47 protein-coding genes and 3 pseudogenes (2 of these 50 only partly in view) are annotated in these 56,845 nt (G+C 70.6%); 21 read left to right on the top strand and 29 right to left on the bottom strand.

Annotated elements, in window-relative coordinates; all coding sequences use genetic code 11:
* On the bottom strand, positions 1-457 hold the 5' portion of the coding sequence (locus tag ACIO5E_RS28655) for a helix-turn-helix domain-containing protein (RefSeq protein ID WP_400673224.1). It extends 1,322 nt beyond the left edge of the window; the window shows 457 of its 1,779 coding nt (coding positions 1-457); its start codon is at positions 455-457; its stop codon lies off the left edge, out of view.
* Between the two features lie 283 nt (positions 458-740).
* Positions 741-2,450: a hypothetical protein gene (locus ACIO5E_RS28650; RefSeq protein WP_400673222.1), complete on the bottom strand. Its 1,710-nt coding sequence runs from the start codon at positions 2,448-2,450 to the stop codon at positions 741-743.
* A 184-nt stretch (positions 2,451-2,634) separates the two neighbouring features.
* On the opposite strand from ACIO5E_RS28650, the gene ACIO5E_RS28645 reads away from it, so the two are divergent.
* The gene (locus ACIO5E_RS28645; RefSeq protein ID WP_400673220.1) at positions 2,635-3,114 is read left to right on the top strand and encodes a hypothetical protein; all 480 of its coding nucleotides are present in this window, start codon (positions 2,635-2,637) and stop codon (positions 3,112-3,114) included.
* On the opposite strand, the gene ACIO5E_RS28640 is transcribed toward ACIO5E_RS28645, so the two are convergent.
* From ACIO5E_RS28640 to ACIO5E_RS28625, 4 genes are all read right to left on the bottom strand, one after another.
* On the bottom strand, positions 3,108-4,304 hold the full coding sequence (locus ACIO5E_RS28640; RefSeq protein WP_400673219.1) for an AAA family ATPase: 1,197 nt from the start codon (positions 4,302-4,304) through the stop codon (positions 3,108-3,110). The two genes, ACIO5E_RS28645 and ACIO5E_RS28640, sit on opposite strands and share 7 nt — an antisense overlap.
* A 69-nt stretch (positions 4,305-4,373) precedes the next feature.
* Positions 4,374-4,646, bottom strand: a complete 273-nt coding sequence (locus tag ACIO5E_RS28635; RefSeq protein WP_400673217.1) for a hypothetical protein — start codon at positions 4,644-4,646, stop codon at positions 4,374-4,376.
* 2 nt (positions 4,647-4,648) lie between these two features.
* On the bottom strand, positions 4,649-5,797 hold the full coding sequence (locus tag ACIO5E_RS28630) for a hypothetical protein (protein ID WP_400673216.1): 1,149 nt from the start codon (positions 5,795-5,797) through the stop codon (positions 4,649-4,651).
* A gap of 76 nt (positions 5,798-5,873) precedes the next feature.
* Positions 5,874-6,098 carry a hypothetical protein gene (locus tag ACIO5E_RS28625; protein WP_400673214.1) on the bottom strand — a complete coding sequence of 75 codons (225 nt, stop codon included), beginning with the start codon at positions 6,096-6,098 and terminating at the stop codon, positions 5,874-5,876.
* A 431-nt stretch (positions 6,099-6,529) separates the two neighbouring features.
* Here ACIO5E_RS28625 and xerC point away from each other — a divergent pair, with 431 nt between their 5' ends.
* From xerC to ACIO5E_RS28600, 5 genes are all read left to right on the top strand, one after another.
* The gene (gene xerC, locus ACIO5E_RS28620) at positions 6,530-8,539 is read left to right on the top strand and encodes a tyrosine recombinase XerC (RefSeq protein ID WP_400673211.1); all 2,010 of its coding nucleotides are present in this window, start codon (positions 6,530-6,532) and stop codon (positions 8,537-8,539) included.
* A gap of 453 nt (positions 8,540-8,992) precedes the next feature.
* Positions 8,993-10,141 (top strand): hypothetical protein, encoded by a 1,149-nt coding sequence (locus ACIO5E_RS28615; protein ID WP_400673209.1) that lies wholly within the window; start codon positions 8,993-8,995, stop codon positions 10,139-10,141.
* 70 nt (positions 10,142-10,211) lie between these two features.
* The gene (locus ACIO5E_RS28610) at positions 10,212-11,333 is read left to right on the top strand and encodes an NUDIX hydrolase (protein WP_400673206.1); all 1,122 of its coding nucleotides are present in this window, start codon (positions 10,212-10,214) and stop codon (positions 11,331-11,333) included.
* 1,152 nt (positions 11,334-12,485) lie between these two features.
* Entirely contained in the window at positions 12,486-13,733 is a 1,248-nt protein-coding gene (locus ACIO5E_RS28605) for a tyrosine-type recombinase/integrase (protein WP_400673204.1), read from the top strand.
* A gap of 608 nt (positions 13,734-14,341) precedes the next feature.
* Positions 14,342-15,703 (top strand): restriction endonuclease, encoded by a 1,362-nt coding sequence (locus ACIO5E_RS28600; RefSeq protein WP_400673202.1) that lies wholly within the window; start codon positions 14,342-14,344, stop codon positions 15,701-15,703.
* A 209-nt stretch (positions 15,704-15,912) separates the two neighbouring features.
* Here ACIO5E_RS28600 and ACIO5E_RS28595 read toward each other — a convergent pair whose 3' ends face one another.
* The 8 genes from ACIO5E_RS28595 to ACIO5E_RS28560 form a co-directional block, all read right to left on the bottom strand.
* A complete protein-coding gene (locus ACIO5E_RS28595) occupies positions 15,913-17,277 on the bottom strand; it encodes a hypothetical protein (protein ID WP_400673199.1) in 1,365 nt (454 codons plus the stop codon).
* Between the two features lie 148 nt (positions 17,278-17,425).
* Positions 17,426-17,566: a hypothetical protein gene (locus ACIO5E_RS28590; RefSeq protein WP_400673198.1), complete on the bottom strand. Its 141-nt coding sequence runs from the start codon at positions 17,564-17,566 to the stop codon at positions 17,426-17,428.
* A 440-nt stretch (positions 17,567-18,006) separates the two neighbouring features.
* A complete protein-coding gene (locus ACIO5E_RS28585; protein ID WP_400673195.1) occupies positions 18,007-19,410 on the bottom strand; it encodes an IS1380 family transposase in 1,404 nt (467 codons plus the stop codon).
* Between the two features lie 189 nt (positions 19,411-19,599).
* Entirely contained in the window at positions 19,600-20,703 is a 1,104-nt protein-coding gene (locus ACIO5E_RS28580) for a hypothetical protein (RefSeq protein WP_400673192.1), read from the bottom strand.
* 200 nt (positions 20,704-20,903) lie between these two features.
* The gene (locus ACIO5E_RS28575) at positions 20,904-21,599 is read right to left on the bottom strand and encodes an HNH endonuclease (RefSeq protein ID WP_400673190.1); all 696 of its coding nucleotides are present in this window, start codon (positions 21,597-21,599) and stop codon (positions 20,904-20,906) included.
* A 44-nt stretch (positions 21,600-21,643) separates the two neighbouring features.
* Complete coding sequence (locus ACIO5E_RS28570; protein WP_400673187.1) at positions 21,644-23,002, bottom strand: AAA family ATPase; 1,359 nt, start codon at positions 23,000-23,002, stop codon at positions 21,644-21,646.
* A 183-nt stretch (positions 23,003-23,185) separates the two neighbouring features.
* The gene (locus ACIO5E_RS28565; protein WP_400673185.1) at positions 23,186-23,317 is read right to left on the bottom strand and encodes a hypothetical protein; all 132 of its coding nucleotides are present in this window, start codon (positions 23,315-23,317) and stop codon (positions 23,186-23,188) included.
* Between the two features lie 306 nt (positions 23,318-23,623).
* Positions 23,624-24,481, bottom strand: coding sequence for a nitrilase-related carbon-nitrogen hydrolase (locus ACIO5E_RS28560; protein ID WP_400673567.1), 858 nt, complete (start codon positions 24,479-24,481; stop codon positions 23,624-23,626).
* A gap of 1 nt (position 24,482) precedes the next feature.
* Between ACIO5E_RS28560 and ACIO5E_RS28555 the strand changes: the two genes are divergently transcribed.
* On the top strand, positions 24,483-25,184 hold the full coding sequence (locus tag ACIO5E_RS28555; RefSeq protein WP_400673182.1) for a LysR family substrate-binding domain-containing protein: 702 nt from the start codon (positions 24,483-24,485) through the stop codon (positions 25,182-25,184).
* A gap of 534 nt (positions 25,185-25,718) precedes the next feature.
* Here ACIO5E_RS28555 and ACIO5E_RS28550 read toward each other — a convergent pair.
* The 10 genes from ACIO5E_RS28550 to ACIO5E_RS28505 form a co-directional block, all read right to left on the bottom strand.
* Positions 25,719-26,414: a FadR/GntR family transcriptional regulator gene (locus ACIO5E_RS28550; protein ID WP_400673180.1), complete on the bottom strand. Its 696-nt coding sequence runs from the start codon at positions 26,412-26,414 to the stop codon at positions 25,719-25,721.
* Between the two features lie 157 nt (positions 26,415-26,571).
* A complete protein-coding gene (locus ACIO5E_RS28545; RefSeq protein ID WP_400673178.1) occupies positions 26,572-27,471 on the bottom strand; it encodes an amidohydrolase family protein in 900 nt (299 codons plus the stop codon).
* Positions 27,468-27,773, bottom strand: a complete 306-nt coding sequence (locus tag ACIO5E_RS28540; RefSeq protein ID WP_400673177.1) for an L-rhamnose mutarotase — start codon at positions 27,771-27,773, stop codon at positions 27,468-27,470. The genes ACIO5E_RS28545 and ACIO5E_RS28540 overlap by 4 nt, the downstream gene beginning before the upstream one ends.
* The gene (locus ACIO5E_RS28535; RefSeq protein ID WP_400673175.1) at positions 27,770-28,420 is read right to left on the bottom strand and encodes a lactate utilization protein C; all 651 of its coding nucleotides are present in this window, start codon (positions 28,418-28,420) and stop codon (positions 27,770-27,772) included. Before ACIO5E_RS28535 ends, ACIO5E_RS28540 begins: the two co-directional genes overlap by 4 nt.
* Entirely contained in the window at positions 28,417-29,859 is a 1,443-nt protein-coding gene (locus ACIO5E_RS28530) for a LutB/LldF family L-lactate oxidation iron-sulfur protein (RefSeq protein ID WP_400673173.1), read from the bottom strand. The genes ACIO5E_RS28535 and ACIO5E_RS28530 overlap by 4 nt, the downstream gene beginning before the upstream one ends.
* The gene (locus tag ACIO5E_RS28525) at positions 29,856-30,596 is read right to left on the bottom strand and encodes a (Fe-S)-binding protein (RefSeq protein ID WP_400673172.1); all 741 of its coding nucleotides are present in this window, start codon (positions 30,594-30,596) and stop codon (positions 29,856-29,858) included. The genes ACIO5E_RS28530 and ACIO5E_RS28525 overlap by 4 nt, the downstream gene beginning before the upstream one ends.
* Positions 30,596-31,588, bottom strand: coding sequence for an aldo/keto reductase (locus ACIO5E_RS28520; protein WP_400673564.1), 993 nt, complete (start codon positions 31,586-31,588; stop codon positions 30,596-30,598). The genes ACIO5E_RS28525 and ACIO5E_RS28520 overlap by 1 nt, the downstream gene beginning before the upstream one ends.
* Before the next feature lie 2 nt (positions 31,589-31,590).
* Positions 31,591-32,355, bottom strand: coding sequence for an SDR family NAD(P)-dependent oxidoreductase (locus tag ACIO5E_RS28515; protein WP_400673170.1), 765 nt, complete (start codon positions 32,353-32,355; stop codon positions 31,591-31,593).
* Positions 32,352-33,692: an L-fuconate dehydratase gene (locus ACIO5E_RS28510; protein WP_400673167.1), complete on the bottom strand. Its 1,341-nt coding sequence runs from the start codon at positions 33,690-33,692 to the stop codon at positions 32,352-32,354. Before ACIO5E_RS28510 ends, ACIO5E_RS28515 begins: the two co-directional genes overlap by 4 nt.
* An 11-nt stretch (positions 33,693-33,703) precedes the next feature.
* Positions 33,704-34,555 (bottom strand): fumarylacetoacetate hydrolase family protein, encoded by an 852-nt coding sequence (locus tag ACIO5E_RS28505; RefSeq protein ID WP_400673164.1) that lies wholly within the window; start codon positions 34,553-34,555, stop codon positions 33,704-33,706.
* 506 nt (positions 34,556-35,061) lie between these two features.
* Between ACIO5E_RS28505 and ACIO5E_RS28500 the strand changes: the two genes are divergently transcribed.
* The 9 genes and pseudogenes from ACIO5E_RS28500 to ACIO5E_RS28460 all read left to right on the top strand — a co-directional run bounded on the left by ACIO5E_RS28500 (position 35,062) and on the right by ACIO5E_RS28460 (position 46,234).
* A complete protein-coding gene (locus ACIO5E_RS28500; protein ID WP_400673162.1) occupies positions 35,062-36,114 on the top strand; it encodes a sugar ABC transporter substrate-binding protein in 1,053 nt (350 codons plus the stop codon).
* Positions 36,115-36,197: 83 nt separating this feature from the next.
* Complete coding sequence (locus ACIO5E_RS28495; RefSeq protein WP_400673159.1) at positions 36,198-37,754, top strand: sugar ABC transporter ATP-binding protein; 1,557 nt, start codon at positions 36,198-36,200, stop codon at positions 37,752-37,754.
* On the top strand, positions 37,738-38,769 hold the full coding sequence (locus tag ACIO5E_RS28490; protein WP_400673156.1) for an ABC transporter permease: 1,032 nt from the start codon (positions 37,738-37,740) through the stop codon (positions 38,767-38,769). Before ACIO5E_RS28495 ends, ACIO5E_RS28490 begins: the two co-directional genes overlap by 17 nt.
* A 135-nt stretch (positions 38,770-38,904) precedes the next feature.
* Complete coding sequence (locus ACIO5E_RS28485) at positions 38,905-39,600, top strand: FadR/GntR family transcriptional regulator (RefSeq protein WP_400673154.1); 696 nt, start codon at positions 38,905-38,907, stop codon at positions 39,598-39,600.
* A 69-nt stretch (positions 39,601-39,669) separates the two neighbouring features.
* A complete protein-coding gene (locus ACIO5E_RS28480; RefSeq protein ID WP_400673151.1) occupies positions 39,670-40,707 on the top strand; it encodes a sugar ABC transporter substrate-binding protein in 1,038 nt (345 codons plus the stop codon).
* Between the two features lie 111 nt (positions 40,708-40,818).
* Positions 40,819-43,638: a ricin-type beta-trefoil lectin domain protein gene (locus tag ACIO5E_RS28475; RefSeq protein WP_400673149.1), complete on the top strand. Its 2,820-nt coding sequence runs from the start codon at positions 40,819-40,821 to the stop codon at positions 43,636-43,638.
* 492 nt (positions 43,639-44,130) lie between these two features.
* Positions 44,131-45,132 (top strand): 1-aminocyclopropane-1-carboxylate deaminase/D-cysteine desulfhydrase, encoded by a 1,002-nt coding sequence (locus tag ACIO5E_RS28470; protein ID WP_400673147.1) that lies wholly within the window; start codon positions 44,131-44,133, stop codon positions 45,130-45,132.
* 78 nt (positions 45,133-45,210) lie between these two features.
* A pseudogene (locus ACIO5E_RS28465) lies at positions 45,211-45,519 on the top strand (restriction endonuclease); the annotation flags it as partial.
* Between the two features lie 16 nt (positions 45,520-45,535).
* Positions 45,536-46,234, top strand: coding sequence for a restriction endonuclease (locus ACIO5E_RS28460; RefSeq protein WP_400673145.1), 699 nt, complete (start codon positions 45,536-45,538; stop codon positions 46,232-46,234).
* Between the two features lie 175 nt (positions 46,235-46,409).
* On the opposite strand, the gene ACIO5E_RS28455 is transcribed toward ACIO5E_RS28460, so the two are convergent.
* Positions 46,410-46,550, bottom strand: a complete 141-nt coding sequence (locus tag ACIO5E_RS28455) for a hypothetical protein (RefSeq protein WP_400673142.1) — start codon at positions 46,548-46,550, stop codon at positions 46,410-46,412.
* Between the two features lie 370 nt (positions 46,551-46,920).
* Between ACIO5E_RS28455 and ACIO5E_RS28450 the strand changes: the two genes are divergently transcribed.
* Positions 46,921-49,356: a SpoIIE family protein phosphatase gene (locus ACIO5E_RS28450; RefSeq protein WP_400673139.1), complete on the top strand. Its 2,436-nt coding sequence runs from the start codon at positions 46,921-46,923 to the stop codon at positions 49,354-49,356.
* A 52-nt stretch (positions 49,357-49,408) separates the two neighbouring features.
* A pseudogene (locus ACIO5E_RS28445) lies at positions 49,409-49,936 on the top strand (integrase core domain-containing protein); the annotation flags it as partial.
* Positions 49,937-50,078: 142 nt separating this feature from the next.
* Here ACIO5E_RS28445 and ACIO5E_RS28440 read toward each other — a convergent pair.
* Entirely contained in the window at positions 50,079-50,786 is a 708-nt protein-coding gene (locus ACIO5E_RS28440; RefSeq protein WP_400673136.1) for a TetR/AcrR family transcriptional regulator, read from the bottom strand.
* A 655-nt stretch (positions 50,787-51,441) separates the two neighbouring features.
* On the opposite strand from ACIO5E_RS28440, the gene ACIO5E_RS28435 reads away from it, so the two are divergent.
* Entirely contained in the window at positions 51,442-52,602 is a 1,161-nt protein-coding gene (locus ACIO5E_RS28435; RefSeq protein ID WP_400673133.1) for an ABC transporter permease, read from the top strand.
* A 145-nt stretch (positions 52,603-52,747) separates the two neighbouring features.
* On the opposite strand, the gene ACIO5E_RS28430 is transcribed toward ACIO5E_RS28435, so the two are convergent.
* Positions 52,748-53,604, bottom strand: a protein-coding gene (locus tag ACIO5E_RS28430) for an IS5 family transposase (protein ID WP_400673130.1) whose coding sequence is annotated in 2 segments (ribosomal slippage) — positions 52,748-53,256 and positions 53,256-53,604 — 858 coding nt in all. Because the reading frame shifts where the segments join, the coding sequence is not laid out codon by codon here.
* A gap of 55 nt (positions 53,605-53,659) precedes the next feature.
* On the opposite strand from ACIO5E_RS28430, the pseudogene ACIO5E_RS28425 reads away from it, so the two are divergent.
* Positions 53,660-53,819: pseudogene (locus ACIO5E_RS28425) on the top strand (transposase); the annotation flags it as partial.
* A 10-nt stretch (positions 53,820-53,829) separates the two neighbouring features.
* On the opposite strand, the gene ACIO5E_RS28420 reads toward ACIO5E_RS28425, so the two are convergent.
* Entirely contained in the window at positions 53,830-54,543 is a 714-nt protein-coding gene (locus ACIO5E_RS28420) for an IclR family transcriptional regulator (RefSeq protein WP_400673128.1), read from the bottom strand.
* Positions 54,544-54,686: 143 nt separating this feature from the next.
* The gene (locus ACIO5E_RS28415) at positions 54,687-55,715 is read right to left on the bottom strand and encodes an Lrp/AsnC ligand binding domain-containing protein (protein ID WP_400673125.1); all 1,029 of its coding nucleotides are present in this window, start codon (positions 55,713-55,715) and stop codon (positions 54,687-54,689) included.
* A gap of 116 nt (positions 55,716-55,831) precedes the next feature.
* Here ACIO5E_RS28415 and ACIO5E_RS28410 point away from each other — a divergent pair, with 116 nt between their 5' ends.
* Positions 55,832-56,845, top strand: partial view of an AbgT family transporter gene (locus ACIO5E_RS28410; RefSeq protein ID WP_400673122.1) — the 5' portion only. 549 nt of this gene lie beyond the right edge of the window; only the first 1,014 of its 1,563 coding nucleotides appear in the window; its start codon is at positions 55,832-55,834; its stop codon lies beyond the right edge, outside the window.

The raw sequence follows: 56,845 nt of genomic DNA, 5'->3' as shown, positions 1-56,845 counted from the left end.
GCGCGGTGGCGACGAGTGCTCCGTCTGCGCCGACGAGTGCGACACGGGCTGTGTGCTCAGCGGCGATCCAGCGCACGATCCGAGCCAGGTGGAGCGCATCAGGGGAGGGCCGGAGGTGTCCGAGCAGCTGGTCGCGCCAGTCGATCGCCCGGCGCAGGTCGTGCAGCCGCTCGCGCGTCACGGCCTCGGCGATGTCGGTCCAGGATGTGCGGCTGGGCAGGGTGAGGAGCGGGACGCGCAGGCGCTCCATGGAGTGCACCAGTTCGGGTGGGATGTGGCCGGTGGCGGAGACGACGGCGAGGGCCGCGATGCCGGCGTGGGCTGCGCGGGCGGTGAGTTGTTCGTAGGGCGGGTCGCTGTCAGCCCAGTCGTCTAGGTTGGCTACAGCGAGGGCGTCGGTCAGGCTGCCAGGGCGGACGTGGTCGCCGAGGTGGATGGGCACGACGGAATTAATCATGCGAGCGAGGGCACCCGGAGCTGTTCCTGGGAATTCCCTGAGTCCCAATTCATGCATCCCGATGAGATGCTCCAGCACTGGCATTCTCCCCCCTCGGCATGGCAGCACCGAGCGCGCCCATGCCAAGGATCAGGACCCCCCTGCTTGGCATGGCTGATTCGCCCCGGTGGATACGCCATCCAAACCCTCGATCATCTCCCCTGTCAACATGAATACTTGAGATATGCATTGCATGCATATTTCCTCGACGATTCCCGACAGCAGGGGATTCTCTGACTTTCCGTCAGACGATCATGCGAACACGACGGCGGCCGGTCTGCGGCTCGTAGGGCGCAAGCAGGACGGCCTCGGCACGGTCCGGCGAGCGGACCCCGCGCCGCTGCATCGAGCGCTTGGATTCGATGACGGTGCGCCCGCTGGAGTCGGTCGCCATCTTGGGCGCGGACAGCTGGGCCTGGGTACGACGGTCGATGCGCAGTCTCAACGAGCCGTGACCGTGCGGGGCAAGCAGCGCCCTCATCGCCAGCCACATCTCGTCCCGCTTGCTGGAGGGGCGCAGCGTCGCGGCCTCGTCTTCGCGGCCGGTGCCCTCGCTGGCGATCACCGTGACGATCTCCCCGCGGTGGCGGCCTTCACGCCGCCAGGCCTCCAGCAGGCCGGCGACGCCCCAGCCGACGCCGACGCCGTCGATCTTGACGCGCACCGGCGTGGTGCTGCCGATCGCGTCGGCAAGCCGCTGGGCGGCCTCGATCTCGCGCAGGACGACCCCGGCAACGACCACCGGGTCGGCGTTGTCCTGCCCAGCGGCTGCATGGCGCAGTTCTATGAGGTCGCCGACGGATCGGGCGATCGCGAACTCGTCACCGCCGCCCGCCGCCACGTCTACCCCGAGTCGCACCCACGCGCCGCGCTTGATCCGGTGGCAGCTCGTCTCGCCATCGAGGCCGAGGGCGTTGAGGGGCGTGAAGTCCGGGCCGTCCGGCTCCGGAGTGTCGCTGGCACGCTCCACCCAGGAGGAGGGGATGGCTCGGGCCTGGCCGCCCCGGGGGAAGCGGGCGTGCACCTTCGCGGCGACGAACGGCGCGTCCTCACCGTGGTCGCGGATGGTGTCCTCGACCCACTGCGGGTCCACGAGGTGGGAGGCGAGCAGGTGGACGGGGGTCTGGGGCGGGCAGGCGCGGCAGCGCCGAGTCCGCTCCCCGGACAGCAGCGGGGTGTCGTAGACGCTGATGGGTAGGACGTGCACCCCAGGGTCGGCACAGGTCTGCTCGAACCAGCTGCCCTCGTCGTCGGTGGGCGGGTTGCCGATGAGCAGCGCGCGGGTGTGTTCGCCGGTGAGGGCACCGCGCATGGCGGCGCCGATGACCCGGCCGATGCCGCCGGCCTCGTCCACGATGAACATCAGGCGGGGTGCGTGGATGCCCTGGACGGCGGACTCGTCGTGGTCGGGGGCGCTGAAGCCGTACGCCACGACGACGTCCGAACCGTGATGGTCGGGCATCTTCCACTGGGTGACGCCGACCTCGCCGGGCAGTCCCGCGCGGGCGACGATCTGGCGGATATGGGGCCACATCTGCCGCTGGACTTGGCGGGCCCGGGTGGCAGTGGTGACGGTCAGGGCCGTACCTGGGGGGTGGACGACGGAGGACCAGACGGCGGCCCGGGCGGCGATGTGGGTCTTGCCGGATCCGAAGCACGAGGGGACGGCGACCCGGCGGTGGCCGACGAGGGCTTCGAGGATGTCCCGCTGGCGGCTCCACTGGCTTTCGCCGAGGACGTCTTCAACGAACCCGACCGGGTCGTCGGCCCACAGGGCGTAGGGGGTGCCGGCCTCGGCGTTGGCCGCCGCAAGGACCTGCGCCCAGTCGGCGGCGTCGAGGGTCCCGTAGAAGCGCCGGCGGATCGCGGGGGTCGTGACGGCGAGGTCGGCGTAGAGGCGGCGGCCAAGCCTGCCGGGGCGGGGCGCCGGCAGCGCGGGCAGCGGCTTGGTCACGTGATCCTCCCGTTCGTGTCGGTCGGCAGGCCACGGTGCCTGACCTGCTTTCGGGTGTCGCGCCGAGGGGTTCGCGAGAAATTTTACTTTGCTCTTTTTTATAGACCTGAGTCAACTTCTCTGCGAGGCTGGTACCGCCAGCCGGGGACCGCGAACCCCCGGCCCAACCTCAAGGAGACCAACCATGGCCCCGACCACCCGAATCACCGCCCGGCACGCGGCAGTCGCCTTCGCCATCACCACCGCCTTCACCACCGGCATGGTCATCAGCACCCGCCCGACCGCCGCCCCGGCCAACCCGGCGGCCGTGACCATCAGCCCCGCCCCGGCACAGCCGATGCCCGCCACCGCCCCGACGGCCCCCACCGTGGCCCCGGAAGCCGCCGTCTCCCCGGCGGCCGTCTGCCCCGTTCCCTCCGACGCCCCGAGCCCAGCCGCCGTCACCCTGCCCGAGACGCCTGCCACGGTCACCGTCACCGCCCCGGCGGTCACGATCACCGAGCCCGCCCCGACCGTCACCGTGACCATCACGGCCACGCAGATCGTGACCGCCCCGACAGTCACAGCCCCCGCCCCGGGCCCGACCGCCATCACCACCCTGCTCCCGACCTCGGCCCCCTCCCCGACCCCGAGCACCCCGCGCGGCCCTCAGCCGACTCACTGATCTGAGACCGGGGCTCCTCTGCCCGAGGAGCCCCGGTCCGGCAGGGACAGCACCCAGCCGCTCGCTGTCTTCGACGCCACCACCCCAAGCTGGCGCCGCGCCCGCTGCACCGTTCGCGGGGCGAGCCCGACGGCCGCAGCCGCCGCCAGCACGTCCCGGGTCGGCGCCGGGCCGGCCGCCAGCATGCGGGCCAGGAGCCTGTAGGCGCTGGTGCTCGCCGGGCGCCGCCGCGACAGGTCCGCGCCGGTCATCACCTCATCGCGGCCGCGCGCGGAGCGGCTGCTCCACACCACGGGCCGGGTCCGGCCCGCCTGGCGGAACTGCAAGCCGCCCATGACCGCCCACCCGCTGGTGAACACCGGCACCAGCGCCATCGCCCCGTCCACACCGTGAACAGCCATGTGCACCGCGGCCGTGTGCGAGGACCGCGACGCCTCCTGCGCCCGCCGTGAGGACGACCAGCCCGCGCGCTTCGAGGCGTCCCGGACCACCAGGACCGCCGTGCCGACGCGCTGCGCGAGTTCCGCGAGCACCCGCACCGCCCTCTCGACGGGTACCCGGTACGGACAGATCGTCATGAGGTCCACCACCACCAGGTCGGGCCGACGCTCGCGCAGGAGACGCTCCATCTCGTCCGCGTCGCCGGGCAGGCGCAGCCCTCGCTGCCCACCGCGGCCACCCAGCACGGGGGCCACCTCGACCCGCTCGCTGCCCGGCCCGCAGGCCGCCAGGAGTTCCGCCGTCCGGTCGGCCGTCTGCGGCGATGCGAGCACCAGCACTGTGCGCGCCGCCTGGGGCTGCTGCCCGTCGGGCAGGGCCACCGCCGTCGCCGCCCGCACCGCGACGTCCAAGGCCACCGCCAAGGCGCTCACACCGTCCTCGCCGTCGATCAGACTCAGGCCCGCCGACGGCACATAGCCGGGCCAAATCCAGCCGGGGCCGTCATCGAACGCCGGCGGCGCGACCACCACGTACTCCGGGCCCAGCCGCAGCGCCCCCGCGATGTCCTGCGTCTCGCACCCGTCGGCCAGGCAGTCCAGTTCCACTCGGCCGTCCCCGGCCGCGAGCACCAGCAGGGAGCCTTGCCGGTCGTCGTGCGCCGGGCAGCGCGCCAGCCAGCCGCCCTCGGTCGGCCGGACGTTCCCCCAACGGCGCAGCGCTGCCAGCACCGTCTCGTACTCCTGTGCCACGCGCCCTTCCTCCGTCAATCTGATCTCAACCAGCCTGCTGGACTAGCGGGCTGGTTCGGCCTCACACCGTCAAGACGCGCGACGGCGCGAAGGGTTGCTCTCCAGGGGCCGCGCAATGCATGTGGCCGCATGCGGCAGGTGCAGCCGCTCGTACGGCAGCAGCGGCAGTTCCGCGTTCGGTCGGCGCGAGCGGATGGTGCCGGTCCCGTCGCGGTAGACCGCGGTGTTGCCGAGCACGCACGGGTTCGCGTCCACGGCCAGCCGCGCGCCGGCGGCGGTGATCGTCCAGTGCACGGCCGTGCCGCACCGGCGGCACCGGGCGAGGGCTCGCTTCGGCAACATGCTCACGCTTCTCCGGCTGCCGCGGTGTCGCCGCCGAGAAGCGCCGCCACCGGCCGCCAGCCGAACAGGGCGACGGCGTGGGCCTGGCCGTGGTCGGCGATCGCATCCAGCACCTCCAGCGGGTCGGGATCAGCCGCGCGTCCTCCGGGCAGCGCGGCCATCAGCGGCCGCTGCCCCGGCATCGGTGCCGTACCTCCGGGCCGGGCCCCGGCAGCCGGCGCTCCGGGCAGCAGCGTCAACGGCCGGTCGGTGGCGGGCTCGGCGTCCTGGTCCTGTGCGATCGCGGTCTCGATCGAGGCAAGCCGGTCCGCGACGCTCACCTGCGCCGCAGGTGCGGGCCTTCGGCGGGCCGCAGTTCGGCGGCCGGGCCCGGCCGGGCGGTCAGGCGAAGGACGTCCGGGCTGCTCCCGCTGCTCACGCACCCACTTGCGCCACATGGCCTGCCAGTCCACGCCGAGGGTGGCGCGGCCGCGGTGCCAGTCCGTGAACGCCGCTGTCACGGCCGCCAGCCCGGCAGGGCCGCCGAGGCGGTCCAGATGGCCGTCGGCCGCCGCCCACGCTAGCGCCGCAGCGTCCGGCCAAAAGCCGTCGGGCAGGGGGTGCCGGCGCGCTGCCGGCCCCCACCCACCTGCACCTTCCCCACCCACACCAGCCCCCTCCCTGCGGGAGGGGCGGGGAGGGGCCGGGCGCGCACGAGGACGCGGAACGTCCCCCGGGGACGCGGGTGGCTGGCCTGCGCAGTCCTCCCCGGACGGGGCACAGTCTGGTCCCGGATCGTCGGCGGAACCGTCGCCGTCCGGCGGCGGGTTGCGCTGCTGGCGCTTCTTCTCCGCCGCGCGCCGACGCCGCTCCTGGACCTGGCGCCGGCTCGGGTTGGCATCCAGGTAGCCGTGCATCACGTAGTCGCCGCGCCGGGGCTGAGGACAGCGCGTGCACGCGTGCCCGGCCTCGTGCCACAGCCCAGAGGCGAGAAGCTTGGCGATCTGCGTGGCGGTGCCGTTCTTCACGGCGACCGCGGCGGGGATCACGCCGTCGGTCAGGTGGGCGCTCGCGTAGGCGCCGCAGCGCACCCACAACCCGGTGGCGGCGTTGCCTGCCGCGAGGATCTTGGGGTGGTCGTCCGAGCTGTCGCCGACGGCGAACCAGGGCATGCCGGTGGTCTCCTACCAAGGTGGGGTGCCGGGTCCGCAGGCCGGCACGGCGGTCGGGGCGAGATTGGGGGGAGGCTCAGGCGGCCGTGTCGGCGGCCTGGGCGTCGAGGCCCAGCAGGACACGCAGCTTCGCGGTCGGCACGAGCACGCGACGGCCGACAGTGATCGTCGGGATGTCGCCGCGCCGGGCAGCGTTGTAGCTGGCGGCGCGCTCGAGGCCGAAGAGCCGGCCGGCCTCGGGCACGGTCATCGTCGGCTGGACCTGGGGGTCGGGAAGGGCGGGAACGGGGCTCGTCGTCATGCCCGCACCTTGGCCCGCGCCGGGCCCTACCGTCCCGCCGTCCACAGCCGGTGCGGGCAGTCCCAGTGTGTGCCCCACCGGCTGCGCCGGTACACCGAAGGCCACATCCGTGCAGGTCAGCTCCCATGCGCGCCGCGAATGGCGGCCTTGCCGAAGGCTTCCACCCCGTCCGGGCCAGCCGCCCGCGACCATGCGGCGACGGCGCGCCGGCCTCTCCTCCGTCCATCTCGGTCCACGCCCGTCCATATCGGCGGTCGCACGGCTGACCCCGTCCAGCCTCGGCGCGACCCAACCAGGCCTCCGACCGTACGGTCACGGCCAACTCCCCCACGACCACACCGACCTGTGCCCTGACCAGCACGGCTCCGGTGACTGTGGGCGTGATCTGACCGCCGCCCCAACCAGCGGGGCCTGAGCGCCGATTGAGAAAGATGAGCGAGCGCGAATCGAAGAATGACAGCCCCGGGTCGGTGTACCGCCGCTGCACCTGCCGCGAACCCGTCCTCGATGAGAACAGGCAGCCCGTCCTGGACGCCCAGGGCAAGCCCAAGATGCGCGAGCTCGGCTCCGGGTGCCCGCGCCTCAAGGGCAAGAAGGCCCACGGCACGTGGTGGTACTACCTCAGGCTGAAGCCCGGCCCCGACGGCAAGCCCAACCGGGACCGCAAGGGCGGGTACGCGGACAAGGACGCTGCCCTGGTCGCCTTGAAGAAGGCGATCGGCAAGGTGGACCGCGGCGAGGTGATCGACCACCGCACCACCGTCGCCCAGTACCTGACGAAGTGGCTGGAGCAGCGCAAGACCCTGGAACCGACGACCGTCAGCTCGTACGAGAGCCACATCCGGATCTACCTGATCCCCGCACTCGGCCACATCAAGCTGGAAGACCTGACGGCAGAGCCGATCGCCGACATGTTCGACGCGATCCAGGCCCGCAACACCATCATCGCGTACGAGCTCGCTCTCATCGCCAAAGCCCGCGCCGAGTACGCCGAGTGGAAGGCCCTGTACGGGCGCAAGCCGGGCCGGCCGAAGAGGAACGCCCCGCCGCCCGAGGTGCCGCCTCCGGAGATACCCAAGCGCGAGCCCCACGCCCAGATGCGGATCGTCGCGCCCGCGACCATGCAGCGCATCCGCGCCACCCTGCGCTCCGCCCTCACGGCGGCGGTCAAGAAGGGCCAGGTCAGCCGGAACTGGGCGAGCCTGGTCGACCTGCCCTCCGGCAAGCGGCCGAAGGCCTTGTTGTGGACGCCGGAGCGCGTCGAGGAATGGCGGCGCACCGGCGAGAAGCCGTCGAAGGTCATGGTGTGGACCCCCGAACAGGCCGGCCAGTTCCTCGACGGCATCGAGCACGACTGGCTGCGGGCGTTCTGGCACCTGGCGATCTTCCGAGGGTTGCGCCGGGGCGAGGGCGCCGGCTTCGAGTGGCCGAAGGCCAACCTCGAGGCGGCGGTCATCACCGTCGACTGGCAGGTAGTCACGGTGAAGGGCAAGCCCCTCGGAAAGGACCCGAAGCAGGACAGCAAGCGCACGCTCGCGCTCGACAGCCACACCCTCCAGGAGCTGCGCGACCACCGCGACCGGATGGCCGAGGCCCGCCGCGACGCCGTCGAAGCCGGACGGCCGTGGCCGGTCACCGACAAGGTGTTCGTCCGCGAGGACGGCACCGAGATCAATCCGGACTACCTCACCGACCGGTTCGAGCTGCTGTGCAACAAGCTGGGCCTGCCGCCCGTACGGCTGCACGACCTGCGGCACCTCGCAGCCACCCTGCTGCTCGGCGCGGGCGCGGACCTCAAGGTCGTGCAGGAGGTACTCGGCCACGCCACGTACGTGCTGACCGCCGACACCTACACCTCCGTGCTGCCCTCCCTCGACCGCGAGAACGCCGAGAAGGCCGCCGCTCTCGTCCCGGTGAAGTCCCGCAAGAGCGCCAGCGCCCCGCTCGTGTACCTGCTGGTCCTCGGCGGGATCGAGGTCGCCATGACCAACGCCGAGGACGCGCACGCCATCGTGGACCTGTGGAACGAGCTGCTAGCCCACGGCTACCCCGGGCTGAGGGAACGCCCCGCAACGGTGCCGAAGAAGCGCACCCGCTGGTCCGGCCGGGGAGTGCTGTGGGAGCGGCAGCCCCGGCACCAGCAGATCCACTCCGCCGTGGCCGGCGTCGACCGGCGCTCCGGTGAGGTGGTCTACCAGCTGCCCCTCGTCAACCAGCCGTGCTTCGAGTTCGAGCGTGACCTGTACACCGACCAGGCCGCCGTCAGCTCCGTGCAGCTGCGGCACGGCCTGCGAGGCACCATCGAAGTCGTCGCACGCGGCACCGACGAGGCCGCAGTGAAGAGCGCTTTCGAACAAGCACTGGAGCAGGCCTTCCAGATGCACACCACCGGCACTCCCGAAGACGACGACCAACTCGGATCCGAGGTCATCGTGGCGTAGCAACCCCTCCAATTCGATGCCCGAAGGGGGGCCGGAGCGGATCCGCTCCGGCCCCCCTTCTACCTGCCGTGCACCCACCACAGCACGCCGCTGACCACCGCCGCACCTGCGGCCGACGCCGCGCCCCGCACGACACTGACGCCAACCAGCCGCGCATACCGCCAGCGCTGTGCCCTAGCCGCCGTCCGCTTGCGTGCCGGGTGCCCGGCAGCAGCTCCACCCGCCCCAATCGGCTCGTCTGCCATTTCTGCTCCTCAATAAGCGCGTTGACGCTCTCCCAGCCGGCCTCTCCGGCCTCTCGCCCCCATCAGAGCAAGGAGCGGTCCGCCCAAAGCGGGAGCACCTCGGGGGGTCTACGACGGGTGAGCAGCGGACCCTACACCTCCCGGTTCGAGCTGCTCGGTATTCGCCGGAGCGCCGCCGCAGACCGAGGCGCGGCACTACGTTCGGCGCATGACCAGAACCTCCCCCAGTCCCGCCGACCAGCGGCTGATCGACCTCGCGGCCCAGCGCGGCGCCCAGGTGACGGCGCGCCACCTCGAACGCTGGCGCAGCCGTCCGGACCCGCTGTTGCCCTTTCACCGGCGGGACTACCCAGGCCGCCCCTCAGGTGGCAGCTCTTCGACGGCCGATGACGGGCTGGTGGATCTGGTCGTCTGGCTGGCCCGCAACCGGCGGCCGGGCACCGACCGGAGGTACCTCGCCCTCCGGGCCTTCGGCGCCGGCCTGCCTGTGCCCGAGGAGACCATCCGCCGCGCCTTCGCCCGCCCTGCGCACCATCTAGCCGAGCAGCTTCGCCGCGGGTTCGGATCGCTGCCGCAGAGCGGCGACCTCCAGGAGTGGGTGTACGACGGTGCCGCTGCCGTGGCCGGCACCCGGGCGCGCCGACTGAGCGCCGCACAGCGCCGCATCCAGGCGATCGACCGACAGGTGCGGGCACAGCCCGGCCTCGCCTCGGGGTGGCAGTTCGCTGCCGAGCTCGACCCGGGCGCAGCCGAGGCCGAGCCGCTGGGCAGGACCGGCATGCTGTTCCACTCGGTGATCGCGGCCATGGCCGGCCCCGGCGAAATGACCACCGACACGCTCGCTCGGGCCGCCCGTGGCTTCGTCGCCGAAGGCACCCCACAGTGGACTGCCCACCTTCTGGAGACCGACCCCCGCGACCCGCTGGCGGCCCTCTCAGCCACGCCGCTGCACCAGCTTCCTGGGGTACCCGCTGACAGCCTCGCCAACCACCTCTACACCGTGGCCCGGGAGACCCCGATCGAGCGGCTACGGGCAGCCTGGTCAGCGGCTGGCGAGATCCCGGGTTGGGCCGAGACCACCTGCGCGGCTGTCGAGGCTGAGCTATCCGCCGGCCAAGTGGCTCAGGCCACCTCCGGCTGGTCGATCGACATGATCACCGGAGCCAATCGGGTATACCTGCTGGATGGTCTGTCCGAGCCCAACCCGACCCCGGGGGAGCAGGCGCTTGCTGCGGTGCAACTGATCATGGCAGCCGACGCGTTCAACACCACGCTCGTGACCACCGACGACGATGGCCGCGAGGCAATGCGCCTGATGGCCCCGCCCTTCCTCCTCGGCCTGCTCACTGTGGAGTGAGCTGGTGTCGGGGTCTCGGGGCGGGCAAATGGATGCTCCCTGGACCGTGGCCGAGGCAGGATGGTTGGCCGTGAACACCGATGCAATCAAGGACGATTGGACCCGGCGGGTCTACCTGACCTGGCTGGCCCGGGACGCCCGGTACGCCCTGTCCGCTCTGAACCAAGGAGCAAAGCTCGCCGGTCAAGATCCGGCCGACCCGCGGGCCTGGATGCTGCTGGAGTCCTTCTTGACGTACACCGCGAAGGTCTCCAAGACGCTCCAGCCCGTCCCGAGCGACAAGCCCCGCACTAACAAGGGGCAGACCCAGGAGGGCTGGGCCTGGCGGCAGGTCCGTGGCGAGTATCTGCGCGACCTGCTCGGCGTCGATCTGGCCTCGCCCGTGCTCGAGCGCGACGTGCGCAACGCCGCCGAGCACTTCGACGAGCACCTGGACGAGTGGGTCGCGCACTACCCCCGACCCACCGCGAGCGACTGGGAGCAGGGCATCACCCAGCCGTTCCCGGCACCGCCGACGCAGCGCCTGGACAGCACCCCGTGGCGGGTCACGGTGGCCGGGCAGGAGATGGACCTCACCGCGATCGAGAACGAGCTGAAGCAGATCCTGGCCAGGGCGACCGAGCTGGAGCCCGTGGTCGGGCTGGCGGACCCTGGGCTTGCCACCGCGCTGGCGGGCCTCCCGCCGGGACCGGACGCGGCGCGAATAGACGCGCCAACCAGGCAGCCCGACGAGCACATCCTGGCGGGCACCGGCTTGCCGGTGCCCGCCGCCGGCGCTACGACGGCGCCGACGGCTGCCGAGGGGCCGCACATTGCCGTCGCAGTGGTCGTCCAGGACCGCCGAGTGCTGCTGGTTCGCCGCCGCAACCGCGAGGGCGCGCTCCTGTGGGGGTTTCCGGCCGGGAAGGTGGAGCCCGGGGAAGCACCTCACGATGCCGCCGCCCGCGAGGCCCGGGAGGAGACCGGGCTCGACGTTGCCTCCTCCCAGTTGCTCGGGGAAAGGCTCCACCCGGATACCAACCGGTACCTGTTCTACGTGGCCTGCCGGGCGGTGGCCGGCACCGCCGAAGTGGTGGCGCCCGAGGAAATAACCGAGGTGACGTGGGCCGGGCACGCCGACCTCTCCCAGTACGTGCCGCAGGGGTTCTTCCACCCGGTACAGGCGTACCTCGACGCCTCCCTCCGTCCCTGACCGAGTGAGGCCCCCGGCCCGAGCACCGTTTCGTCGGCATGGTGCTCGGGCTGGGCCGCGGTTGCTCTTGAGTAGCGGTCCCGCTGAGCCGGGGGCACCCCGCGTGTCGTCGGCGCCTGGGCGCCGCCACGTTCCGTGACTGTCTCGCCTGATCGTGGACGCCGGAGGACGTGGGTGTAGGTGGGTGGAAAGGGGCTTGGCGGCGGTAGCGCGGCGGCGATATCCCCGCTCCGTCCCCGCACGGGAACATTCCGGTCATATTGACGGCCCGATTCGGTCCCTCACCGGGTCCCGCCTATGGGTCAAAAACGAAAAGAGCCAGGTCAGTTAGGGTCTGACCTGACTCTTCGAGCGGTGGGGCACCAGGGGCTCGAACCCTGAACCTACGGATTAAAAGTCCGCAGCTTTTGAGTTGTCCTCGGCGCGACGTAGGCGGCCAACGACCCTGGGCTCCTTACGTTCGTCACATAACGTAGCCGCCGCCCCGCGTCTGCCGTCACTTTCAGCGTACTCCGGGCCAGCGCGCGGCGCTCCGACCGCAGCCCACCCGGCAAGAACGCCATTCGCGGCATGCATCGCGGCCAGCATCAGGGATCACCCCCGCCCTCCAGGGTGACCTGCATGGACTCCCGGCGGTAGCACGCCTTCCTCAGCGGTCGCGGACGTCAGGTCGCCCTCCACCCGACATGCCCACCAGGTCTCGACGCGCTTCGAGGAACGACCCGTGCGTACGGTCTGCCCCGTTCAGCACGCCAAACCCTGTTCCGCCCGTCCAGGCGGACAGGTGACTGTGGGCGTGCCCGGCCGAGCCCGAGCGGCTCCACCACCCCGCCAGAGGGAGACCATGCACGCCCGACCCCACCTTCCCACCGCAAGCCGGCTCTCGGTTCCGACCCCGGCCGTCATCGCCGGCTCCGCTAACGAGGCCGATCCGGCAGCGGAGTTCGACCTCCTGCACAGCGGTTGGTACTCAACCGAGGAACTCGCCACCCTGCTGAAGGTCGACCCCTCGACCCTGCGACGCTGGCGCTCCGCCACTCCCCCGCAGGGCCCGCCCTTCGTCCAGATCGCGCCCCGGCTCTACCTCTACAGCATCCCGACACCCAGCTGTGGCTCGCCCAGAAGCGCACCGACCCATCCGAGGCAGCCTGAATGCCCGACCACACCCCGCTCATCCCCATGGGTGTCGACCTCACCACCGACATCGAGCACCGCCCCGACCGCCGCCCGCAGTTCCGCTACCGCGCCCGCGTGCGCTGGACCGACCCCAACGGCGGCGGCCGCAAGTCGGCTTCCTCCTCCGTCCCCACGGAGGAGGAAGCCAAGGCCTGGATCGCCCGCATGAAGCGCGCCGCAGCACGCGGCATCACCCCCAAGACCGTCACCATGACTCTCGCAGAGTACGGCGACGAGAACTGGGACCTGGCGATGCGCGGCCTGGAGACCACCACCCTCGACCCCTACACCGCCGGATGGAAGCTGCGCGTCACCCCGGTCCTCGGCCACATACCCGTCACCAGCATCACCAACGGCATCACCGACTGGGCCCTCCACTCCTGGATCGCCGACGGACTCAGCATCTCCTCCGTCAAGAACAGCCTCGCCCCGCTCGTACGCATCATGGAGCAAGCCGTCCGCGACGGCCTCATCGACTTCAGCCCCTCCCGCATGAGCGGCTGGCAGCGCCTCTACAAGAAAGCCGAGGACGAACTCGACGACCCCCGCTCCCTCGCCCTCGCCGACTGGGACGCCCTCGACGAACTCGCCAACGCCCTGGTCGAGCGCTCCCACAACCGCTACCGCGGCTGGGGCGACATCGTCTGCTTCGCCGCCTGCACCGCCGCCCGAATCGGAGAAGTCTCCGGCGTCCGTGTCAAGGACATCAACCGCTTCGACTGGACCTGGGACCTGTGCCGCCAAACCACCACCGGCCCCGGCGGCCTCATCGACAAAGGCACCAAAGGCAAGCGACGCCGCACCGTCCCCATCATCGAAGAGATCCGCGACCTCGTGAACTGGCGCATAACCGTGGTCGGCAACGACCCCATGGCCCGCCTCTTCACCGGGCCGCGCGGCGGACGCATCACCACCGCCATCCTGCGCGACGCCACCCACTGGGACGAAGTCGTCGTCAGCCTCGGCTACGAGTACCTACGCCGACACGACCTCCGGCACACCGGCCTCACCTGGCTCGCCGACGCCGGCGTCCCCATCCACGTCCTCCAGAAGATCGCCGGACACGGCCACATCACCACGACCCAGCGATACCTCCACCCGGACAAGAGCTCCATCGAGAAGGCCGGCCATACCCTCAGCAGGCACCTGTCAGCCGACCGGCACACCCCATCAGCGGCGGCACCGGCAGAGGCGGCAGTGCGCCATCTGCGTCTCGTCCAGTAAGCGGCCTCAACGGGCATCCACTGGAGATCCCCACTGGCCAGCCGCCCGCAGCAGCGGATATGTCGTCGTCAACCACCGCGCTGTAGAAGTGGCTTGTGATACACGATGAAGAAGATGCAGCGCCCTGGGTCCGGCTGCTGCTCCGCGAACAGCCCGCGCGCAACATCCACGACAGCCTCCGAGCATCCGGAATCGCCGTGCCGCTGGAGGCCGTACGCGACCTGTGTAACCGCCCGGTCGTGACCTATGGCGGAAGTCCTTCTCCGCTTCCGCACGAGTGAGTGCTCCATCTCCCCAGCGGCGGCGCCACGTTGCGCCCCCGCACCGGTTGCTCATGCCCTACTCAGCCAGGGGCAGCGGATTCTCGGCGGCCCCAGCCGGGTAGTGCTGCTGGCATATCGCGCAGACTGCGCGGCTCCCGCCGGGGCCGCGCTGTCGTGGACCAGGGGGTGGACCGGGTGGCACGCCGGAAGACGGTGGCGGAGATCCTCGCCGAGGCGTACCGCTTGAAGCAGCAGGCGCGTGCCGCGCAGGCGCAGGGCGGGGCCCAACAGGCGACCGGCCGAGCTGCAGCCCCGGCGGCTCAACCCCGTCCCAGGAAGCGGAAGGTGGACCCCGCCGTCGAACACGCCCGGCTCCTGGCCGCCGGCGAGAAACACCTCCAACGCGAGGAGGCCGCTCGCGCCAAGGAAGCCGCCCGGGTGGAAGCCGAGTTGGCCAAGCGGCAGACGGCCCGCCGCCGGGAGGAGGAGGCCAGGAAGCGCGCGGACGCCCAAGCCGAGCGAGAGGCCCAACGGCAAGCCCGGCAAGCGGAGACCGCCCGACTCAAAGTCCAGGCCGAGGAGAGCAGCGCCGAGTGCAACCGGCAACGAGAGGAACTGGAAGCAGTCCTACTGCTACGCCCCGAGGGCCTAGAGGTGTGGCACCCACACATCAAAGAGGCCTTCGCTCACGAAGGCCCCCAGGGCGTCGCAGATCGGATCGAAGACCTGCTACGGCGCTCCCCCGTCCCCCAGGGCTGCCGGACAGCAGCCCAAGCGGTCTACGTCCCCGAAGTCCAGCAACTCCTGGTCGACGTAGAGCTGCCGAACCACGAGATCGTCCCCGCGGTGGCCTCCTACCGCTACGTCGCGCAGCGGGCCGAGGTCGTCCCCCAACCCGCCAAGCAGGCCGAAGTCCACGCGGCCTACGCCCGGCTGGTAGCCCGCCTGGCCCTCCGCGCGCTGGACGAGGCGTTCTCCGCCACACCGGCGACGTTCGTGGAGAGCATCATCCTCAACGGCCGCGTCAACGCCACCGATCCGGCGACCGGCCAGGCCGTCCGGGCATGCGTCGTCAGTGTCATCGCCCAGCGAAAGGACTTCGCCGAACTGGTCCTGGACGAGCCCAGGCTCGACCCACAGCAGTGCCTCCACCGGCTCGGCGCGACCGTCTCTAAGCATCCCCACGACCTGGAACCGGTCACGCCCATCATCGAGGCCGATCTGTCCCGCTACCGCATCATCACCGAGACCGCCGTAGTCGCCACCCTGGACAGCCGGCTTGACCTGCTCCAGATGAACCCCTACGACTTCGAACGTCTGGTGCGCGAACTCTTCGAAGCCATGGGCTACGAAACCTGGCGCACCCAGGGCTCCCGCGACGACGGCGTGGACGCCGTCGCGATCCTGACCAACCCCATTGGCTCCAGCGTCTTCGCTATCCAGGCCAAGCGCTCCAAGAACGCGGTCCCGGTGGAGACCGTCCGGGCCATGGTCGGCGTCATGGATGACAAGGACGCCGGCTACGGCATCGTCGTCACCACGTCGTGGTTCGGCAAGGCGAGTTACGACTTCGCCCACCGCAACGGCCGCATCCGCCTCATCGACGGCCGCAACCTCAAGGCCCTGCTCGCCGAGTGCCTGAGCATCGACGCCCTGATCGGACTGCCGAAGGTCCCTCCGGGCTGGCAGGCCGGCGACCTCGTGTGAACTCCAACGTGAACCCTGCGCGGCCGCCCCTGACCTCCCGCCCACGGTCCACCCGACCGGTACCTACGCGGTCTCAGGGAGTGGGTGAAGAGACAGTGTTCTGACCCTGCGCTATTCCTTGGCGGCCGCTGTGTCAGCTCTGGATTATTGGCAGTACGGGGCCCCTCGGTTCGGAGGGTCCCGACTGCTTCCGCCGTGCCTAGTAGGCGTCAGCGCAGTTTTGCGGCGATCCGGTCGGGATGGGCCACGAGGTCGAGTAGATGGAGGAAGGCGAGCCCAGCGATTCCACGGGGGACTGTGCCGTCGTGCGAGAACAGGAGAGCCTTCTGCCACGGGTCCAGTTTCTGGAAGGAGTGGGCACTGTTGCGATCCCGTCGCAGGTAGAGCGAGGTGGCCTGGTCCCAGGTCTTGTTCATGGGGCCTTTCTTGCCGGGAAGGCCGGCAAGACCGGTGGGGGTGTAGTAGGTGCTGGTCTGAATGAAGCCGTCTTTCACCTTGTCGAGGGCGTCGACGGCCCGCTGGCAGATGGGCAGAGCGACGGCCGCGATGTCCGGGGGTAGGTCGTGCCGGAGGTTCTGCAGAGTTGCGGCAGCGTGTGAGGGGGTGGCCAAGGTGTCGAAGGTGCTGAGACACATGCCTTCGAGGGTGTCGAGAGCGTCGTATGCCGCTCTGAGCTGGGCCGTCTCGTGGTGCTCGGTGTCGGCGAGGGTCTCGGCGACATCGCGGAAGAGCCGCTCGATGCTGGCCAAGTACTGCCAGTGCTTGATCGGACTGTAGACGTTGGACTCTCGGTCGGCGAAGTTGACCGGGTCTGTGGCCACTGCCAGGACCTTGTTGACCTGGGTGGTCCACCAGGTGAAGAAGGCCATGGTCTGCTCGGCGGTAGCAGCGGGAGGGTTCTGCCCCCCGCGCTGGCCGGGCCCTGTGAACCGCTCAGCCGTTGGCCTGACGGTGTCAATGAGCTGGTCGGTGGGGAATGTGAGCCCGGCGACAGGCCGACCGAACAGCCACACAGCCACGGCACGAGCCCGGGAGGCAGGCACACCGACGACGTAGGGTGCCAGTGCCAGCAGCGCGGGCGCGGTGAACAACTGGGCTCCAAAGATGCCACCAGTCGTTAGTGCACGACCTGCCGGAAGACCGTCGCCGGCCAACTGGGCGGGCGCCAGTTCGGCAGCAAGCAGGAACTTGGCGAGGGTGTAGCGGACGGCGAGCTCACTGGCCACGTCCACGACCAGTAACTCGGACTGCGGCAGCCGCTTCACCGCTCCGGAGAAGAACGCCTTCATGGCTTCGGGCAGCTCTGCCGTTGGCGCACGAAGGAAGCTGATCTGGAACTGTGCGACATCGGAGGCGAGGGTGTCCTGGTCCCGCAGTCGGTCCAACTCCCGAGTCACCACGCTGCTGGCGGACGCGCTGAGGTTCGGGACCTGTTCGGGCAGGGTCCTGAGGAAGTCGTACTGGTTCTCACGGATATGGCGAGCGGTCAGGAGGGTCGCTGGCTGCCTGCGGTAGGACTCGGCGGTGCGGACCCGCCAGTGGCCGTTCTCCTCCCGGATCTCCCAGGCGGCCATGCCGGCGATCTCATTGCGGCGGCCTGATACTCCGGCTGGCCGCTGCACAACTGTCCACTGCTCTGACGTCGGGGCTGTCACGCGCTCCATGATGATCCGTTCTTCGCCCGCCCTGCAGCTGGATTTCGTCCCGTGATCGGACGGTGACTTAGCTGTCGTCAGCGCAGGCCGCAAGGTAGTCCGCCCAGCTGTCCTGGGCGAAGCGAGCCCAGCTGAAGGCGGTGCCGGGGTGCACGCCAAACAGGTCGCTGACCACGATGGGAGGCAGGTCGGTCACGGCTTCGAGCATGGCAGTGTTGTGCGCGCTGATGACGTCGAGTCCGTGTTCGCGAAGCTTGACGTGGAGTCGGTGATCGGACGGTGGGCGGGCCGGCCGGGCGGCAGAGGGACTGGGCGGCCTTCCCGCGGCAGCTGGAGCATGGAGTGGAGCGCCGGTCGTGCGATCTGCTGCTCGATTAGGCGGGCCAGTTGGTGGCAGCAGGACGGGGTTGCGGCCGATGGTCAGGTAGGTGTCGTCCCCGGTGTGCGAGAAGCGGTCCGTAGTCAGCTCGACCAGGCGAGTGCCGGACAGGACCTAGCCTCCGCCTTTCAGTTGGGTTCGGCTGAACTGGGTTGATCATGTTGGTGCGGTGTTGCTGGCCGTGTGTGATCGCGAGGCATGCCGAGGGCCCGGCGCGGTGGCCGGTGTCTCCAAGATCCTCGGGTCGTGGGCGGACGGGGGCGGTGGAATCAGGTGACGGGCCGGGGCAGGGCCTGCAGTCGGGCGAACGCGGCGGCCAGGTCGTGGCGCCAGGGCCAGGTGGCGGCGATCCGTAGGTGCAGGCGGCGGGCTCCGCGGGTGATGCGGGCGGCGGCGTGCGGCAGCCGGTAGCGGATCTTCTTCGGTTCGGCGGCGGCCAATTCGCCCGCCAGTAGAAGGGTTTGGGTCCAGGCGAGGAGATCGATGGCGGCCAGGGAGATCTCCAGCCAGGCGGCGTTGATGTGGAAGTGGCGGGAGGGGAAGCGGCCGAACCCGGTGGTCTTGCCGCAGCGGATGCGGTCCTCGATGCGGGCGTGCGCGCGGTGGCGGACTTCCAGGAGTTGCAGGGAGCCTTGTCCGTAGGGGGTGTCGGTGAGGAAGACCTGGTGGCGCATGCCCTCGTCCAGGTCGAACAGCGTGAGCTGGGCGCCGGGGTGGGGACGCTCGCGGCGGACGATGACCCGGGTGCCCTCGGGGTAGCCCGGCAGGTCGACCAGACCGGTCAGCTCGGCAACCTGGGCGCCTTCACGCAGGGAACCGTCCTGTTCCAGAGCCGGGTGCCAGACGTGCTCGGGCAGGTGGCGGATCGCGCGGCGGACCGGCTCGGTGATGGACCATCCGACGGAGAACGAGGCGTGGATGCCGCGCGAGCGCAGGGTGCGGATGTGGGTCAGGAACGCCTTGGCGGATCCGGCGCTGTCGGCGCGGATGAGGATGTCGGTGCCGTGGCGGTGGGCATCGGGGATCTGGGCGAGCGCGGCATCGAGCACGCTGATGTGGTCGGCGGCGGTGTTGGCCGAGGCGTTGCCCGGTCGTAGAAGGCCGGCCAGGGCCTCGCCGGTGTTGTCGAGGAAGCACAGCAGCGGGTGGTAGCCGAAGCCGTGCTTGTAGGTCGGTGCGGCGTGCTCCTTCTCGGAGTGGCAGGTGACGAGGGTGGCGTCGATATCGAGGACCAGGCCGGGCAGTTGACGCCCTCCGGCGTGCGAGGCCGGTATGCCGTCGCGGGTCTCGCCGGCCCGGAGCCAGGCGATCTCGCGGGCCGTGGCGCGGGCCGCGCGCAGGGCGCCGAGTACGGTCGGGTCGATGCCGGCCAGAAGCCGCCAGGCGGTGGGCGTGGAGGCGACCGGGCCGAAGACTTCGGGCTGGTCGCGCAGAAGGGCCAGGTCAGCGATCGCTTCACCGCCGTCGGCGAGCATCACTGCCAGGTCGGCCGCGATCCGACCCGGATCGTGGCCGGTGCCGCGCGGACGCAGCCGACGCAGAGCGTCGCCGAAGGCATGCGTGAGACCGGTGGCCTCTGCGAGATCGGCCAGCAGGCGGGATCCCGCGTGGCTGACCACCCCGCGCCCGTCGGTGGAGACGACGAGCCGGGGACGCGACCCGGTAGTGTGCACGTAGAAAGTGCCTTCCTGCTGGGCTGATAGAGACCTTCGACAAGCCTCATCTTCCCAGTTCAGAAGGCACTTTCGCGTTCCCGGTCATGATCCGGACACGCCCGCAAGTGAAACGCGCAGGCTAGAGCCCGATCAGCGCGCCCGCGATACGGGCGTCGAACGGGAGTGCGCCGTCGTTCAGGCAGTGCTTCAGCTGTCCGCCCCGTTCGGCCTCGGTGAGGAACCGGGTGGGCAGAGCCGCGTGCTGCGGCTCGACAGCCATCTTGCCGGTGAGGAGTCTGGCCGTGGCCCATCGGATGAAACGCTGACCGGACGGTGGCGTGTGGGGTGGGTGGTGAGCCAGAGGTCCAGGTCCTCCTGCCCTACAGTAGCCAGGTCGCACTGATTCTCGTCGAGCCGGGTCAGGAACTCGATGGCGACGCGGATGTCTCTGGGTCGACTGTGGCAGCAGCGGTGGACCAACCTCGGACCGAGCGTCGTCGTGCGTCGCGGATGATGCTCCACTCGGCGAACGGCCGGATGATCTTTGCTTGGTGTTGCGGGGAGCCGCACCAGGGTGTCGCTGGACCAACGTTCGAGGCGGGCGAGGTTCTCATCCCGCTTCGGCGGGATGCCGGTGTCCACCAGTACCTCTCGGAAGTGGCTGGTCGCCCAGTCGCCGTAGGGCTGAGAGTCCACCTGCGAGGGTCGGCCGGGCTTCCACACCTCCGCGAAGTACTGAGGGCGGTAGCGGTAGCCGACGGAGATGCCGCTGTCCCGGCCGGTTACCGCGAAGCCTGCCCGCAAAGCGGCATCGGCGGGCACGACGGACACGCTGTGGTCCGGATAGCGCCTGGCCAGAACGTGCTTGGCCACGGCCGGCGCGAACCCGACGCCGAGTTCGTCGGACTGCAGTGCCTTGTAGTAGTCCGCCGTATCACGGCCCTTGGCCGACAGGGCCATGAAGGTTCCGAGGGTCCCCTCCAGCGCCTGGCTGTACTTGAGGCAACCCCAGTGCTCCGCGAGCCCCCGCCCGGCACCACGCCGCGCGAGCGCGGTCGCCCGCCCGAAGGTGTGCAGCACCTCCCAGGGCGTCAGCTGGACGCCAGCGCCGAGTTCCCTGGACGGCACGGGTCGCAGGCCCGGCTTGCGCCGCAGCGCGTCGAGCTCGTTCTGCTCCCGTTCCTCGTCGTCCTTCGCCGCGACGGCTTCGACCTCGCCCAGCAGTTTGTCGCTGGAGTGGACCGCGACGTTCGACGGCTGCGCGAGCTGCTGCAGCACCTCGCGCACGTTCTTCGGCTCGTTGCCCTCCATGGCGTTCCCCCAACTCTCCAGTCCCACAGCGCAGATGCCGCACCTTAAGCCGCACGTTCGGGGCGCGTACCAGGGGCGTACGCGAGCACCGCCGGTTCCCCGACGTGGAAGTCGTGCTGCCGTTGACGTGCGTCGGCAGGTGTAGTCGGGGTGTTCCCGTCTCCCTTCGGGCAACGCGACCGGGTCTCCGCCACGGTGTCCTACCGGAGGAGCAGGGCCGTCCGGAGCCCGGGTTCGCGGAGGTGGAGGAGGAGTTGGGGGTCGTCGTCGAAGACGATCTCGGCGGCGGGGTCGAGGGCTTGGTGCAGCATGGCCTGGACGACGTCGGCTATCGGCTGTTCGTTGACGACCGCGGCCCAGTGGGCGGCGTCGTCGTGGTCGCCCTTGGCGGTGGCGGTGGCCCACTGGGCGACACAGGCCTTGGTGACGTGGTAGGCGTGCACCCTGCCCTTGGCCAGCAAGCCGCGGTTGAGGTCGAACAGGTCGATGGTGGCCCGACCCCTGGGGGTCAGCGGGTGGTACTGGCCGACCGCCAGGACCAGCCGCAGGTGCGGTGTCGGGTCCTCGGCCGTGGGGTCGATGAGCAGCGGCTTCCCGCCGGGGTCGAGCGGGAAGACGGCCTTCTTGAGGTGGCTGTTGCACAGTGAGCAGGCGAGGACGTGGTTGGTCCAGTCGAAAGCGCGCATCGGATCCCGGTCGATGGGATCGAAGTGGTCGATGTCGGTGCCCTGGTTGTCTCCGCAGTACATGCACCGCTCGCGCCCGGCCGCCATTTCCCCGAGAAGGCTGCGAAGCGTCGAGTGCACGTGCCGCCGCACCGTGGTGTGCTTCCAGAGCTCTCGCGCCCGCGCCGCGGGCTTCTCGGCGAGCACGATCTCGCAGGTGCACTCGGCCATGCGGGAGCGCGGCGGCTCCGGCAGGGGAAGCCGCCGGATACGGATCACGCGACGTGCCCGGTCAGGGAGTGCAGGCGGGCGGCGACCTCGTCGACCCGGGCGGACGGCGAGCTGGTCAGTGTCCGCTTCAGCTGCCGGTAGCGGTCCCGCTCCTCCTCGCCGGCTTCGCCGGACACGATCTTCATCTCCAACGCGACCAGGAGCGCCCGGGCCTCGTCCGCGCGCTGCGAGTACGGGGTGTCGAGGCCGAAGAGCTCGGACAGCACCGCGTCGTCCCCGCTGCCGAACACCACCCGGTCGTACAGGTCCGCGCCGACGACTTCGGGGGCTTCGTCGACGTCGGGGCCGGGCAGGCGGATCAGGCCGGCGGGGTCGGCGGCCTGGCAGATGTAGGGGCTGTGGGTGGTGACGAGGAACTGCACCAGTGGGAAGTGCTGCTTGAGCCAGCCCCCGATGCGCTTCTGCCAGGACACGTGCAGGTGCGCGTCGATCTCGTCGATGATCACGACACCGGGGACGGTCACGACGGGGCGCCCGCTGTCACGTTCGACGTGGATGGCGCCGTACGTGTCGTGGAGCTGCTTGAGGATGTCGACCACCAGCGCCGCCACCGTCCGGTAGCCGTCACTCATCTCCCGCAAGGCGAAGGACCTGCCGTCGTGCGCGACCCACAGGCCGTCGGAGTCGACGTCCCCGATGGTGTAGTCGTCGGGCAGCAGGTCGTCACCGAGGATCTCCAGGGCGGTGCGCTTCAACTCGGCCGCGCCCGGGCGGTTCTCCAGGGACCGCAGGTGCTGCTCGATCAGCCAGCTGACACCCTCCGCCAGCGAGGCGTCCTCGTGGAAGAGGCTGGTCAACCGGGCCACGGCACCGGACCCGGCCATGCGCCGCTGCACCTCCCCCGACCCGCCGACGAGCCGGCGGAACGGCCCGTAGCCCGCGCAGAACCAGCCCACCGGGTTGTCCGCCCACGGCCCGCGCTGAGCAGCAGTGGGCGCCTTCTTGTACGCCACCGGGGCCAGCGCCGGCTGGGCATGCCGACCGGCGGCGACGGTGGTCTCCGGTGCGGTCCACTGCAAGCCTGCCCAGAACACGCCGGCCGGAGGCCGGCCCGTGCTGAACCGGTCCTCCGACGGGTCCGGGTGCAGGCACACCTCCGCGACGGCCTGCTCTCGCTCGTCGCTGATCCACGAGTCGAAGCCGGTCACCAGCCCGCGTGCCGCGCTCGGTCCGCTGACCGCCAGAGCCACGGCGCGCAGCAGGGTGGACTTGCCGGAGCCGTTACGGCCGGCCAGCACCGTCCATCCGGCGTAGGAGCCGTCGGGCCGGGTCAGGTCGAGGTTCACCTCACGGGTGCCGCGGAAGCCGCGCACGTTCCGCACCCGCACGTTCTTGAGGTACATGCCTCGTCCTCCAGCCCGTTTCCTCCGTCACACGTCCCGGTCCTGGGCCGCTGCGTCGACTCTATCCGTGCCCGGCACTGGTGGAGGACTTCCCGGTGGGGCATTGGCCGGCTCCGCAAGCGCACCGCCTGGATCAACCTCCCGACAATGGAGTTGCACGACCCACGCAGCAGCGGATCTCAGTCAGCTGGCGGGCAGAGCTTCGGGGCCGTTGTCGACATCGAGGAAGCGGAACTCGGTCGCGGGCTCGTCCTCCCCAAGGGTCGGGCGGAGGTTGCCGAGGAGGTCGTGCGCTGCCCAGTCCGGGAGGGTCATCGCCGGCGGGACCGGCAGCCGGGCTTCGCGCAGGAGTGATTCCTCCTTGAAGACGGCTTCGGTGATCCAGGCGAAGGTGTCGTCGTCGAGGAGGAGGCGGGCAGGCGGTCGGCGACGCGGCGTCCAGCACCGCCGTGAGGCGCCGGACTGCGCACCTACCCGCTGATCACGCGGTGGCCGTTCCAGTTCTCACGCGGGGCCGACGCAAGATCGCGAGGTCCTGCTGGAGTACCGGAGGGGAACGATGCGCGCCGTTGGAGCGCCGATCGTTGCGGAGATTGCGTTCGTATGGACGGTCGGCTGGAGTCAGGCCGCCGTTCCGTGTGTCTCGCCGGGCTGCCCGGTCGGCTCCGTCTCCTCGTACCCGGGGCGGCGCCAGATGCCGGCCTCGACCATGCGGTCGATGCCGGGGTTCAGGACCTCCTCCGCGTAGGCCGCGTGGTTGCCGGGCTGGCGCGAGAGGTACAGGTTCGCCGGGTACAACGGCTTCTCGTAGATCAGCTGCGCGGTCTCGGCGCGTACGTCCTTGAGCCAGTTGGTGGTCTTGGCGTGGGTGCGGTGGTGGCGCAGGGCCTTGATGTCGATGACACCGCTCACGAAGCTCGGGCCGTTGGTGTTGGTCTGTTCCCCGATGACCTGACCGCGGTAGTTGACGATCATCCCGGTGCCGCCGCCGCAGTCGACCGGAAGCCGGCTGTCGGGGTGCAGGTAGACGCCGCCGATGTTGGGGGCGACCACGTAGAAGTTGTTCTCCAGGGCGCGTGCCCGGTTGCTCACCTCGAAGATGCCGTTGGCGGTCATGGGGACCGGGAGGGAGGCCCGGTAGACGACCTCCGCGCCGTTCATGGCGAGTCCGCGACCGTTCTCGGGGAAGTTGCCCTCCATCGCCATCATCACGCCGATGCGCCCGATCTCGGTGTCGGCGACCGGCCAGAACGACTGCAGCTCGCGCCCGTACTTCTCGATCCACCAGTCGTAGAGGTCGTGCGGGGAGACGGAACGCTCCACCGGCAGCAGCGCCGACATCTTGTAGTGCTTCAGCACGATCTCGCCGGCGGGGTCGATGAGGAAGCCGACGTTGAAGAACAGCTCCGGCCAGTCGGGGTGGCGAGCCTTGGCCTGGCCGAGGATGAACAGGTCCTGCTCGCGGGCGAACCGGGCCAGGATGTCGGTCTCGGGCCCGGTGATGTCGATCGCGGACGGCGCCGAGGGCGTGCTGCGGGTCGGCTGCGCGGGCGCGCTCGCCTACTCCTTCCCCGCCGAAGTGCTGCGCGTCACCGCTGCCGGGCTGCCTGGCCTGCGGATCGACCTGCACCAGGGCACCGACACCCACATCGCCGAACTCGTCCGGGACGGACGATGCGACCTCGGCTTCGTCCGAGAACCGGTACCGACCGCCCGCACCCGACCCGGACCGGAGCGGCAGGAGAGCGACGGACTCGTCATCGTGCCGGGATTCTTCACCGAGCGCATCGTCGCCGCCCTGCCCACGGCACACCCACTGGCCGGGGCCCACGAGCTGAACCTGGCCGAACTGCGGAACGAGTCCTTCGTTCTGCCCGAGCCGCTGTCCATGCCGGGGCTGGCAGCACGTGCGGCAGCCGCCTGCCGGGAGGCCGGCTTCGAACCACGGGTGGGCGGCAGCTGCGACGACGTGACCAGCGCGCTCGGTTTCGTCGCCACCGGCCTGTGCATCACCCTCGTCCCCGAAGGCGTGCGGCACTTCCCGCCACCGGGGATCACCTACGTACCACTGCGCACATCGTCGTCGCAGATGATCTCCTCGATCGCGGCGATCCACCGGCCTGGCGCGGATCGCGCGGTCCACCGCGTACTGGCGCTCCTCGACGAGGCCACTCGACCGTAAAGCCCGTCCCGGCATGTTGTTCACAGGAAGGATGCCGCGCCTCGGTCCGCAGCCTTCCAGTCCAGCAGCTTCTCAACCACTCCCGTCCCCAGGCTGCTGCACTGGTCGAACCGGCGCAGATGTCACCAGGCCACCGCCCGCCGCAGCCACTACCGCCGCCGACTCGCCGACCGCTCAACCGGACAGATCACGCAGTCACACCGGAGTAGCAGCAGATCGGCTGACGGTGACCTCGTTGTAGGAAGATCATGCAGAAGCGTGATCTCACGGACCTGTGGCTGGCGGCCGTTCGCTCAGAGTCTTACCAGCCGATTGCCGCGGATCCGCGGGCCGAACGCTTCCACGCCGATACTCGGGCGTTCAGGAACGCTGCGCCGGGCCGTGATCGATGTCGAGGACGTCCGTAGAGGTGCTGCCGACACCCCAGCGAGCGCCCTGCCGGCATCACCTCGCCGGGCGGCGGACCAATCCCGCGGCTTCGTCCACAGCCTCCGCCTATGCGGAGGTCTCGCCCCTTGAAGCACCCGCCCCGGGTCAGCCGAGCGAGGACCCGGCTGCGCCGAGGGTGTCCCGCAGCCACTGTTCGACCCCGGCTACGTGGATCGTGGCCCAGGCGTGCGCGAGGTCGGGGCGGCGGTCGGCAATGGCGTCGAGGATGGCGCGGTGCTGCTGGCGGGTCCGGTCGGCCGCGCCTTCCTCGGTCAGCCCGCGCCAGATCCTCGCCCGGGCGGTCGGGCCGGACAGGCCGTCGACGAGCGAGCACAGGACGGTGTTGCCCGAACCGGCTGCGATCCTGCGGTGGAACTCGAGGTCGTTGTCGATCAGTTCTTGCAGGGAGGCGTCGTCGCTCAGGCTCTTCAGGACCTCCCCGAGGGCGGCGATGTCCTCGTCCGGCATCACTCGGGCGGCCATGGCCGCAGCGGCGGGTTCCAGGATGCGGCGGACCTCCAGGAACTCCAGCACCGAGTCATCCTGGTGGAAGTCGACGACGAAGCCCAGGGCGTCCAGCAGCAGGTTGGGCTCCAGGCTCGTCACGTACGTGCCGTCTCCCTGGCGTACGTCGAGCACCCGGATGAGCGAGAGGGCCTTCACGGCCTCACGCAGGGAGTTGCGCGACAGGCCGAGCCGCTCGGCCAGGTCGGCCTCCTTGGGGAGTCGCGAACCGGGGCGTAGCTCACCACTGACGATCATGGCTTTGATCTTCTCGATCGCCGAGTCGGTGACTGGCACGCTCCTGCCTCCCTGGTCCTGATCGTTGCAGCATAGCTTCCATGGCACCCGCCCGGAGGTCGCCTTGACCGCGACAGGTCAAGGCGATCCGGCAAGATCCACAGGAGGCCGTCCGTGCGGCGGCTGCCCCGGACGGGCCGTACCTCGGCCGGGTCGGCTACGGTCCCGTCGGGCCGGCCCGTCCCTCCGCGGGCCGACGCGGGGCGCCGAGCCCGTACACGCGGATCGCGTTGTGCCGGAACACCGCGTCCTTCTCCCCCGCGCCGAGCCCGTCCGTGAGGTGCCGGGTGGTCCGGATGACCTCGGCGTAGTCGGCCTGAAGGGTGCATACCGGCCAGTCGGAGCCGAAGAGAAGGCGTTGCGGGCCGAAGGCTTCCAGGGCGGTGTCGGCGTAGGGCGTGAGGTCCTCCGTGCGCCACCGACCGGAGGCGGCCTCGGTGACCAGGCCGGAGAGCTTTCCCACGGTGTTGGGCAGCGCGGCCAGGCGGCGTAGGTCCGCTGCCCAGGGGTCGAGCGTGCCGTCGGCGATCGGGGGCTTGCCGAGGTGGTCGAGGACGAACGTCAGGCCGGTGAGCCGGGCGGCCGCGAGGGTGGCGGCGGGCAGCTGGCGCGGTTTGACGACGAGGTCGTAGGCGAGGCCGGCTCCGGCGACGGCGAGCAGGCCACGCTGGACGTCGGGGCGCAGCAGCCAAGCGGGGTCGGGTTCCTCCTGGACCTGGTGCCTGATGCCCACCAGTCTTTCTCCGCCGGGGAGTTCACGCAGGGCGGCGATCGCTTCGGCAACGTCGGGGGCGGTGAGGTCGGTCCAGCCGACGACGCCGGCGATCAGGTCGCTGCCGTCGGCCAGGGCCAGCAGTTCGGGGGTTTCCTCGGGGACGCAGATGGTCTGCACGACGACTGTGGCGACCACTCCGGCCTGCGCGGCTTCGGGGGCGAGGTCGGCGGTGGTGAAGGAGCGGGCCAGTGGAGCGAGGGCCTCTCCGGTGATCCAGGGCTGCGGCCGCGTGTCGAGGTCCCAGACGTGGTGGTGCGCGTCGATGATCTGAGGTCCGGTCACAGTTCCCACACCACCGGGAGGCCGGCCCCGGCGTCGGAGTAGTCGTGGCTGATGTCGAGCAGTTCGCCCATCTTCTCCTGCCAGGCGGTGTTGACCGGGAGGTGTTCCAGTGCGGCGAGGAGCCGGGCGTAGTCCTCGCACTCCAGCAGGTGGAACAGGTCGCAGCCGCTGCGCCAGATGGTCCAGGAGGTGACGCCGGCGGCGCGGATGGCGGTGGTGAGTTCGGCGGGCACCGCGCGGTGGGCGGCCTCGTACTCGGCGATCCGGTCGGCGCGGACGCGGGTGTGCAGGGCGACTCTCATGATGCCTCCGGTGCCTCTTCGGTGACGACGATGACGTGCAGGGTCCGGGGGCCGTGGACGCCCTCGACGCGTTCGAGTTCGATGTCGCTGGTGGCGGACGGGCCGGAGATGAAGGTGAGCGGGTTCCGCGGGTCGAGGCGGGCGAGGGCGTCGGGGACGTCGTCGGCGATCTGCTCGGCGCGGATGACGCACAGGTGGTAGTCCGGGACGAGGCTGAGGGCGCGGCGGCCCTGGCCGGGGCCGGCATCGAGGACGATGGTGCCGGTGACGGCGATGCCGGCGGCGGCCAGGGTGATCGCGCCGTCCAGGGCGTTCAGGGCCGGGACGGCCAGGGGTTCCGGGTGCCACTGCCAGTCGCCGGACGGGAGCAGCTCGACGGGAAAGCCGTCGGGCAGCGCCAGGTTTCTCGCCCCGCACGCGGTGAGGGCGGCGGCGATGGTGGCCGGCAGGCCCGCCTGGTCGGTGCGGGTGACGTTCGCCCGGTAGTCGGCGACGCGTTCGGCGAACAGGGCGACGGTGTCCTGGCCGGGTTCGGTGTGGCTGCGGTGGTAGGTGCGGGGTACGGGGATGTCGTCGGGCCGTTCGTCGGCGGGGACGTCGGTGAGCGCGGAGCGGATACGGGCGAGGATGGCCTGACGGCTGTTCATGCTTCTTCGTCCCTGTTCTTGCGCCACCAGGTGCGGAAGGACTCGGCGGGGGGTGCGGGGGTGTCGCGGGTGTCGGACCAGCCGTGCAGCGGGCCCGGCAGTCGGCCGATGCGCCCGTTCCGGGCCAGGGCGCGGCCGCCGAGCGCGGCGGCCTTCTGGGCGGCGGAGAGCAGGCGCGGGGAGTCGAGGACGGTGGCGGCGGCCTTCATGGCCAGGGCCTCCGTCCGCTGCGGCTTGGTCTCGACGGCCTTGGCCCTCAGGTGCGCCAGCACTTCGGGGATGTTGATCTTCACGGGGCAGGCGTCGTAGCAGGCGCCGCACAGGGTGGAGGCGAACGGCAGCGAAGCGGCGTTCTCCACGCCGACGAGTTGCGGGGTGAGGACGGCGCCGATCGGTCCGGGGTAGACGGAGCCGTAGGCGTGGCCGCCGGTGCGCTCGTAGACGGGGCAGACGTTGAGGCAGGCGGAGCAGCGGATGCAGCCGAGGACCTGGCGGCCGACGGTGTCGGCGAGGGTGTCGGTGCGGCCGTTGTCGAGCAGGACCAGGTGGAACTCCTGGGGGCCGTCGCCGTCGGTGGTGCCGGTCCAGGTGGAGGTGTAGGGGTTCATCCGCTCGCCGGTGGAGGAGCGGGGCAGGAGCTGGAGGAAGACTTCCAGGTCGGTCCAGGTGGGGATGACCTTCTCGATGCCCATGACGGTGATGAGGGTTTCGGGCAGGGTGAGGCACATCCGGCCGTTGCCCTCGGACTCCACGACCATGACGGTGCCGGTGTCGGCGGTGGCGAAGTTGGCGCCGGAGACGGCGACCTTGGCGGTGAGGAACTTCTGCCGCAGGTGCAGCCGGGCCGCATCCGCCAGCTCGGCGGGTGAGTCGGTGAGCCCGTCGGGTGCGGGCTGTCCCCAGTGGCCCATCTCGGCGGTGAACAGGTCGCGGATCTCGGTGCGGTTCCTGTGGATCGCGGGGACGAGGATGTGGGAGGGCCGGTCGTCGCCGAGCTGGACGATGAGTTCGGCGAGGTCGGTCTCGTAGGCGGTGATGCCGGCTTCGGCGAGGGCCTCGTTGAGGCCGATCTCCTGCGTGGCCATGGACTTGACCTTCACGACTTCACGTTCGCCGGTGGCCTGCACGAGTTCGGTGACGATGCGGTTGGCCTCGGCGGCGTCGCCCGCCCAGTGCACGGTGCCGCCCGCAGCGGTGACGGCGGCCTCCAACTGGACGAGGTAGCGGTCGAGGTGGCGTGAGGTCCGCTTCTTGATCGCGGCGGCGGCGTCACGCAGCTGCTCCCAGTCGTCCAGTTCGGAGGCGACCGCGAGCCGCTTGTCGCGGATGGTCGTGGTGGCCCGTTTCAGGGTGGCGCGCAGCTGGGTGTTGCCGAGCGCCTCGCGGGCGGCCTCGGGGAAGGACGGCGAGCCGAGCCAGACGACGCCGCGGTCGCTCATCGGTTCTTCCCTTCGGTGGCGGCGAGGATCTCGGCGATGTGCATGGTCCGCACGGTGGAGCCCTGGCGGGACAGTCCGCCGCCGATGTGCATCAGGCAGGAGTTGTCGGCGGCGCACAGGACCTCGGCGCCGCTGTCCAGGACGGCGGCGTTCTTGTCGGCGAGCATCTCGGCGGAGGTGTCGGCGTTCTTGACGGCGAAGGTGCCGCCGAAGCCGCAGCAGGAGTCGGCAGCGGGAAGGTCGACCAGGTCGATGTCCTTGACCGCGCGCAGCAGTTGCAGGGGGCGGTCGCCGAGGCGAAGGCCGCGCAGGGAGTGGCAGGTGGGGTGGTAGGCGACGCGGTGCGGGAAGCGGGCGCCGACGTCCGTGACGCCGAGCACGTCGGTCAGAAACTCGGTGAACTCGTGAACCCGGGGCACCAGTTCGGTGACCTGCTGGACGAGCGAGGCGCTGCCGTGTTGTTCGGCGAGTACGGGGTGGTTCTCGCGGACCATGCCGGCGCAGGACGCGGACGGGGTGACGATCGCGTCGTAGTCGGCGAAGGTCCGGGCGAAACGGGTGACCAGCGGGAGGGCGTCGGGGCGGTAGCCGGTGTTGAAGTGCATCTGCCCGCAGCAGGTCTGTTCCATCGGGAAGTCGACGGAGTGGCCCAGTCGTTCGAGGACGGTCACCACCGCGCGGCCGGTGCCGGGAAACATCGTGTCGTTGAAGCAGGTGATGAACAGGGCGATGCGCATCAGCTCACCTCCTCAGGGGTGGGGACGTCCGCGGGCAGCAGTCCGCGCTCCTTGAGCTCTGCCCAGAGCGCCGTCGGCACGGGGCGTTCGAGCATGGCGGCGGCGTCCCGGGCCTCGGCCGCGCTGCGGGTGCCTACCAGGACGCTCGCCACCGCCGGGTGCCCGAACGGGAACCGCAGGGCGGCGGCGCGCAGCGGCACGCCGTGCCGCTCGCAGATGTCCTTCAACCGCAGTGCCCGGTCGAGAAGTTCGGTGGGAGCGGCGGCGTAGTCGAAGGTCGCTCCGGGTTTCGGGTCGGCGAGCAGGCCGGAGTTGAAGACCCCGCCGACCACCACCCCGACGCCGCGCTCGGCGGCCAGCGGCAGGAGTTCGGCCAGTCCGCGCTGGTCGAGGAGGCTGTAACGGCCGGCCAGCAGGACCACGTCGATGTCGGTGTCGCGGATGAAGCGGGCGGGCAGCTCAGCCTGGTTCATGCCGATGCCGATCGCCCCCAGGACGCCTTCGGCGCGCAGGCGTTCGAGTTCCGGGTAGGCCTCGGTGAGCGCCTGTTCGGCGTGGTCGTCGGGGTCGTGCAGGTAGGCGATGTCGATCCGGTCGAGGCTGAGGCGCTCCAGGCTGTTCTCCAGGGAGCGGCGCACACCCTCGGCGGTGAAGTCCCAGCGCCGGCGGTGGCGGGCGGGGACGGCGAAGCCGTTGGCGAGGTCGTCGCCCTGGGCGTCCGGAGCCGGCTCCAGGATGCGGCCGACCTTGGTGGACAGCACGTACTCGTCTCGGGGCCTGGTCGCCAGCGCAGCACCGAGGCGCCGCTCCGACAGGCCCAGGCCGTAGTGCGGGGCGGTGTCGAAGTACCGTACGCCGGACTCCCAGGCTGCGGCCACAGCCTGCTCGGCCTGAGCGTCGCTCACCGGGGTGAACAGGTTGCCGATGCCCGCTGCGCCGAAGGCGAGCTCGGTGACGTGTACCGCGCCGCGGCCGAGGGGGTTCTGGCGCAGGGTCACGGCTTCGGCTCCGGTCGCAGTCGCAGGCCGGCCATGCCGCCGTCGACGGCGAGCGCGGTGCCGGTGACGCTGGCGGCGGCGGGGGAGGCGAGGTAGGCGATGGCGGCGGCGACCTCCTCGGCGCTGACCAGCCGTCCGGTGGGCTGGCGGGCGTTCAGCGCGGCGCGTTCGGCGGCCGGGTCGTCGGCGGCGTCGAGCAGTCGTGCGACCCACGGGGTGTCGACGGTGCCGGGGTTGACGCAGTTGACGCGGATCCCTTCGCGGACGTGGTCGGCGGCCATGGCCAGGGTGAGCGAGAGGACGGCGCCCTTGCTGGCCGAGTACAGCGCGCGCTGCGGCAGTCCGGCGGTGGCGGCGATGGAGCAGGTGTTGACCACGGAGGCGGTGGCGGATCGGCGCAGGTGGGGCAGGGCGGCGCGGGTGGTGCGGACGATGCCGAGCACGTTGACGTCCAGGACGTGGTGCCACTGCTCGTCGGGGTTGTCCTCCACCGTTCCGGCGGCGCCGATGCCGGCGTTGTTGACCAGGATGTCGATGCCGCCGAGCGCCTCGGCCGCCTCCTGAACGGCCGAGCGTACGGAGTGGTCGTCGGCGACGTCGGCGGTGAAGCCGCGCAGCGGGGCGCGGACGCTGCTCGGGTCGAGGTCGAGGACGGCGACGGCCGCTCCGCGTTCGCCGAGCAGTTGGGCGGTGGCCAGGCCGATGCCCGAGGCACCGCCTGTGACCAGGGCGGTGAGCCCGTCGAGGTCGCGGGTGGTCATGAGCGTTCCTCCTTGTCGCCGCCGGCCAGGTCGGCTGCCCAGAACGTGCCGTCGGGGTAGGTGTAGGTGTCGATGGTGGCCTGGTGCATGGTGGCGGAGAAGCCGGGCAGAGCAGGGGCTCGGTAGTGGCCGGCGTCGATGACGACGGGGTCGAGGAAGTGCTGGTGGAGGTGGTCGACGTACTCGATCACCCGGTCCTCGGTGGTGCCGGAGAGCGCGACGTAGTCGAACATCGACAGGTGCTGGACCAGTTCGCACAGGCCCACGCCGCCGGCGTGCGGGCAGACCGGGACGCCGAACTTGGCGGCGAGCAGCAGGATGGCGAGGTTCTCGTTGACGCCGGCCACCCGGGTCGAGTCCAGCTGGAGGATGTCGAGGGCGCCGGCCTGGAGCAGCTGCTTGAAGACGATGCGGTTCTGGACGTGCTCGCCGGTGGCGACCCTGATCGGGTGGACCCCGCGCCGGACGGCGGCGTGGCCGAGGATGTCGTCGGGGCTGGTGGGTTCCTCGATCCAGTACGGGTCGAACTCGGCGAGGGCGTTCGTCCACTCGATCGCCTCGTCGACGTTCCAGCGCTGGTTGGCGTCGATGGCGATGCGGATGTCCGGTCCGACGGCGGCGCGTGCTGCGCGGCAGCGGCGGACGTCGTCCTCCAGGTCGGCGCCGACCTTCAGCTTGATCTGGGTGAAGCCGTCCGCGACGGCCTGCTTGGCGAGGCGGGTGAGCTTCTCGTCGGAGTAACCCAGCCAGCCCGGGGAGGTGGTGTAGGCGGGATAGCCGCGGCGCACGAGTTCGGCGGCTCGGGTGGGTGCGCCCTGCTTGCCCTTGCGCAGCAGTTCGAGGGCCTCGCCGGGGGTGAGCGCGTCGGTGAGGTACCGGAAGTCGACCTGGGAGACGAGCCATTCGGGGTCGGCGTCCGCCAGCAGCTGCCACAGCGGCTTGCCCTCACGCTTGGCGGCGAGGTCCCAGACGGCGTTGACCACGGCTCCGATCGCCATGTGCATCACGCCCTTCTCGGGTCCGAGCCAGCGCAACTGGCTGTCGCCGATCAGGTCGCGGTACAGGGAGCCGGGGTCGGCGCACAGCTCGGCGACGGAACGCCCGACGATGTGCTCGCTCAGCGCGTCGATGGCGGCGACCTGGACGTCGTTGCCACGGCCGATGGTGAACGTGAACCCGTGGCCCTCGTGGCCGCCCGCGGAGGCGCGCAACACCAGGTAGGCGGCGGAGTAGTCGGGGTCCGGGTTCATCGCGTCGGACCCGTCCAGCTCCCGCGAGGTGGGGAAGCGGATGTCGTAGGTGTCGACGGCGGTGATCCGCGCGGTGTCTGCGGACAAGGTGGTGCCTTTCACGCGTTGGAGAAGGTCTGGCGCTGGGTGCCGAGGCCGTCGATGGCCAGTTCGACGGTGTCTCCGTCGCGCAGGTAGGGGTTGCCGGGCAGGCCCAGGGCCACGCCGGCCGGGGTGCCGGTGTTGATGACGTCGCCGGGGTTGAGCACCATGTACTGGCTCAGGTACCAGATGATGTGGGCGACATCGAAGATCATGTTCTTGGTGCTGCCGTCCTGGCGCGTCTCGCCGTTGACGGCCAGACGCAGGCCCAGGGCCTGCGGGTCGCCGGCCTCGTCCGGCGTCACCAGCCAGGGACCGAGCGGGTTGAAGGTCTCGCAGGACTTGCCCAGGTCCCACTGCCCGGAGTACTCCAGCTGGAACTCGCGCTCGGACACGTCGTTGCTGATCGCGAAGCCCGCGACATGGGCGACGGCCTGCTGGGGCGAGTCCAGGTAGCGGGCCTCGCGGCCGACCACGACCGCGAGTTCGACCTCCCAGTCGGTCTTCACCGAACCGCGCGGGATCAGCACCTGGTCGCAGGGGCCGACCACGGTGGACGGGTCCTTCATGAAGACCACCGGCCGACTGGGGATGGCGGCGCCGGTCTCCTCGGCGTGGTCGCGGTAGTTGAGGCCGATGCAGACGACCTTGCCGGGGCGCGAGATCGGCGCCCCGACCCGCAGGCCGGAAGGGTCGAGCTCGGGCAGGGAGCCCGCAGCGAGTGCCGCGCGGGCTCGGTCGATTCCGCCGGTGGCGAGGAACGCCCCGTCGATGTCACCGGTCAGGCCCGTGAGTGCGAAGACCCTCCCGTCGTCGCCGAGGGCTGCCGGAACCTCTTCTCCCGCAGGTCCGATCCGCAGTAGCTTCATGCCCTGACTCCCGTCATAGGTCTGCGGGCCGGGGCTCTTCACCGGCCAACACATCGGATGAATCCGTGACGCCCTGACCATACGAGCCAGAGTCGCATCATCGCAAGAATTCCTCCGATGTTTGCCGACCACTTCGGCTCGTACGTCCTCCAATCATCCGTCAAATGCGCAGCTGATGGCGGAAATATCACTTCACCCATGACACGGCACGGAAACCTGGACGTCACGGTTGAGAATCATCCGAGGTTTCCTCTTGTCAGTCAGATGTCAGGCTCGTATGGTCCTCGTGACCCGCAAGCCATCCTATGACTGTGGGAAGCGCGATCCGGCGCTGTCTGCCACGGACCGCCACAACCAGGAACCGGCCTCCCTCCTGGTGAGGGCTGGAAGGGAGGCCGGCTCCCCCCGCCCGCTTCGCCCCACCGGGACGGCGTCTCGGCCTCCCACCACGCCGGCTCCACGCCCCACGGGGGAGCCCGGCCTTCCCAGCCAAGGAGATCAGCACCATGAAGCCTCGCTCCTCCAGAATCGCGGCCACGGCCGCCGCCGTGATCGTCCTGGCGGGGTTCGCCACGGCCTGCAACCGCGGCAGCGACTCGACCTCCTCCGCCTCGGGCGGCGGCAAGCCGGCGATCGGAGTCGACCTGCCCCGTGCGGACTCCGACTTCTGGAACTCCTACGCCCAGTACGTCAAGCAGGACGCCTCCTCCCAGGGTCTGAACACCCTGCCGGTCAGCAACTCGCAGAACGACGTGACCAAGCTGGTCGCCAACGTCCAGGTCTTCCAGAACACCGGCGCCAAGGCCGTCGTGATGGCCCCACAGGACACCGGTGCGATCGCCTCCACACTTGAGCAGCTGTCCGCCAAGAAGATCCCGGTGGTCAGCGTCGACACCCGCCCCGACAAGGGCAACGTCTACATGGTGGTACGCGCCGACAACAAGGCCTACGGCACCAAGGCGTGCGAGTTCCTGGGCAAGCAGCTCGGCGGCAAGGGCAAGGTCGCCGAACTGCAGGGCGCGCTGAGCTCCATCAACGGGCGCGACCGCTCCGAGGCGTTCGCCGCCTGCATGAAGGAGAAGTTCCCCGGCATCGAGGTGATCGAACTGGCCACCGACTGGAAGGGCGACGTCGCCTCCGCCAAGCTCCAGTCCACCCTGGCCGCCAACCCGGACCTCGGCGGCGTCTACCTGCAGGCCGGCGGCGTCTTCCTCCAGCCCACCCTCGCCCTGCTCCAGCAGAAGGGCCTGCTCAAGCCCGCCGGCCAGCCCGGCCACATCGCGATCGTCTCCAACGACGGCATCCCGCAGGAGTTCGACGCGATCCGCAAGGGCGACATCGACGCGACCGTCTCCCAGCCCGCCGACCTCTACGCCAAGTACGCCCTCTTCTACGCGCAGGCCGCAGCCGAGGGCAAGACCTTCCAACCCGGTGCCACCGACCACCAGTCGACCATCATCCAGCTGCCCAACGGCCTGGAGGACCAGCTTCCCGCGCCCCTCGTCACCAAGGACAACGTCGACGACAAGAGCCTCTGGGGCAACAACGTCAGCAAGTAAGTCCCCCCAGACCCCGTGAGCGGCGGCCGGCAAGGTTCCCCCGCCGCCACTCACGGAATCCCCAGTGGAAAGGACACCCCGCCATGGCGGACCCCAGCCCCGTCCGGGGCCCCGTCGTCGAGGCCGACGGGATCAGCAAGCGCTTCGGCGCCACCGTAGCCCTCAGCGACGCCCGCATCTCGGTCGCGCCCGGCGAATCGCACGCCCTGGTCGGCCGCAACGGCGCGGGCAAGTCCACACTCGTCTCCATCCTCACCGGCCTGCAGAACCCCGACACCGGCACCCTGCGCTTCAACGGCGAGCCGGCTCCGGCCCCCGGCGACACCGACGCCTGGCGCTCCAGGGTCGCCTGCGTCTACCAGCGCTCCACCATCCTCCCCGCGCTGACCGTCACCGAGAACCTCTTCCTCGACCGGCAGAGCGCCGCAGCGCTGCGCCCGATCAGCTGGAAGCGGCTGCACGGCCGCGCCACCGAGCTGCTCGCCGAGTACGGCGTCGACGTCGATCCGACCGCCCGCGCCGAGGACCTGAGCGTCGAGCAGCGCCAGTTCGTCGAGATCGCCCGGGCGCTGTCCTTCGGCGCCCGCTTCATCATCCTGGACGAGCCCACCGCCAAACTCGACGCCCGCGGCATCGATCGGCTCTTCGACAAGCTGCGCTCGCTCCAGGAACAGGGCGTCGCGTTCCTGTTCATCTCCCACCACCTCCAGGAGGTCTACGACCTCTGCGCGACCGTCACGGTCTACCGGGACGCCCGGCACATCGTCACCGCACCGGTCGCCGAACTCGACCAGCAGGCACTGGTGGAGGCGATGACCGGCGAGCGGGGGCGCGGCACCGAACCCGCGTGGTCGGTGACCGGCCGGACACGATCCGACAATGCCCCACTGCTGGACGTCTCCGGCCTCACCCTGGCCGGCGCCTACGCGGACTTCTCCCTGACCGCGCGCCCCGGAGAGGTCGTGGGCCTGGCCGGCTCGGCCGCCAGCGGCAACGTCCAACTCGGCGAAACCATCGCCGGCCTGCACAAGCCCGGGAGTGGCACCATCACCGTCGCAGGCCATCCGGTCCGCACCGGGCGCGTCCCCGCCGCCCTCGCGGCCGGCATCGGCTTCGTCCCCGAGGACCGGCACATCCAGGGCCTCATCCCCCAGCGCAGCGTCGCCGAGAACGCCACCCTGACCGTCACCGACCAGCTCGGCCCCTTCGGCACGGTACTGCCCTCACGCACCCAGGCGTTCGCCGAGCGGATGATCAAGGGCCTGGACATCAAGACGCCCGGTGCCTTCGCCCCGGTGTCCGCGCTGTCCGGCGGCAACCAGCAGAAGGTCGTCATCGCCCGGGCGCTGGCCACCGAACCGCACGTGCTGGTCGCCATCCGGCCCACCAACGGCGTCGACGTCAAGTCCAAGGAATCCCTGCTCGGCACCGTCCGCGAGGTCGCCGACGCCGGCAAGGCCGCCCTGATCGTGTCCGACGAACTCGACGACCTGCGGGTCTGCGACCGCGTCCTGGCCATGTTCCACGGCCACGTCGTCGCCGAATTCGAGCACGGCTGGAGCGACGAACAGCTGGTCGCAGCCATGGAGGGCATGTCCGGCCCGACCGACACGAAGGAACCCCATGTCTCCCACCACTGAGGTCCGCCCCCACGCGGCCACCGCCCCCGCCGCGCCCGCCGGCCGCCGATTCCAGCTCGCCCGCTACCGCGACCTCTCCCTCGTACCCGTCCTGCTCGTCCTGGGCGTCATCGGCTTCATCGTCTCACCCGCCTTCCTCACCTCCGACAACCTCCTCGGCGTCGGCCAGCAGGCCACCGAACTAAGCCTGCTCGTCCTCGCCGAGGCGCTCATCCTGATCGCCGGCCGGATGGACCTCTCCCTGGAATCCACGATCGGCGTCGCCCCCGTCATCGCCGTCTGGCTGGTCCTGCCCGACCACGGCGCGCGCTTCAACGGCCTCGGGCTCTTCCCCGAATGGACCGCCATTCCGCTGTGCCTGGCCGTCGGCGCACTCATCGGCGCGATCAACGGCTTCCTGATCCTCAAGCTGCGCCTCAACGGCTTCATCGTCACCCTCGGCGCACTCACCCTCCTGCGCGGCCTCCAAGTGGCCATCTCCCAGGGCCAGTCCATCGTCAACGTCCCCGGCTCCTTCACCTACCTGGGCAGCACCAGCTGGCTCGACGTCCCAGCGGCAATCTGGATCTGCGCCCTGCTCTTCCTGACCGGCGGGTGCGCGCTCGCCTGGCTGCGCCACGGCCGCGCCCTGTACGCCATCGGCGGCAACTCCGAGGCCGCCCGTGCCGCCGGAATCCGGGTCGACCGGATCACCTGGACCGTGCTGATCCTCGGCAGCCTGCTCGCGGCCTTCGCCGGCGTCCTCTACACCGGCCACTACGGCTCCATCTCCGCCGACCAGGGCAACGGCTGGATCTTCCAGGTCTTCGCCGCCACCGTCATCGGCGGCGTCAGCCTCAACGGCGGCCGCGGCACGCTCTTCGGCGCCCTGACCGGTGTGCTCACCCTCCAACTCGTGGTCAACGTCATGACCCTCGCCGGCGTGCCACCACTGTGGAACCAGTTCCTCAACGGCGCGATCATCATCATCGCCCTGATCATCTCCCGCTACGCCTCCGGCGAGAAACAGGAGTGACCGGTCCCACCGCCTGAGAGCCGCCGAAGCGGCGCGACCAGCCCGGCGGGTAACCGGTCGCGCCGCTTCGGCCTCCCCTTCCCCGCCTCTCGACCGACCACCACTCCCATGCCCGCACGCAGGAGGCGAACCCCCATGGCGGTGACCGACCAGGCCATCGAGAAGATCAAGGAGATGATCGTCTCCGGCGCCCTGCCACCCGGCGCGAGACTCCCCAACGAGGCCGACCTCGCCGACCAGCTCGGGCTGTCGCGCAACTCGCTGCGCGAGGCTGTCCGAGCGCTCACCGCGATGCGGATCCTCGTCCCCAGGCAGGGCGACGGCACCTACGTCTCCGGCCTGGAACCCCACCTCCTGCTGGAGGCCATGGCCTTCGCCGCCGACGTCTCCCACGGCCGCACCGCCCAACAGCTCCTCCAGGTCCGGCGCCTGCTGGAGCCACAGGCCGCCGCCCTCGCCGCCGGCCTGCTCACCGACGAACACCTGCGAACGCTGCGGGCCGTCCTCGACCGGAGCGCCGCGGCCGCCGGCATCGAGGAGTTCATCGAGCTGGACATCGACTTCCACCGCACCATCGCCGACGCCGTCGGCAACCCCGTTCTGTCCACCCTGCTCGGCATCCTCTCCACCCACACCCAGCGGCTGCGCATCGTCCGCGGTACGCACACCACCGCCCGCGAGCAGGCCCACCGCGAACACGAGGCCATCTGGCAGGCGCTGGTCAACCGCGATGCCGTCCTGGCCGCCAGTGCCAGCACCGTGCACGTCGCCGCCGTCGAGGACTGGCTGGCCGCCGGCACCGGCTCCCTGGACCTCGGCACCGTCGCCTGACGGCGACGTGCCGAGTCCCGCACATCCCCCCAGTGCGCACGCCCCCCACCGCCCAGGACGGTCTGACACATGAAGAGCCGAACCATCCGGACCACCCACACCGGCTCCGTCGCCGTGTTGCTCGCCGGCTGCCTCACCGCTTGCGGGGTCACTGACGACCCCGGCGGCTCCCGCCCGCAGATCGGCATCGACATCCCCCGCGCCGACTCCGACTTCTGGAAGGCGTACGCGAAGTACCTCCAGCAGGAGATCGACGACCAGCAGCTGCGTGTCCTGCCCCCGACCCGTTCGGACGGCGACGAGGCGACGTTCACCGCCAACATCCACTCGCTGGCCGCCCGGCATCCCAAGTCCATCGTCATGGCGCCGCAGAACACCATGGCCACCGACTCGACACTCTCCGACTTGTTCCGTGCGAACGTCCACGCCATCAGCGTGGACACCGAACCGGAGCACGGCAGCGTCTACATGGTGGTACGCGCCGACAACAGGGCGTACGGCGCCAAGGCCTGCGAGTTCCTCGGCAAGCAGCTCGGCGGCAAGGGCAAGGTGGCCGAGCTCCAGGGCGCACTGAGCTCCATCAACGGCTACGAACGTTCCGAGGGATTCGCCGCCTGCATGAAACGCAACTTCCCCGGCATCCAGGTGATCGCGCTGGCCACCGAGTGGAAGGGCGACATCGCGTCCGCCAAGCTCCAGTCCACCCTTGCCGCCAACCCGGACCTGAACGGCATCTACCTGCAGGCCGGCGGCGTCTTCCTCCAGCCCGCCCTCGATCTCCTGCGTCAGAAGGGCCTGCTCAAGCCCGCCGGCCAGAGCGGCCACATCAGCATCGTCTCCAACGACGGCAGCCCCGCCGAGCTCGCCGCGATCCGCAAGGGCGACATCGACGCGACCGTCTCCCAGCCCGCCGACCTCTACGCCAAGTACGCCCTGTACTACGCCAAGTCCGCCGCCGAAGGCAAGGCCTTCCAACCCGGGCCCACCGACCACCAGTCGACCATCATCTCCCTGCCCAACGGCCTGGAGGACCAGCTCCCCTCATCCCTGGTCACCAAGGAGAACGTCGACGACCCGTCGCTCTGGGCCAACCACGCCGCGGGCTGACCGAGACGGGCCCCAGAACCAGACCGGCAGTCACCTCGACAACGGGACGACGGGACTCCGGTCTGTGCACCACCACTGATTGCTCCCCCACCCCCATTGAAGGGCCGCAACATGCGAAGTGCACCGGTGGTCAGGGCGATAGTCGCCCTGGCCCTTGGTACCACCGCCGCCGCCTGGTCACCCACCACGGCGACCGCCTCCTCCTCGACCACGACCACCGCCTGGTCCAACGGCGCGTTCTCCGTCGACACCGCGAGCCTCGTCCGCGAGGCGAACATCGTCCTGGGCAGCCCGAACACCGCGGCGACCCAGTCGATGCCGCTGGGCAACGGCACCCTCGGCGCCGCGGTCTGGGCCGCCAACGGCTTCACCGCCCAGCTCAACCGCGCCGACACCCTGCCCGGCCGCAAGTCCCCCGGCTGGCTGCAGATCCCCGGCCTGTCGCGGATCACGAACGCCGCCGACTTCACCGCCACCGTCGACCCGTACGACGGCGTGCTGCGCGAGTCCGGCGGCGGGATGAGCGCGGCGATCTACGTCCGCGCCGACAAGGACGAGCTGGTCGTGGACGTGACCGGCGCCGACCCGAACACCGTCCAGTCCGCCACCGTCAACCTGTGGTCCGGGCGCACCCCGGCCGCGGCGGCCTCCGGCGGCGTCGCGACGCTCGCCGAGACCTGGGTCGACAGCAACGCCACCACCGGCTCCGGCCGGACCTTCGGCTCGCTGGCCGCGCTCACCGCCGGCGGGCGCAACGTCACCGCCACGGTCGCAGACGCACAGACCGTGCAGGTGAACCTCACTCCCAACGCCGACGGCAGCTTCCGGATCCTGGTCGGCAGCCCGAACTGGACCGGCGGCAACGCCGCCGCCACCGCCGCCTCGCTGCTGGGTTCGGACGCGACCGCGAGCTCCGACACCCTGCAGGCACCGCAGCTGGCCTGGTGGCACGACTACTGGGGCAAGCTCGGCCTGGTGAAGCTCTCCTCGGCGGACGGCACCGCCGCCTACCTGGAGAAGCTGCGCACCCTGTACTACTTCTACACCGCCGAGGAGTCCCGCGGGCCGCTGCCCGGCTCCCAGGCCGGAGTCGCCGACCTCTTCAACTTCTCCCAGGACACCCAGAACTGGTACCCGGCCGGCTACTGGTTCTGGAACATCCGCGGACAGGTAGCCGCCAACATCGGCGCCGGCGCCTTCGAGCTCAACACCGGCCTCTACAACCTCTACACCTCCAACCTGGCCAACATCCAGGCCTGGACCAGGACCCACATGGGCAACCGGCCCGGGATCTGCGTGCCGGAGACCATGCGCTTCAACGGCAACGGCTTCCAGAACGACGGCGACCCGTTCGGCGACGCCTCCTGCGACCAGGCGCTGACCACCTGGAACGGTGCCACGGTCTCCACCGGCGCCGAAATCGGACTCTGGGTCTGGCAGCAGTACCTGACCACCGGTGACAAGGCCTTCCTGACGGCGAACTACCCGCTCCTGCAGCAGTCCGCCCAGTTCCTGCTGGCCTTCACCACGGTCGGCCCCGACGGCAAGCGGCACGCGGTGGCCAACGTCCACGAGAACCAGTGGAACGTGCAGGACCCGGTCAACATGATCGACGCGATGAAGGGCCTCTTCCCCGCCACGATCTCCGCTGCCAAGATCCTGAACGTCGACGCCTCGCTGATCTCCCAACTGCACGCCGCGATCCCGCAGATCCCCGACTACCCGCGCACCGACGCCGCGACCCACCGGCAGAACCTCACCGCCTCCGCCGACGCCTCCGGCACCGACGTGCTCGGCCAGTCCTCGCAGCCCACCGCGACGGTCTACAACACCGAGAACGACGACCTCGAAGCCGTCTGGCCCTACGGCCTGATCGGCGACAACTCACCACTGCTGCCCGTGGCCCGGCGCACCTACAACAGCCGGGTCAACGTCCAGCAGAACGACTGGAGCTTCGACGCCGTCCACGCCGCCCGCCTCGGCCTCGGCACGCGGGTCGCCGCCGACCTGACCGCCCTGACCCAGAAGTACCAGACCTATCCCACTGGCCTGGCCAACCTGTGGGGCCAGTCCGGCGGCACCGAGCCCTACATCGAGCAGGCCGCCAACGTCGCGCTCGCGATCAACGAGTCGCTGGTCCAGGACTACGACGGCCTGCTGCGGATCGCCCCGGCCCTGCCACAGGGCTGGGACGCCGACGGCACCCAGTACATCCACGGCGGCAGCACCGTCTCCGTCCAGGTCCACGGCGGCGTCATCGGCACCGTCGGCATCCACGCCGGCTCCACCGGCACCATCGACATCCGCAACCCCTGGCCCGGCCAGAGCGTGTCGGTCGTCGACGGCACCGACCAGTCGACCGTCATCGTCCGCCCCACCAGGGCCGGACAGTTCACCATCCCGACCACGGCCGGCAAGTCCTACCTGGTCCAGCAGGTGTCGGCCCCGGTCTCCGGCATGACGTTCAGCCGGCTCTCCGGCACACCGGCGACAGCGACCAGCCACCTGGGCACCGTCCAGATCGGCCTGGACAAGACCACCGGCACCGGCACCGGCCACATCACCGGCATCAACGGCCTGTGCGTCGACGACTCCGGAGCCGGCACCGCCGACGGCAACCCGATCGTCGTCTGGGCCTGCAGCGGCACCGCCGCCAACCAGCAGTGGACCGTCGGCACCGACGGCACCCTGCGAACCCTCGGCAAATGCATGACCGCCCCCGGCACCAACCCCGGCAACAACACCCCCATCCAGCTGTACGGCTGCGTGAGCGGCGCCGGAAACCAGGTCTGGCAGCCCCAGGCCGACGGCACCCTCAAGAACCCACAGAGCAACAAGTGCCTGGACGACTCGGGCGCCGGCCCCGCCGGCACCGGGCTGATCCTGTGGGACTGCTCCGCCGCCGCCAACCAGATCTGGCGCCTGCCCTGATCCCGACCTGACGCAACGACGCCCGGGGTGCCGACCAATGATGGTGGTCGGCACCCCGGGCACGCGTGGTCGTCGATGCCGCACTCATCCGACCTCGACGACCCGGAACCAACCCAGGCCGTCCTCGCCAAGACCGCCACCGGACTGGCCGCCGTCGAGAACGTCGAACTCGGCGACCTCACCGGCCCCGCCCGGCAAGCCGTCCTCCTCAGCGGCGAGGACTCTTCCCCCGTCCAGGTCCTGCCGACCACCTCCTACGGCAGGACGGCCCCGTGCGAGAGATCGGCACGAATCCGGCCGACGACCGCTGGCAGCGTCCGGCTTCCGTCCTCTACCCCTCTCCGGCAACAGTGACCAGCGCGAGGCCGTCTGCTTCACCCGGGAGCACGGATCACCGTCCGCCGACCTGAGCCGCGACCGAGTCCGTCTCATCATCGAACGGTCCCTCGGGGCTCTCCCCCATACCTGGGGCCTCCCCCTACAGTCGCTCTCATGACAGGTCGTCCGCTGCTCCACCAACTCTGGCCGACACTCGCCGTGTCCCTGCCGTACCTGCCGCTGGGAGACGGGCCGACACCGGTACGCCCCCTGACGAAGCTCGGCTTCCGTTCTCCGGTGTGGCTGAAGGACGAGAGCGGCTACGGCGGCGGTGGCTGGGGCGGGAACAAGGTTCGCAAGCTGGAGTGGCTGCTGCCCGAGGCCCGGCGCCGGGGAGCCCGGACGATCCTCAGTGTCGGCGGGCTCGGGACGAACTGGGGCCTGGCAGCCGCGCTCTACGCCCGCGAGCAGGGCCTCGACGTCGCCCTCGCGCTGGTCGACCACCCGGTCGACGACCATGTCCGGGCGCAGCTGCGGCGGCTGCGGTCCTCCGGCGCCGCTCTGCACTTCCTGCACACCAGGACCCGGCTGATCCTGGCGGTGCCCTGGCTCGTCGCCCGGTACACGCGCGGTCTCACCCTTCCCTACGTCCTCCCGGCCGGCGGCTCCTCACCGCTCGGCACTCTCGGGTACGTCGAGTGCGCGCTCGAGTTGGCCGGCCAGGTGCGCCAGGGACTGCTGCCCGAGCCGGGATGGATCGTGACACCGGTCGGCTCGGGCGGCACTGCCGCCGGGCTGGCCCTGGGGCTACGGCTCGCCGGGCTGCGGACGCGCGTCCTGGGAGTCGTAGTCAACGACACCCTGCGGCTGGACGGCGCCACGCTCGTGGCACTGGCGGGGAAGGCCCACGCCCTCCTGCGGGCTCGTGGGGCCGACCTGCCGGAAGTCGGGCTCGGCCCGCACGATGTCGTCGCCGAGTACCGCTGGCTCGGTCCCGGCTACGCGCATCCGACCGAGCCCGGAGAGCAGGCGCTCGACCGCGCCTCGTCCCGCGCCGGCCTGGAACTGGAGCGGACGTACACCGCCAAGGCCTTCGCGGCACTCATCGGCCTCGACTCGGCGGGGTACTTCGGCAACGAGCCCGTGGTGTTCCTCAACACCTTCGGCCCCAGGTAGCCGTGCGGCGGCCACTCGCCCTCGCGGGCCGCGGGCAGCCGGCTCCCACCGCTCGCGCATGACCGGGTCCTCGGCGATGGACGCCATGTACTGCAGGCCAAGCACACCAAGGTCGGCGCCAAGGTTTGCTCCCAGGTGATGTACCAGGTGAAAGGCACCGCCGGCCCCGTGCACAGGGCCGACGTCGCGGTCGTGGTCACCAACGGCTCCTTCACCCGCGACGCCAAGGCCTGGGGCGACAAGCACGGCGTCCACTGGATCGACCGCGACCGGCTCGGCCGGTGGGCCAAGCACGGCATCGCCCTGCACGACCTGCTGCGCCTTCCCGCCCGAACACCCGGGCTCAGGGCACTCGGTGGCCCCTCTGCGGCCTGCCGGATCCGGTAGGAAGGAGCACACAGCAGTGCGCGATGACGGCACCTTCGATCCGCTGCCGAAGCTCATCGCCGGCGCGGTACTGGCCGTGGCCGTCGCCAAGGTCTTCTGGCAGTGGCTGACCACCTCGTTCTGGCACTGGCTGAGCGTGGACGTGTGGGGCTGGATCACCGATCACCCCTGGTGGTCGGTGATCACCGCCGGCCTCATCGTCCTGGCCCCACTCCTGGCGGCGGCGGTCTGGCTCATCGCTCAGCGCGGGTATGTGCACCATGGGGCCGACGACGTCGAGGACGAGGAACCGCCCGCCCTGACGTACTCGATCCACCACCTCGACGTGATACACCCGACCGACTTCGAGAAGGCCTGCGCCGCACTGCTCGTCCGGGACGGCTTCCTCCAGGTGCGGCACTCCGGCCGCTCCGGCGACCTCGGCGCGGACGTCACCGCCAGGGACCACCTCGGCCGCAAGGTCGTCCTCCAGTGCAAGCACTATCGCAGACCGGTCGGCTCCCCGGACGTCCAGACGTTCAACGGCACCGCCCGGCCCGAACACGGCGCCGACGTGCCCGTCATGATCGGACTCAACGGCTTCACCCGGGACGCCGCCGCGTTCGCCGCCCGCCACGACCTCATCCTCATCGACCGGCACATCCTCACCAGCTGGGCCCACGGCACCTACCTCTACGACGCCATCGACGAGGACCAGCACCGCACCGCCGCCTGAGCATCGCGCCGTACCCGCGGGCCTGAGCCGCCCCGCGTTCGCCGAACGGCACAGGCCATCGAACCCGACCGGCGAAGCCTCCCGGACCACCTTGAGCTTGTGGTCGAGTCGTGGATCGTGCACTGGGCGGCAGCGGCCGATGCGCGGGTGCGGGCCCTGGCGAGGTCTGGGCGGCCTACGCGCTGTGCTCCATGGTGGCGGCGAAGTCCTCGGCGCGGGACAGCTGCACCCGCAGCTTCTCCACCTGCGATCCCAACCGGCACCACGCTGCCGGTTGGCGGCGTGGGAGGATCCGCAGGTGGGTGGTCTCCCTCACCTCGGTCGACGACCTCGTGCGGCACTACGCCGTCCGACTACTCTCCGCCACCGAGCAGCCCCCTACTCGCTGTCGCCGAACAGCCCCCCGGCCCAGGGCCGTCCCAGAGCTGCCGGCAACGTGGCCAGTCGCCCGCCCCAGCCGATTCCCTTCTCGCTGCGGACGCGGGAGAGCTCGCGGCGCTGGACGGTCGGCACGTCGGGGGTGGCGGGCGTTCCTGTGCTGCCGGAGCAGGGTCGCCCATGGTGCAAGTAACGGGTTTCACGGGGCGGTTCTCGTGCCCCAGGCCCAGCTTCCGCGGCCCGATGTGAACTGGTGCCGTGCCCGAGGAATCCTTGAATCAACGGACGCGTGAAGCGAGATGATCAACATGGACACACCAGCGACCGGCGAGGGTCATCCCGGTGGCCCCTTCGCCACGGGTGCGGCCGTGGCCACCGCGGCTCCGGACGGAGTGCTGACGGGCTGGAGTCCCGGCGCACAGCGGTTGCTCGGGTACTGCGACTCCGAGGCCGTGGGCCGACCCGCTGCGGATCTGCTCGCGTCGCCCCTCCCCGGGTCCGCTCGCGAGCGGCTGGCCGGGCAGGAGGGCTGGGTCGGACCTGTGGTCCTGCGCCACCGCGACGGTCACCCCGCGGAATGCCGACTGTGTGTCCGTCCGCTGCCCACCGGTGACGGGCAGGTGGGCTGGCTGTTCCAGGCCGCCCCACTGGGGCAGGAGAACGACCGCGACAACGATCCGCTGCTCCACTGGTCATTCGACCAGTCCCCGCTCTCTCTGGCGATCTACGACACCGAGGGCCGGTTCGTGTACGTCAACGAGGCCATGGTGCGGCAGCTCGGAGCCCCGGAGGGGGAGCTTCGCGGGCTCCGGATCACCGAGCACATGCCGGATCCGCTGTTCGGCGTCCCCCAGCGGAGTGTCGAGCGAGTGGCGGCGACCGGTCGGCCGGAGCACCTCGAGAACTACGTGCGGGTGCCGGGAGAGGCCTTCTCGCACGCCTGGATCGTCCACTTCACGCCGCTCAAGGACCCGGCGGGGCTGGTGCACGGCGTGCAGCAGACCGCACTCGACTTCTCCGAGCAGCACGCGGCCCGGGAACGTCTGGCGCTGCTCGATGAGGCCGGCAGGCGGATCGGCAGCAGCCTGGATGTGGCCCGCACCGCCCAGGAGCTGGCCGATGTGGTTGTGCCCGCCTGCGCGGACTTCGTTTCGGTCGACCTGCTCGATGCCGTGCTGCACGGGGATGAGCCCGCACCGATCCCCACCGACCGCCCCCTGGTTCTGCGGCGCGTCGCCGTCTGCTCCGACGTGCCGGTTGTCGTCGCGGTCGGCGAGCCGGCCCGCTACCCGGAGTTCTCACCGCATGCCCGCTGCCTGGCCACCGGCCGGGGCACGGCCCACCGGATCACCGATCCCGAGATCGCCCGTTGGCTGGCCCAGGACCCGGACCGGGCCGCCTGGATGTACCGGCACCGTGCGCACTCGCTGCTCGCGGTACCGCTGCGTGCCCGCGGTACGAACCTCGGCGTCGTCCTCTTCACCCGCCTGGACCCCTCCGCGCCGCCGTACGGGCAGGACGACCTGCAGATCGCCGAGGAACTGGCGGCGCGCGCCGCGGTCTGCATCGACAACGCCCGCCGCTACACGCGCGAGCGCACCACCGCCCTCACACTCCAGCACAGCCTGCTGCCGCAGGGGACTCCCGAGCAGGCCGCCGTCGACGTCGCGGGCCGCTACCTGCCCGCGGACTCGAAGGCCGGCATCGGCGGTGACTGGTACGACGTGATCCCGCTCTCCGGAGCCCGGGTCGCCCTCGTCGTCGGCGATGTCGTCGGCCACGGCATCCACGCCTCCGCCGCCATGGGGCGCCTGCGCACCGCCGTACGCACCCTCGCCGACGTCGATCTGGCCCCGGACGAGCTGCTCGCACACCTGGACGACCTCGTCATCCAACTCGGCACGGGGAAGGAGTGCGCTGACGCGCCACCCGGAGAACTCGGAGCCACCTGCCTGTACATGGTCTACGACCCCATCTCCCGCAGGTGCTCGCTCGCCAGCGCCGGCCACCCCTGGCCCGCTCTGGTGACCCCCGACGGCACCGTGGACTTCATCGAACTGCCCACCGGCCCGCCCCTGGGTCTGGGCGGGCTGCCATTCGAGTCCGTCGAAACCGAGCTTCCCGAAGGCAGTCTCCTCGCGCTGTACACCGACGGCCTGATCGAGGCCCGCGGTCGCGACGTCGACACCGGCCAGCACGCCCTGCGCACGGCCCTCGCCGGCCCTGTCCCCTCCCTGGACACGACCCGCGACCTCGACACCCTCTGTGACACCGTCCTGAAGGCGATGCTCGACGAACGGCCCGCCGACGATGTCGCACTGCTGATCGCCCGCACCCGCGCCCTGGACACCAGGCACGTCGCCTGCTGGGACCTGCCCGCCGATCCGGCCGTCGTCGCCGAGGCCCGCACGCGGACGACCGCACAGCTCCACGCGTGGGAGCTGGACGAGCTGGCCTTCGTCACCGAACTCGCGGTCAGCGAGCTGGTGACCAACGCGATCCGCTATGCCGCCCCGCCCATCCAGCTGCGGCTCATCAAGGACCGGACACTGGTCTGCGAGGTCTCCGACGCCAGCAGCACCGCACCGCACCTGCGGCGCGCCCGCATCTTCGACGAGGGCGGACGCGGCCTGATGATGGTCGCCCAGCTCACCGAACGCTGGGGCACTCGGCACACCGGCACCGGCAAGACCATCTGGGCCGAGCAGCCCCTCCCCCGTCTGCGCGCCCAAGCCCCGACCTGATCCCGGATCCACACAGCCGTAGTCGACAAGCACCGCTCCGCAGTCTTCAAGGCTGACCGGGGCGACCGTGACCGTCCTGGCGGTGATCGAGCACGCCACCCGGCGCGTGCGGATCCTCGCCGCGACCGCCCACCCCACCGCGGCCTGGATGACCCAGCTCGCCCGGAACATGGTCATGGACCTTCAGGACACAGGCACCAGGGTGAAGTTCCTGATCCGCGACCGGGACATCCGCTACCCGGCCGCCTTCGACGCCGTCCTGCACGCCGAGGGCATCGAGGTCGTCCAGACCGGCGTCCGGATGCCGCGCATGAACGCCATCATGGAGCGCTGGGTGCGATCCTGCCGAACCGAGCTCCTCGACCGCACCCTCATCTGGAACCAGGCCCACCTACTCCACGCGCTACGCGAGTACGAGCAGTTCTACAACACGCACCGGCCCCACCGCAGCCTCGCCGGCGCCGCGCCCCTATGCCCACTGCCCGAACCGATCACCGAACCCGACCGGCTCACCCACCTCGACGTCCGCCGACGCGACCGCCTCGGCGGCATCCTGCACGAATACCAACATGCAGCGTGACCAGCACGGACGTGGTTCTTGGCACCTACAGCGTCATCAACGAGTACCGATACGCGGCTTGACCAGCAGCGATGACTTTCCGAGCCCCACAGTTCCTGCGGCCGGGGCCGGGGCCGCGGGACGCCAGGGTGAAGGTACGGATTCAGCCTTGACCGCCGGGCGCGGCACCCGGAACGGGTACCTCCCTCCGGTGGATCTGCCGCTCCAGGTCCTCACGGGTGAAAGCCAGATCCGGCAGACGGTGGACACCGCCGGGGCGCATCCCGTCAAGGTGGACGGCAACGTGCCGGCGAGCGATGGTATCGACCCAGTCCGGTGGCGTGTTGGGCAACGGCCGGCTGATCATCGCCGCGGCCATGATCAGATCGGTGGAGGTCACATCAGCGCGCACCGCGTGTCGCTCCCGGCCCAGGGCAAGCAGGGCGTCCAACTCACTCGTGATCGCCTGCCGCAACGAAGCCGCCTCCTCGTCATCGATCACAGGACCGCCGTACAGCGGCAGGACGAAACGCAGGCGCTGCTCCACCATCCCCAGCAGGAAGCGCTCGATCCCGAGCAGTGGGGCATCCGCGTCCGGCCGTTCCGCCACGGAACGAGCGGCACGCGCCTGGGCGAGCACGACCTCGAACCCGTCGACCGCCAGCTGGCGGAAGAGCGAGGTGCGATCCGGGAAGCGCCGGTAGAGCGTGGCGATACCGACATTCGCCCGGCGAGCGATCTCATCCAGCGGAGCCGCAGTGCCGTCCTCGAAGAACACGTCACGAGCCGCCTGGAGAATCTGCTCCTGATTGCGGCGAGCGTCCGCCCGCAGCCGTGGCCTCGTCTCCGCCGCATCGCCACCTGTCGTCATCTTCAACCATTCCTTAGACCGGGAGACCACCGCTGACGGCACGCCCCCATAACCGAAGTATTTTATCCGGTAGCGCGGGAGTGGCGGTGAGTGTCAGACCGTCGGCCGCGGCCAGCCGCTCCAGCGCATCAATCCCACCGCATCACTGCGCAGCCGCTCGGCGAACTCGCCCAAGGCTTGGAAGCACCGCTCGGCCGCAGCCGCGCCAGGCCCTCTCGCAACAGGACATCACACGGCTGATCGCGCCCGAAAACTCGGCGGCGGGTGAAACGGGCCGCTGAACGGCAGATCAGCGGTGACCCACCTCGCGATCGCCTGATCATCCTGCCGAGGAATGCCCTGCGCCCAGCGGCAAGGACCCGAACGCGGCTACGCGCGGCGCCGGCGCGGGGCCGTACCGCCGCCACCCGACGTCCCGCCGTCCAGGGATGTCCTCGACACCCCTGCGCCTCCCGGCCCCCTGGTACCGCGTCGAGGGCACGACGGCGATCTACGGGCACAGCCACACCCATAAGTGAAGCATTTACTCCACTTAGATGTACGGTGGGAGGACCAGCCACCGTGACGACCACCCCGAGCCCATCACCGCGGCCCCACCCCCGCATCAGCAGCCGGTCCCACCCGAGGTCCCGCCCAAAAGCGCAGAAAGCTCCCCATGCACGACAGCACCACCCAGCGTCCGCACCCGACTCCCGAGCGGCCCGAGCCGACCTGGTCGACCCCACCCGACGGCCAGCCGTCGAGCGCCTCGGGCGAGTCGCCGGTTCCTCACCCGCCGCAGACGGGACACCACGGCCACGGCCGCCACGCACTACTGGACACCGAACCGGGCATCCCCGCCCCGGTACTCGCCGCAGCCGCCGGAATCCGCAAGGCCATGGTCGTCCCGGTCGCGACCGCCCTGGCCATCGGAACGATATTCGTCACTGTGTACCTGGCGGCCTTCCACGCGCCCACCGCCCACCACCAGCCACTGGGCATCGCCGCCTCCGACCAGGTGGCCGGGCATGTCGAAGTCGCCCTGAACGACGCCTCTGCGGACGCGTACACCTTCCACCGCTACCCCGACGCCGACGCCGCCCGCCAAGCCATCACCCACGACCGGATCCCCGCCGCCCTCGTGGCACAGGGCAACAACATGACCCTGCTCGCGGCGGGCGCCCAGGGCCCGTCCGTCGTCTCCGCTCTGCAGGCCGCCGCCACCCACGCAACCGGGCACCCCGTGCCGGTCGAGGACGTGGTGCCCCTGGTGGCAGGGGACACGCGCGGCCTGTCGGTCTTCTACGCCTCCTTCGGCGTGGTACTGGCCGGCTTCCTGTTCTCCGTCGCCTCCTACCAGACCGCCCCGCGCCTGCCGCTGGCCGCACGGATGGCGTCCATGACGGCCTTCGCGGCCGCCTCCGGCGTGATGGTGGCGCTGATCGGACACCAAGCCATGGCCGCCCTGCCCGCATCCTTCACCACGGTGGCGGCGGTGGTGGGCCTGCTGGCGATGGCCACCGCCGCGGCAGCCGGCGTCCTGCTGCGGCTGTTCGGCCCAGTCGGCATGCCGGTGGCATCCGTGGTCCTGCTCATTTTCGGCAACGCCACCTCCGGCGGGATCCTGCCCCCGGCCTACCTGCCGTCATGGCTGTCCCCGCTGTCCCAGATCATGCCCCCCGCCGCCGCCGTGCGGGCCCTGCGCGGCGCGGGCTACTTCCATTCCGCCCACCTGACCAGTTCCTTCCTCGTGCTCGCCGGCTGGACGCTGGGATGCCTGGCCATCCAGTACGCACTGGACCTGCGCGCCACCCGGCGCACGGTCACCGCGCTCTGACCACACCCGCCGCGCGCCCGCACCCGACGGCCAACACGCCACCGCGCCAGTCACCTGGACGAGCGATTCCAGCTTCGCTTGAACCCCAGGCGCGGGGAAGATCGCGCTGTCTGCCCGAGGGCGGCAGGACGCGCGGCGACCGGCACTACAACGGTCCCGAGCAGTTGGGATGCAACCCAACCCGCCTTGGTCCGGCAATCGCCAGCCGCTTGTGGCAGGTGATGACGGCGGCGAGGTCGCAGAAGGCCAGGCAGAGCAGGTGATTGCGTTCGTAGCGGCGAGCGATGCGGCGGTAGCCGGTGAGCCAGGCCATGGTGCGCTCGATCACCCAGCGGTGGCGACCCAGGGTCTGGCTGGACTCGACGCCCTTGCGGGCAATCCGGGGCAGAATCTGCTGCCGACGGAGCCATTTCCGCAGGTCGGGACTGTCGTAGGCCTTGTCTGCGTGGACCTTGCGCGGCTTGTAGTGCAGGCCCCGTTCCGGGTCGTGTTTCATTTGGAGAGCCTGGACGAGCGGGATCAGACCGTGCTGGTCGTGGGTGTTGCCGGCGGAGATACCGACGACGAGGGGCAGCCCGGAGCGGTCGGACAGGACATGCACCTTGGAGCCGGGCTTGCCCCGGTCGACGGGGCTGGGACCGGTATGGAGACCCCTTTTTTCGCGCGCACGCGCACCGAGTCCACGATCACGCGCGACACATCGAGCACGTCCGCGGCGACCAGGCGCTCCAGCATCGTCCGCCGTAGCCGGCCCCACAGCCCGTCCCTGGTCCAGAGCGTGAACCGGCGGTGCACCGTGGACTTCGACAGCCCGAAGCACAGCGGCAGGTGCCGCCACGCGCACCCGGTCGTCAGCACGTAGACGATCGCGGCGAACACCGCCTCGTCGTCCAGGTTCGCCGTGCCGCCGCCCTGCGGGCGCACCCGCGCTGCTGGCAGCAACGGCTCCACCAGATCCCACAAGCCGCCAGGAACAATCCAACCCCACCCACCACTCCCCATGACCGGTCCAACGACTCAGCTACCACGTAGGACACGCTGTAAGGCCTGTCTGACAATTGATCTTGTAGCTGGTCGAGGTGAGTTGACGGATGGAGCGGACAGCTCCCTTGTTGCCGCAGGTGGACGGGCATGGCCGTCCGTGGCGTGATCACAGGCAGGTGGTCAACTCCGGCCTCGGCCGAACTCAACGCCGTGCCCGTGTCCGTCGGCAGCCGCCGGGGCCGGTCAGGGATGGCGCAGGGCTTCGGTGAGGCGGTTGGCGGCCTCGACGACCGCCCGGGCGAGGCGTGCGCCGGGGTGGCGGGTGAGCCGTTCGATCGGGCCTGAGACAGAGATGGCGGCCACAACCCGGTTGGACGGGCCGCGGACGGGGGCGGCGACGGAGGTGACGCCGGGCTCGCGTTCGCCGATGGACTGGGCCCAGCCGCGGCGCCGCACGCCGCTGAGCGCGGTGGCGGTGAAGCGGGCGGCCTGCAGGCCACGGTGGAGGCGCTCGGCCTCCTCCCAGGCGAGCAGGATCTGCGCGGCAGCGCCGGCTTTCATGGGCAGGGTCGTGCCGACGGGGACAGCGTCGCGAAGGCCGGAGAGCCGCTCGGCGGCGGCCACACAGATGCGATTCTCGCCCTGACGGCGGTAGAGCTGAGCGCTCTCACCGGTGACATCACGCAGGTGGGTCAGGGCCGGGCCGGCGGCGGCCGACAGGTGGTCCTCGCCCGCTGCGGCGGAGAGTTCGGTGAGTCGGGAGCCGAGGATGAACCGGCCCGGCAGGTCCCTGGCGACCAGTCGGTGGTGTTCGAGTGCGACGGCGAGTCGGTGGGCGGTTGGCCGGGCCAGGCCGGTGGCGGCGACCAGTCCGGCCAGGCTGGCGGGGCCGGCCTCCAAGGCGCCGAGGATCGAGGTGGCCTTGTCGAGCACGCCGACGCCGCTCGTGCTTTTCATGATGGGGTACTACAGTCTCAAGTCCCGCGAGCGACAGGCGGGTTGCGCTCGCGGAGGCTCCGGGCGGGAGGGGGCGACGGTCAGCGGGAATCAGGCCGACGGAAATACGGGAATCCCCGGACGACCCGCCCCCGAAGGCCCGTTCAGAGCAGCGTGGGCGCGTGGAAGGTGCCGAGGGCGCCGGAGGCGAGGTCCCGGTCCAGCCAGTAGCGGCGCGGTTCGGCGAGCGTCACGTAGACGCTGACCGCCAGGATGCCCGGGATCTCGGCGAGCTCCTCATCGATGAAGGCCGCCAGGGCGGAGCGGTCGGTGACCAGGCCGGTGCACAGGACGGACAGGTCGCTGGCGACGTGTACGGCGAGGCGGGTCTGGGGCAGCTGGTCGAGGCGCCGCATGACCTCGGGGGTCCCGCCGGGGGCGACCCGCAGGCGGAGCATGAACGGGGTCCGGAAGCCGAGCCATTCCGACACGATCTCCAGGCGCGGTTTGACCCAGCGCTCGTCCAGGACCCGGCGCACCACCCGGTGTGCGGTGGAGGTGGGCAGGGCGGCGGCGCGGGCGATGCTCGCGGCGGAGGCCCGGCCGTCCTGGATCAGTTGCGTGACGACGCTGCGCTCGGCATCACTGAGGGGCTTGGCGGGCGGGTTGGCCGTCGCGGTGCCCTCCGGGCCGACCCCGGCGAGTTCCAGCAGGCCGGCGCGCTCGGCGTCGGTGAGGAACTGCGGGTCCCAGGTGGCGCCCCGGCGCAGGGTGCTGAGCGCGGGCAGGGCGTTGACGCGGCGGACACCGGGGATCGAGAAAAGCCGGTCGATCGCCTCGCTGGTGGCCGCCTCGGACGGGGCGTGAATCACGGCGTAGAGGGGGTAGTCGCCGGAGATCTGCGCCAGCCGCTGGACGTGGGGAAGGTCACGGAGCCGCCCCAGGACCGCCAGCGGGGTTTCGCCGGTGGTGTCCAGGAAGACGTGGACCGGCATCGCCGTGGAGTGCAGGCCCCAGTCGGCCTGGCCGACCACGCGCACCATGCGGGCCTTGTGCAGCCGGTCGTAGCGGCGTTTGAGGGTGCCGGCGTCGGCGGACAGGATCGCGCCGATGTCGTCCCAGGTGGCCCGGGGGGCTACGTGCAGCGCCCCGATCAGGCGCCGGTCGAGCTCGTCGAGGAGAGGCCCAGTCATGTTTCCGTACCTTAGACTGCCAGTTGATCCCATCGTGACATAGAAGATCTAGCAAATCTCTCACTTGGATGCCATTGTTTGCGAAAACGTCCCTCAGCAGTGCCGAAAGGGTAGCCATGAGTGCCACCACGACCGAGTCGCGGGAGACCGAGCCCGGCTCGCCATCCATGCGCGCCATGAACCGCGCGATGGCGGCGATCGAGAAGGCCGGCAACCGGCTGCCCGACCCGTTCTGGCTGTTCTGGGGCCTCGCGGCGGTCGTCGCCGTACTCAGCGCCGTACTGGCCGCCGAGCACGTCAGCGCCGTGCTCCCGGGGACGCACAAGACCATCGAGGTGCAGAGCCTGCTCAGCACGGACGGGTTCAACCTCGTCGTCGGACACGCCGTCGAGAACTTCGCGAACTTCCCGCCGCTGTCGACGGTCCTCATCGTGATGTTCGGCATCGTCGTCGCCGAGAAGAGCGGGCTGTTCGAGACACTTCTACGGCGCCTGGTCGCGCGGGCGTCGGGCCGCTACCTGACCTTCGCGCTGGCGCTGACCGCGATGGTCAGCCACGTCGCCGGCGACGCCGCGTACGTGACCCTGATCCCGCTCGGCGCGGCGCTCTACCGGGCCGCCGGCCGCAGTCCGGTCCTCGGCTGCGTCGTCGCCTACGTGTCGGTCTCCGCGGGCTTCAACGCCTCCCCGGTCCTCACCACGACCGATGTGCTGCTGTCGTCGATGTCCACGGCCGCCACCCACGTCATCGACCCGCACGCGGTGGTGACCCCGTTGTCGAACTACTGGTTCGGGCTCGCGTCGTCCGTCCTCATGGCGTTCGTGATCACGGTCGTCGTCGAGACGGTCCTCGTGCGGCGCTCTGACCTGGAGCCCGACGAGCCGGTGGCCGCCGCGCCGATCGCCGAGAAGGCGGAGGCACAGCAGATCGAGGCGACCGCGCGGCAGCGCAGCGCGCTGCGCGGGGCCGGACTGGTCACGCTGGGCCTCGCCGCGCTCCTGGTCGCGGCGATGATCCCGACCCACTCGCCGCTGCGCGGCGACCACGGCGGCATCCTCAACTCGCCGGTGTTCAGCGGCATGGCGATGGTCCTCGGGGTGTTCTTCGCCGTGATCGGCTGGATCTACGGC

The sequence above is a fragment of the Kitasatospora sp. NPDC087314 genome, from assembly GCF_044744365.1.
Classification (GTDB): Bacteria; Actinomycetota; Actinomycetes; order Streptomycetales; family Streptomycetaceae; genus Kitasatospora.
This window is presented reverse-complemented; position numbering and strand designations above follow the sequence as displayed.

What these genes read in the sequence shown, in the direction of transcription:
- ACIO5E_RS28645 (WP_400673220.1), top strand. Translation starts at nt 2,635, where the DNA reads ATGGCCCCGACCACCCGAATCACCGCCCGGCACGCGGCAGTCGCCTTC.
- ACIO5E_RS28635 (WP_400673217.1), bottom strand. Translation starts at nt 4,646, where the DNA reads ATGTTGCCGAAGCGAGCCCTCGCCCGGTGCCGCCGGTGCGGCACGGCC.
- ACIO5E_RS28630 (WP_400673216.1), bottom strand. Translation starts at nt 5,797, where the DNA reads ATGCCCTGGTTCGCCGTCGGCGACAGCTCGGACGACCACCCCAAGATC.
- ACIO5E_RS28625 (WP_400673214.1), bottom strand. Translation starts at nt 6,098, where the DNA reads ATGACGACGAGCCCCGTTCCCGCCCTTCCCGACCCCCAGGTCCAGCCG.
- xerC (WP_400673211.1), top strand. Translation starts at nt 6,530, where the DNA reads ATGAGCGAGCGCGAATCGAAGAATGACAGCCCCGGGTCGGTGTACCGC.
- ACIO5E_RS28615 (WP_400673209.1), top strand. Translation starts at nt 8,993, where the DNA reads ATGACCAGAACCTCCCCCAGTCCCGCCGACCAGCGGCTGATCGACCTC.
- ACIO5E_RS28605 (WP_400673204.1), top strand. Translation starts at nt 12,486, where the DNA reads ATGCCCGACCACACCCCGCTCATCCCCATGGGTGTCGACCTCACCACC.
- ACIO5E_RS28595 (WP_400673199.1), bottom strand. Translation starts at nt 17,277, where the DNA reads ATGGCCGCCTGGGAGATCCGGGAGGAGAACGGCCACTGGCGGGTCCGC.
- ACIO5E_RS28590 (WP_400673198.1), bottom strand. Translation starts at nt 17,566, where the DNA reads ATGCTCGAAGCCGTGACCGACCTGCCTCCCATCGTGGTCAGCGACCTG.
- ACIO5E_RS28580 (WP_400673192.1), bottom strand. Translation starts at nt 20,703, where the DNA reads ATGGAGGGCAACGAGCCGAAGAACGTGCGCGAGGTGCTGCAGCAGCTC.
- ACIO5E_RS28575 (WP_400673190.1), bottom strand. Translation starts at nt 21,599, where the DNA reads ATGGCCGAGTGCACCTGCGAGATCGTGCTCGCCGAGAAGCCCGCGGCG.
- ACIO5E_RS28570 (WP_400673187.1), bottom strand. Translation starts at nt 23,002, where the DNA reads ATGTACCTCAAGAACGTGCGGGTGCGGAACGTGCGCGGCTTCCGCGGC.
- ACIO5E_RS28565 (WP_400673185.1), bottom strand. Translation starts at nt 23,317, where the DNA reads ATGACCCTCCCGGACTGGGCAGCGCACGACCTCCTCGGCAACCTCCGC.
- ACIO5E_RS28555 (WP_400673182.1), top strand. Translation starts at nt 24,483, where the DNA reads ATGTCGGTCTCGGGCCCGGTGATGTCGATCGCGGACGGCGCCGAGGGC.
- ACIO5E_RS28540 (WP_400673177.1), bottom strand. Translation starts at nt 27,773, where the DNA reads ATGAGAGTCGCCCTGCACACCCGCGTCCGCGCCGACCGGATCGCCGAG.
- ACIO5E_RS28535 (WP_400673175.1), bottom strand. Translation starts at nt 28,420, where the DNA reads ATGAACAGCCGTCAGGCCATCCTCGCCCGTATCCGCTCCGCGCTCACC.
- ACIO5E_RS28530 (WP_400673173.1), bottom strand. Translation starts at nt 29,859, where the DNA reads ATGAGCGACCGCGGCGTCGTCTGGCTCGGCTCGCCGTCCTTCCCCGAG.
- ACIO5E_RS28525 (WP_400673172.1), bottom strand. Translation starts at nt 30,596, where the DNA reads ATGCGCATCGCCCTGTTCATCACCTGCTTCAACGACACGATGTTTCCC.
- ACIO5E_RS28515 (WP_400673170.1), bottom strand. Translation starts at nt 32,355, where the DNA reads ATGACCACCCGCGACCTCGACGGGCTCACCGCCCTGGTCACAGGCGGT.
- ACIO5E_RS28505 (WP_400673164.1), bottom strand. Translation starts at nt 34,555, where the DNA reads ATGAAGCTACTGCGGATCGGACCTGCGGGAGAAGAGGTTCCGGCAGCC.
- ACIO5E_RS28500 (WP_400673162.1), top strand. Translation starts at nt 35,062, where the DNA reads ATGAAGCCTCGCTCCTCCAGAATCGCGGCCACGGCCGCCGCCGTGATC.
- ACIO5E_RS28495 (WP_400673159.1), top strand. Translation starts at nt 36,198, where the DNA reads ATGGCGGACCCCAGCCCCGTCCGGGGCCCCGTCGTCGAGGCCGACGGG.
- ACIO5E_RS28490 (WP_400673156.1), top strand. Translation starts at nt 37,738, where the DNA reads ATGTCTCCCACCACTGAGGTCCGCCCCCACGCGGCCACCGCCCCCGCC.
- ACIO5E_RS28485 (WP_400673154.1), top strand. Translation starts at nt 38,905, where the DNA reads ATGGCGGTGACCGACCAGGCCATCGAGAAGATCAAGGAGATGATCGTC.
- ACIO5E_RS28480 (WP_400673151.1), top strand. Translation starts at nt 39,670, where the DNA reads ATGAAGAGCCGAACCATCCGGACCACCCACACCGGCTCCGTCGCCGTG.
- ACIO5E_RS28475 (WP_400673149.1), top strand. Translation starts at nt 40,819, where the DNA reads ATGCGAAGTGCACCGGTGGTCAGGGCGATAGTCGCCCTGGCCCTTGGT.
- ACIO5E_RS28470 (WP_400673147.1), top strand. Translation starts at nt 44,131, where the DNA reads ATGACAGGTCGTCCGCTGCTCCACCAACTCTGGCCGACACTCGCCGTG.
- ACIO5E_RS28450 (WP_400673139.1), top strand. Translation starts at nt 46,921, where the DNA reads ATGGACACACCAGCGACCGGCGAGGGTCATCCCGGTGGCCCCTTCGCC.
- ACIO5E_RS28440 (WP_400673136.1), bottom strand. Translation starts at nt 50,786, where the DNA reads ATGACGACAGGTGGCGATGCGGCGGAGACGAGGCCACGGCTGCGGGCG.
- ACIO5E_RS28435 (WP_400673133.1), top strand. Translation starts at nt 51,442, where the DNA reads ATGCACGACAGCACCACCCAGCGTCCGCACCCGACTCCCGAGCGGCCC.
- ACIO5E_RS28420 (WP_400673128.1), bottom strand. Translation starts at nt 54,543, where the DNA reads ATGAAAAGCACGAGCGGCGTCGGCGTGCTCGACAAGGCCACCTCGATC.
- ACIO5E_RS28415 (WP_400673125.1), bottom strand. Translation starts at nt 55,715, where the DNA reads ATGACTGGGCCTCTCCTCGACGAGCTCGACCGGCGCCTGATCGGGGCG.